Annotated in this window: 49 protein-coding genes, 1 pseudogene and 1 riboswitch; of the genes and pseudogenes, 38 read left to right on the top strand and 12 right to left on the bottom strand. The window is 47.3% G+C overall.

Translation table 11 applies throughout. The features are described 5' to 3' along the window. Nucleotides 1-83: 83 nt before the first annotated feature. The 3 genes from ASG16_RS20490 (at nucleotide 84) to ASG16_RS20480 (ending at nucleotide 3,917) form a co-directional block, all read left to right on the top strand. Complete coding sequence (locus ASG16_RS20490; RefSeq protein WP_056497764.1) at nucleotides 84-335, top strand: DUF2164 domain-containing protein; 252 nt, start codon at nucleotides 84-86, stop codon at nucleotides 333-335. 38 nt (nucleotides 336-373) lie between these two features. Beyond that, nucleotides 374-2,155: an excinuclease ABC subunit UvrC gene (uvrC, locus tag ASG16_RS20485; RefSeq protein WP_056497762.1), complete on the top strand. Its 1,782-nt coding sequence runs from the start codon at nucleotides 374-376 to the stop codon at nucleotides 2,153-2,155. A gap of 102 nt (nucleotides 2,156-2,257) precedes the next feature. Then, nucleotides 2,258-2,445: riboswitch (Lysine riboswitch) on the top strand. 230 nt (nucleotides 2,446-2,675) lie between these two features. Further along, complete coding sequence (locus ASG16_RS20480; protein ID WP_048031979.1) at nucleotides 2,676-3,917, top strand: aspartate kinase; 1,242 nt, start codon at nucleotides 2,676-2,678, stop codon at nucleotides 3,915-3,917. Between the two features lie 49 nt (nucleotides 3,918-3,966). On the opposite strand, the gene ASG16_RS20475 is transcribed toward ASG16_RS20480, so the two are convergent. Beyond that, nucleotides 3,967-4,419: a YslB family protein gene (locus ASG16_RS20475; protein ID WP_056497760.1), complete on the bottom strand. Its 453-nt coding sequence runs from the start codon at nucleotides 4,417-4,419 to the stop codon at nucleotides 3,967-3,969. A gap of 429 nt (nucleotides 4,420-4,848) precedes the next feature. On the opposite strand from ASG16_RS20475, the gene ASG16_RS20470 reads away from it, so the two are divergent. The 3 genes from ASG16_RS20470 to sdhB are packed head-to-tail and all read left to right on the top strand — an operon-like array spanning nucleotide 4,849 to nucleotide 8,002. Continuing rightward, on the top strand, nucleotides 4,849-5,460 hold the full coding sequence (locus tag ASG16_RS20470; RefSeq protein WP_048031981.1) for a succinate dehydrogenase cytochrome b558 subunit: 612 nt from the start codon (nucleotides 4,849-4,851) through the stop codon (nucleotides 5,458-5,460). 19 nt (nucleotides 5,461-5,479) lie between these two features. After that, nucleotides 5,480-7,234, top strand: coding sequence for a succinate dehydrogenase flavoprotein subunit (gene sdhA / locus ASG16_RS20465; RefSeq protein ID WP_056497759.1), 1,755 nt, complete (start codon nucleotides 5,480-5,482; stop codon nucleotides 7,232-7,234). Between the two features lie 18 nt (nucleotides 7,235-7,252). Further along, entirely contained in the window at nucleotides 7,253-8,002 is a 750-nt protein-coding gene (gene sdhB / locus ASG16_RS20460; protein ID WP_007722466.1) for a succinate dehydrogenase iron-sulfur subunit, read from the top strand. Nucleotides 8,003-8,569: 567 nt separating this feature from the next. On the opposite strand, the gene ASG16_RS20450 is transcribed toward sdhB, so the two are convergent. Beyond that, complete coding sequence (locus tag ASG16_RS20450) at nucleotides 8,570-9,013, bottom strand: MarR family winged helix-turn-helix transcriptional regulator (RefSeq protein WP_056497758.1); 444 nt, start codon at nucleotides 9,011-9,013, stop codon at nucleotides 8,570-8,572. Between the two features lie 190 nt (nucleotides 9,014-9,203). Between ASG16_RS20450 and ASG16_RS31600 the strand changes: the two genes are divergently transcribed. From ASG16_RS31600 to ASG16_RS20400, 10 genes are all read left to right on the top strand, one after another. After that, nucleotides 9,204-12,935 (top strand): S8 family serine peptidase, encoded by a 3,732-nt coding sequence (locus ASG16_RS31600; protein ID WP_056497756.1) that lies wholly within the window; start codon nucleotides 9,204-9,206, stop codon nucleotides 12,933-12,935. Nucleotides 12,936-13,005: 70 nt separating this feature from the next. Further along, nucleotides 13,006-13,404, top strand: coding sequence for a hypothetical protein (locus ASG16_RS20440; protein WP_056497754.1), 399 nt, complete (start codon nucleotides 13,006-13,008; stop codon nucleotides 13,402-13,404). 77 nt (nucleotides 13,405-13,481) lie between these two features. Next, a complete protein-coding gene (locus ASG16_RS20435) occupies nucleotides 13,482-13,940 on the top strand; it encodes a chemotaxis protein CheX (RefSeq protein WP_056497752.1) in 459 nt (152 codons plus the stop codon). A 74-nt stretch (nucleotides 13,941-14,014) separates the two neighbouring features. Further along, a complete protein-coding gene (locus ASG16_RS20430) occupies nucleotides 14,015-14,539 on the top strand; it encodes a hypothetical protein (RefSeq protein ID WP_048031987.1) in 525 nt (174 codons plus the stop codon). A gap of 20 nt (nucleotides 14,540-14,559) precedes the next feature. Beyond that, on the top strand, nucleotides 14,560-16,653 hold the full coding sequence (locus tag ASG16_RS20425) for an ABC transporter transmembrane domain-containing protein (protein WP_056497751.1): 2,094 nt from the start codon (nucleotides 14,560-14,562) through the stop codon (nucleotides 16,651-16,653). 30 nt (nucleotides 16,654-16,683) lie between these two features. Further along, entirely contained in the window at nucleotides 16,684-17,208 is a 525-nt protein-coding gene (locus ASG16_RS20420) for a GNAT family N-acetyltransferase (protein ID WP_056497750.1), read from the top strand. 350 nt (nucleotides 17,209-17,558) lie between these two features. Then, nucleotides 17,559-18,422, top strand: a complete 864-nt coding sequence (locus ASG16_RS20415) for an ABC transporter permease subunit (RefSeq protein ID WP_048031990.1) — start codon at nucleotides 17,559-17,561, stop codon at nucleotides 18,420-18,422. Between the two features lie 34 nt (nucleotides 18,423-18,456). After that, nucleotides 18,457-19,380 (top strand): ABC transporter permease, encoded by a 924-nt coding sequence (locus tag ASG16_RS20410; protein ID WP_056497749.1) that lies wholly within the window; start codon nucleotides 18,457-18,459, stop codon nucleotides 19,378-19,380. A 44-nt stretch (nucleotides 19,381-19,424) separates the two neighbouring features. After that, complete coding sequence (locus ASG16_RS20405; protein ID WP_056497747.1) at nucleotides 19,425-20,348, top strand: ABC transporter permease; 924 nt, start codon at nucleotides 19,425-19,427, stop codon at nucleotides 20,346-20,348. Nucleotides 20,349-20,769: 421 nt separating this feature from the next. Then, a complete protein-coding gene (locus ASG16_RS20400) occupies nucleotides 20,770-20,991 on the top strand; it encodes a helix-turn-helix domain-containing protein (RefSeq protein ID WP_003387736.1) in 222 nt (73 codons plus the stop codon). Between the two features lie 430 nt (nucleotides 20,992-21,421). Here ASG16_RS20400 and ASG16_RS20390 read toward each other — a convergent pair whose 3' ends face one another. The 3 genes from ASG16_RS20390 to ASG16_RS31560 form a co-directional block, all read right to left on the bottom strand. After that, entirely contained in the window at nucleotides 21,422-21,808 is a 387-nt protein-coding gene (locus tag ASG16_RS20390) for a hypothetical protein (RefSeq protein ID WP_056497745.1), read from the bottom strand. Nucleotides 21,809-22,093: 285 nt separating this feature from the next. Further along, on the bottom strand, nucleotides 22,094-22,909 hold the full coding sequence (locus ASG16_RS20385; protein WP_056497744.1) for a PspC-like choline-binding domain-containing protein: 816 nt from the start codon (nucleotides 22,907-22,909) through the stop codon (nucleotides 22,094-22,096). 510 nt (nucleotides 22,910-23,419) lie between these two features. Further along, nucleotides 23,420-23,551: a hypothetical protein gene (locus ASG16_RS31560; protein WP_255413028.1), complete on the bottom strand. Its 132-nt coding sequence runs from the start codon at nucleotides 23,549-23,551 to the stop codon at nucleotides 23,420-23,422. Between the two features lie 590 nt (nucleotides 23,552-24,141). Here ASG16_RS31560 and ASG16_RS20380 point away from each other — a divergent pair. Next, complete coding sequence (locus ASG16_RS20380; protein WP_056497742.1) at nucleotides 24,142-26,322, top strand: glycosyl hydrolase family 18 protein; 2,181 nt, start codon at nucleotides 24,142-24,144, stop codon at nucleotides 26,320-26,322. 252 nt (nucleotides 26,323-26,574) lie between these two features. Here the strand turns inward: ASG16_RS20380 and ASG16_RS20375 are convergent, their stop codons facing one another. After that, nucleotides 26,575-26,817 carry a hypothetical protein gene (locus ASG16_RS20375; protein ID WP_056497739.1) on the bottom strand — a complete coding sequence of 81 codons (243 nt, stop codon included), beginning with the start codon at nucleotides 26,815-26,817 and terminating at the stop codon, nucleotides 26,575-26,577. A 202-nt stretch (nucleotides 26,818-27,019) separates the two neighbouring features. Here ASG16_RS20375 and ASG16_RS20370 point away from each other — a divergent pair, with 202 nt between their 5' ends. From ASG16_RS20370 to ASG16_RS20305, 14 genes and pseudogenes are all read left to right on the top strand, one after another. Next, nucleotides 27,020-28,558: a YcdB/YcdC domain-containing protein gene (locus tag ASG16_RS20370; RefSeq protein WP_133257452.1), complete on the top strand. Its 1,539-nt coding sequence runs from the start codon at nucleotides 27,020-27,022 to the stop codon at nucleotides 28,556-28,558. Between the two features lie 157 nt (nucleotides 28,559-28,715). Next, complete coding sequence (locus ASG16_RS20365) at nucleotides 28,716-29,921, top strand: ROK family transcriptional regulator (protein ID WP_056497735.1); 1,206 nt, start codon at nucleotides 28,716-28,718, stop codon at nucleotides 29,919-29,921. Nucleotides 29,922-30,074: 153 nt separating this feature from the next. Beyond that, complete coding sequence (locus ASG16_RS20360) at nucleotides 30,075-31,355, top strand: ABC transporter substrate-binding protein (RefSeq protein WP_056497734.1); 1,281 nt, start codon at nucleotides 30,075-30,077, stop codon at nucleotides 31,353-31,355. Between the two features lie 71 nt (nucleotides 31,356-31,426). Further along, nucleotides 31,427-32,386 carry a carbohydrate ABC transporter permease gene (locus ASG16_RS20355; RefSeq protein ID WP_082195893.1) on the top strand — a complete coding sequence of 320 codons (960 nt, stop codon included), beginning with the start codon at nucleotides 31,427-31,429 and terminating at the stop codon, nucleotides 32,384-32,386. Nucleotides 32,387-32,416: 30 nt separating this feature from the next. Further along, complete coding sequence (locus ASG16_RS20350; RefSeq protein WP_056497732.1) at nucleotides 32,417-33,259, top strand: carbohydrate ABC transporter permease; 843 nt, start codon at nucleotides 32,417-32,419, stop codon at nucleotides 33,257-33,259. A gap of 28 nt (nucleotides 33,260-33,287) precedes the next feature. Then, nucleotides 33,288-34,277 carry a Gfo/Idh/MocA family protein gene (locus ASG16_RS20345; RefSeq protein ID WP_056497730.1) on the top strand — a complete coding sequence of 330 codons (990 nt, stop codon included), beginning with the start codon at nucleotides 33,288-33,290 and terminating at the stop codon, nucleotides 34,275-34,277. A 13-nt stretch (nucleotides 34,278-34,290) separates the two neighbouring features. Next, nucleotides 34,291-35,265: a Gfo/Idh/MocA family protein gene (locus tag ASG16_RS20340; RefSeq protein ID WP_056497728.1), complete on the top strand. Its 975-nt coding sequence runs from the start codon at nucleotides 34,291-34,293 to the stop codon at nucleotides 35,263-35,265. A gap of 15 nt (nucleotides 35,266-35,280) precedes the next feature. Then, nucleotides 35,281-36,255: a Gfo/Idh/MocA family protein gene (locus tag ASG16_RS20335; protein ID WP_056497726.1), complete on the top strand. Its 975-nt coding sequence runs from the start codon at nucleotides 35,281-35,283 to the stop codon at nucleotides 36,253-36,255. 5 nt (nucleotides 36,256-36,260) lie between these two features. Then, nucleotides 36,261-37,085: a sugar phosphate isomerase/epimerase family protein gene (locus tag ASG16_RS20330; RefSeq protein ID WP_056497725.1), complete on the top strand. Its 825-nt coding sequence runs from the start codon at nucleotides 36,261-36,263 to the stop codon at nucleotides 37,083-37,085. A 27-nt stretch (nucleotides 37,086-37,112) separates the two neighbouring features. Further along, complete coding sequence (locus ASG16_RS20325; RefSeq protein ID WP_056497724.1) at nucleotides 37,113-38,099, top strand: ROK family protein; 987 nt, start codon at nucleotides 37,113-37,115, stop codon at nucleotides 38,097-38,099. 163 nt (nucleotides 38,100-38,262) lie between these two features. Beyond that, complete coding sequence (locus ASG16_RS20320) at nucleotides 38,263-39,081, top strand: hypothetical protein (protein ID WP_056497722.1); 819 nt, start codon at nucleotides 38,263-38,265, stop codon at nucleotides 39,079-39,081. 124 nt (nucleotides 39,082-39,205) lie between these two features. Then, a complete protein-coding gene (locus ASG16_RS20315) occupies nucleotides 39,206-40,258 on the top strand; it encodes a hypothetical protein (protein ID WP_056497720.1) in 1,053 nt (350 codons plus the stop codon). A 133-nt stretch (nucleotides 40,259-40,391) separates the two neighbouring features. Beyond that, complete coding sequence (gene cysK, locus ASG16_RS20310) at nucleotides 40,392-41,306, top strand: cysteine synthase A (protein WP_048032011.1); 915 nt, start codon at nucleotides 40,392-40,394, stop codon at nucleotides 41,304-41,306. 15 nt (nucleotides 41,307-41,321) lie between these two features. Beyond that, nucleotides 41,322-42,485, top strand: a pseudogene (locus tag ASG16_RS20305) (FAD-dependent monooxygenase). A gap of 58 nt (nucleotides 42,486-42,543) precedes the next feature. Here ASG16_RS20305 and ASG16_RS20300 read toward each other — a convergent pair. Next, the gene (locus tag ASG16_RS20300) at nucleotides 42,544-43,728 is read right to left on the bottom strand and encodes an amidohydrolase (RefSeq protein ID WP_056497718.1); all 1,185 of its coding nucleotides are present in this window, start codon (nucleotides 43,726-43,728) and stop codon (nucleotides 42,544-42,546) included. A 241-nt stretch (nucleotides 43,729-43,969) separates the two neighbouring features. Between ASG16_RS20300 and ASG16_RS20295 the strand changes: the two genes are divergently transcribed. Further along, complete coding sequence (locus ASG16_RS20295; protein ID WP_198674249.1) at nucleotides 43,970-45,301, top strand: ATP-binding protein; 1,332 nt, start codon at nucleotides 43,970-43,972, stop codon at nucleotides 45,299-45,301. A 76-nt stretch (nucleotides 45,302-45,377) separates the two neighbouring features. On the opposite strand, the gene ASG16_RS20290 is transcribed toward ASG16_RS20295, so the two are convergent. Continuing rightward, entirely contained in the window at nucleotides 45,378-46,565 is a 1,188-nt protein-coding gene (locus ASG16_RS20290) for an MFS transporter (protein WP_056497716.1), read from the bottom strand. Between the two features lie 124 nt (nucleotides 46,566-46,689). Beyond that, nucleotides 46,690-47,448: a TrmB family transcriptional regulator gene (locus ASG16_RS20285; protein ID WP_056497715.1), complete on the bottom strand. Its 759-nt coding sequence runs from the start codon at nucleotides 47,446-47,448 to the stop codon at nucleotides 46,690-46,692. A 397-nt stretch (nucleotides 47,449-47,845) separates the two neighbouring features. On the opposite strand from ASG16_RS20285, the gene ASG16_RS20280 reads away from it, so the two are divergent. The 6 genes from ASG16_RS20280 (at nucleotide 47,846) to ASG16_RS20255 (ending at nucleotide 53,945) form a co-directional block, all read left to right on the top strand. Next, nucleotides 47,846-50,107 (top strand): immune inhibitor A domain-containing protein, encoded by a 2,262-nt coding sequence (locus ASG16_RS20280; RefSeq protein ID WP_056497713.1) that lies wholly within the window; start codon nucleotides 47,846-47,848, stop codon nucleotides 50,105-50,107. Nucleotides 50,108-50,306: 199 nt separating this feature from the next. Beyond that, a complete protein-coding gene (locus ASG16_RS20275) occupies nucleotides 50,307-51,137 on the top strand; it encodes an electron transfer flavoprotein subunit beta/FixA family protein (protein ID WP_048032017.1) in 831 nt (276 codons plus the stop codon). Next, nucleotides 51,134-52,156, top strand: coding sequence for an electron transfer flavoprotein subunit alpha/FixB family protein (locus ASG16_RS20270; protein WP_056497710.1), 1,023 nt, complete (start codon nucleotides 51,134-51,136; stop codon nucleotides 52,154-52,156). The genes ASG16_RS20275 and ASG16_RS20270 overlap by 4 nt, the downstream gene beginning before the upstream one ends. Then, entirely contained in the window at nucleotides 52,149-53,444 is a 1,296-nt protein-coding gene (locus ASG16_RS20265) for an FAD-dependent oxidoreductase (protein WP_048032019.1), read from the top strand. The genes ASG16_RS20270 and ASG16_RS20265 overlap by 8 nt, the downstream gene beginning before the upstream one ends. Further along, the gene (locus ASG16_RS20260) at nucleotides 53,444-53,740 is read left to right on the top strand and encodes a ferredoxin family protein (RefSeq protein WP_007726971.1); all 297 of its coding nucleotides are present in this window, start codon (nucleotides 53,444-53,446) and stop codon (nucleotides 53,738-53,740) included. Before ASG16_RS20265 ends, ASG16_RS20260 begins: the two co-directional genes overlap by 1 nt. Nucleotides 53,741-53,756: 16 nt before the next feature. Beyond that, nucleotides 53,757-53,945: a hypothetical protein gene (locus ASG16_RS20255; RefSeq protein ID WP_056497709.1), complete on the top strand. Its 189-nt coding sequence runs from the start codon at nucleotides 53,757-53,759 to the stop codon at nucleotides 53,943-53,945. Nucleotides 53,946-53,982: 37 nt separating this feature from the next. On the opposite strand, the gene ASG16_RS20250 is transcribed toward ASG16_RS20255, so the two are convergent. The 3 genes from ASG16_RS20250 to ASG16_RS20245 all read right to left on the bottom strand — a co-directional run. Then, on the bottom strand, nucleotides 53,983-54,372 hold the full coding sequence (locus ASG16_RS20250) for a M67 family metallopeptidase (protein ID WP_056497707.1): 390 nt from the start codon (nucleotides 54,370-54,372) through the stop codon (nucleotides 53,983-53,985). 22 nt (nucleotides 54,373-54,394) lie between these two features. Further along, nucleotides 54,395-54,577, bottom strand: a complete 183-nt coding sequence (locus tag ASG16_RS31325; RefSeq protein ID WP_217366592.1) for a hypothetical protein — start codon at nucleotides 54,575-54,577, stop codon at nucleotides 54,395-54,397. An 83-nt stretch (nucleotides 54,578-54,660) separates the two neighbouring features. Continuing rightward, a partial coding sequence (locus tag ASG16_RS20245; RefSeq protein WP_483296479.1) for a coiled-coil domain-containing protein occupies nucleotides 54,661-57,671 on the bottom strand: 3,011 nt, incomplete at its 5' end.

Genomic DNA, 57,671 nt, shown 5'->3' with positions numbered 1-57,671 from the left:
TTTTTCGTATGGATTCCATGGTACTATGAAGGATAGAACGTATATTCTCTTATGATGCGAAAAAGGGAAGGAAGCCGGATACGATGCCAACCAAATTGACGAGAGAGCAAATGGAATATCTTGTTCATCAAGTACAGCGCTATTTTAAAGAAGAACGGTCGGAGACACTCGGCAATTTGGAGACGGAAGAGTTGATTGCCTTTTTTTCGAAAGAGCTCGGCCCCATCTATTACAATCAAGGGGTGCAAGACAGCCGCAAGCTGCTGGTGGAACGGATGAGTTCCTTAGAAGATGAACTGTATGTATTGGAAAAGCCATTCCACAAGAACAAATAGATGCAAGGCAGATATAGAGCAAAGAGGAGGGAGCAGCCATGAACAGCTCCTTAAAAGATAAGCTGGCCGTCCTGCCAGATAAGCCAGGCTGCTACCTGATGAAAAATGCGAGCGGGGAAATCATTTACGTAGGAAAAGCCAAGGTGCTGAAAAACCGCGTCCGCTCTTATTTTACAGGCAGTCATAACGGGAAGACGCAGATGTTGGTCAGTGAGATCGTGGACTTTGAGTACATTGTGGTATCCTCAGCGATTGAGGCGCTCATCCTCGAGTGCAACCTGATCAAGGAGCACGACCCGCGTTACAATGTCATGCTCCGCGACGACAAGACGTATCCGTACATCAAAATTACGAATGAGGCGCAGCCACGCCTGGAGATTACCCGTAAGGTATTAAAAGATAAAGCCAAGTATTTCGGTCCGTATCCGAATGCCGGAGATGCTTCCGAGGTGAAGAAGCTGCTCGATCGCCTCTATCCGTTGCGCAAATGCCGCAATATGCCCAAGCAGGTTTGTCTTTACTACCATTTGGGACAATGTCTAGCGCCCTGTGTGTACGAGGTATCGGCAGAGGAAAATCAGCGTTTGGTGGATGAAATCAGCCGATTCCTCGATGGTGGCCATGAGGAAATGAAGCAAACCCTCACGGAAAAAATGCTGCAAGCCGCAGAAAACATGGAGTTCGAACGCGCCAAGGAATATCGCGATCAAATCAAGAGCATCGAAGCGGTGATGGAGAAGCAGAAGATCACGTTCACCGATACGGTAGACCGCGACATTATCGGGTTTGCTGTGGAAAAAGGCTGGATGTGCATTCAGGTGTTCTATATGCGAAAAGGGAAGATGATCGAGCGTCAGACGACTTCCTTTCCATACTATGGAAGCGAAACCGAAGACTTCATGTCTTATGTGAGCCAGTTCTACTACGACAAGCAAAATGCGCTACCAAAAGAAATTTTGCTCCCGCAAGAGAGTGAACCGGAGCTTTTGAGTGAGTGGCTGGGCATCAAAGTCCATGCGCCGAAAAGAGGCAAAAAGCATGAGCTTGTGAAGATGGCTTCCGAGAACGCCCGTATTGCTTTGCAGGAGAAGTTCGCCCTGATGTCCAAGGACGATGCTCGTACGGTCCAAGCGGTACACAATCTCGGTCACATTTTAGGCATTCCGGTTCCTCATCGAATTGAAGCGTTTGACAACTCCAACATACAGGGAACAGAGCCTGTGTCTGCGATGATTGTGTTTACAGACGGGCGTCCTGACAAAAAGGAATACCGCAAATTCAAGATCAAAACCGTCGAGGGACCAGATGATTACGGCTCCATGCGCGAAGTCGTTCGCCGTCGATACTCTCGCCTGTTGAAAGAAAACCAGCCTATGCCCGATCTGATTGTGATTGATGGTGGAAAAGGCCAAATCAGCGCGGCTATGGACGTGCTGGAAAACGAGCTGGGTCTCTATATTCCCGTCTGTGGACTCGCGAAGGATGAGAAGCACCGCACTGCTCAGCTCATGTACGGAGATCCGCCAGAGCCTGTGAATCTTAGACGTGATAGCTATGAGTTTTATTTGTTGCAGCGCATCCAAGATGAAGTCCACCGTTTTGTTATTACGTTCCACAGACAATCCCGGACAAAAACGATGCTCTCCTCTCAGTTGGATGAAATTCCGGGTATCGGTGAGAAACGACGCAAGCTGTTGTTCTCTCATTTTGGCTCGTTGAAAAAAATGCGCGAGGCGACCGTCGAAGACTTCCGCCAACTAGGGATCGGCGACAAGCTGGCAAAAGAAATCATCGGGCATCTGCGTAAGCTGGACACATAGCAAATGTAACTTTTGGAATAACCTCTAAAAAGGAATTGATCCATTTTTAGACTCATGATATAATCCGATTCAAACAGAATAGTTAGCCTCACTTCCATTATGGAGTGAGGTAGAGGCGCGAAAACCAAGAGTACCACCCTGAGATCGGGTATCTGTGAAGGGGACGGGAAAGGGGAATTCGCCGAAGTGTGGAGGGAAACCCGCTTTTCTCCATGCTGGGTCTGCGTTGAACAAATGCAGGACTGTCATCTGCACAATGACCAATTGTCAGATGGAGAGCTATCTCACGGTGTGTCAATGTGAGTTTTGATGGTGTTTACTGTCAATCTTCGTTGTCCGCGTGTATTGGGAGGGAGGAACCGGTATGTCGAAACAATAGGCAGCGGCAGGTCTTATTCCTTGTCGGTGCCTTTTTTGTAAAATAAAAATGCAAGACTTTTCCTTATAGAGAGAATAGTGAAAAACCATACAATACGAGATAAATACCAAATTGGATATGAGAAAAAGGGAGAGAAGCCGCATGGGGTTGATCGTGCAGAAATATGGAGGCACCTCTGTAGGTACCATTGAGCGAATTTTACGAGTTGCGGATCGAATTATCAGCTACAAAGAGGAAGGACATGATGTGGTAGTCGTTGTTTCTGCAATGGGGAAATCTACTGACGTGTTGGTAGATATGGCCAAGCAGATTAGCGCATACCCATCCGAGCGTGAAATGGATATGCTGCTGACCACGGGGGAGCAGGTATCGATCGCGCTTTTGTCGATGGCTTTGCATACAAAAGGCTACGACGCCATTTCTCTTACGGGCTGGCAAGCTGGAATCACTACGGAGGCGATTCACGGAAGAGCACGGATCAAGCAGATTGATCCAGAGCGGATTCAATCCGAGCTCGGCCGTGGTCGTGTGGTGATCGTGGCAGGATTCCAAGGGATCAGTGACGAAGGTGAAATTACGACGCTCGGCCGCGGTGGATCGGATACATCAGCGGTTACACTCGCAGCGAGCTTGAACGCTGAGAAATGCGAAATCTTTACGGACGTGTCCGGGGTGTATACAGCTGATCCACGAATGGTTCCAGCAGCAAGCAAGCTGGATACGATCTCGTATGATGAGATGCTGGAGCTGGCGAACCTCGGTGCAGGGGTTCTTCATCCAAGGTCAGTAGAGGCTGCGAAAAAATACAAGGTAAGGCTGGTCGTCCGCTCCAGCTTTACTGCCGAAGATGGTACGTACGTTGAGGAGGTTGCCAACATGGAAACAGGAAGAGTAGTAAGTGGAGTTGCACACGATGAAGATGTAGCCAAAATCACGGTTGTCGGCATGCCTGCCAAGGTCGGGACGCTTTCCCGTCTGTTCAATACGCTGGCGGATAACCAGGTGAACGTCGATATCATTATCCAAAGCTCCTATGATGCGTCTGTTACGAACATTTCTTTTACCGTTGCAGCGGATGACCTGAAAAAAGCACTTGATACGCTGGACAGAAACAAAAACGAGCTTGGCTTTGAAAAAGTCGATTTCGAGGAAGGCTTGACCAAGGTATCGATTGTTGGCTCGGGTATGATCAACAATCCAGGGGTAGCGGCTGAAATGTTCCGCGTCCTGGCAGAAAAAGAAATTTCTATTAAAATGGTATCTACGTCTGATATCAAGGTTTCTTGCGTCATTCCAGCAGCTTTGACGGAGCTGGCTGTTCGCAGTCTTCATTCGGCATATGGTCTGGATGTCGAGGAAACCGCGGTCGTGCACGGAGTATAAAATATGGATGCTCCCTCTCCCTTTGTTATGGGTAGAGGGGGCATTTTCTTCATGACGCCACTTGTACAGATATACGTATGTCTGAAGGGCTTTCCATCTCGATTTTGCTGAACGCTTCTCTTTCTTTCCACCGCTCAATCATACCAGCAATGATTCCAGCCTCAAAAGAAAGACTGCATGTCAGTCTCTCTATAGACTGGTAGCTAAAAATAGAATGAGTGAGCGAATAGACGATAGTTTGCCCGGTCTCCTCCACGACGTCTAGCTGGCCTAATCCGAGCCGTATAAAAGGCATAATCGGGCCTGTTGCAGATTGAATGGGGATTTGGCGGCCCATATTTTTTCCTATCCAATAGAGGATATGGTTTTCACTATCACCTAGCAGGGTGCTGGTCAGCGTTTCACGTAGAAGATGATAGCCAAGATAGGGCATATTCATTCTTTCCGCATAGGGAATGGTCTCCGGTGGCAACAGTGCTGCTAGCTGATCCTTCTCTTTCATATGTGCTTCCCTCCTGTCTGTACTAGATTATGAGGAGGGGCTCACATTCATGACATCGTAATAGAAAAAATAGCTGGACTAAACAAAGTTATTCTATCAATGTATTTAGTACATTGATTGTCTTGACGCTCTGTGTCGACAAGAGTACAATTGGATTTGGTCAAAGTTTTGCCCAACTTTTTCTCGAATTTTGACACATTCCGACAAATTCATATGATCTAGCGAACGCAGTCTTTTTGTGAACAGCGTCAAGATGCTCTTCATAAAATGATCGTGGCGGTTTTGTTATGTCTAATGGGTGCGGCAATGGGTTAGGATATTGGGGAAAGGTCTATCAAAGCGGCCGAAAACCGTTTTGGACCGCTTGCGGTGATGCTTGACGTTTTTCACAGAATTGAGAGTTACATACATTGAAAGGGGGACCATTGTATGGCGAAAGGCCATAGCTTTCTCAGTCACAAGCTACACTCACTTCTTGGTTTGTTTCCGATCGGGCTCTTCCTCGTGTTCCACTTGACCGCCAACTATCAAGCGACTCGTGGGCCTGAAGCTTTCAACCAGGCAGTAGGCTTCATTGAAAGCCTTCCATTTCTGTTAGTACTTGAATTTGCCTTGATCTACCTCCCGATCCTGTTTCACGCAGTTTACGGTCTCTACATTGCGTTCCAAGCGAAGCATAACGTAGGGAACTTCGGTTACTTCCGAAACCAAATGTTCTTGTGGCAACGCGTTACAGGAGTCATTACCCTCATTTTTATTGTTTGGCATGTTTGGGAAACCCGTATCCAAAAAGCACTGGGTGCACACGTGGATTATGACATGATGGCAAACATTTTGAGCAGTCCTGCAATGATCGTATTCTACACAATCGGGATTATTAGCACGACTTTCCACTTCTCCAACGGACTGTGGTCGTTCCTGGTTCACTGGGGAATTACAGTTGGGCCGCGTTCCCAACGTATTGCAACATTCGTGACTTTGGGCGTATTCGTAGTTGTAACCTTCATCGGCTTGCGTGCGATGTCGGCTTTCATTTTGTAGGGATAGGGGGACAAAACTCATGGCAAAAGGTAAACTGATCATTGTCGGTGGGGGTTTGGCCGGCTTGATGGCTACCATCAAAGCAGCAGAAAAAGGCGTTCCTGTTCAGCTGTTCTCCCTGGTTCCGGTAAAACGTTCCCACTCTGTCTGTGCGCAGGGCGGTATTAACGGAGCGGTAAATACCAAAGGGGAAGGCGACTCCACATGGGAGCACTTCGACGATACAGTATATGGCGGAGATTTCTTGGCAAACCAACCGCCAGTTAAAGCAATGTGCGATGCAGCACCTGGCATCATCTATATGTTGGACCGTATGGGCGTTATGTTTAACCGTACGCCAGAAGGTTTGTTGGACTTCCGTCGTTTCGGGGGAACCAAACATCACCGTACCGCTTTTGCGGGTGCGACAACTGGACAACAGCTCTTGTACGCATTGGACGAACAAGTACGCCGTTATGAAGCTGAAGGTCTGGTAACCAAGTACGAATATTGGGATTTCCTCGGAGCCGTTTTGGACGATACAGGAACCTGTCGCGGGATTACTGCACAAAACATGCGTTCCGGTGAAATTCAATCCTTCCGTGCGGATGCCGTTATTTTGGCAACAGGCGGACCTGGTATCATCTTCGGTAAATCGACGAACTCGATTATCAATACAGGTACAGCAGCGTCTGCGGCGTATCAACAAGGGGTTATCTACTCCAATGGTGAGATGATCCAAATTCACCCAACTGCAATCCCTGGCGACGACAAGCTGCGTCTGATGTCCGAGTCTGCTCGTGGTGAGGGTGGCCGTGTATGGACGTACAGAGACGGTAAACCTTGGTACTTCCTGGAAGATAAATACCCTGCATACGGAAACCTGGTTCCGCGTGACATCGCGACTCGCGAAATCTTCTCCGTTTGCGTAGATATGAAGCTGGGTATCAACGGCGAAAACATGGTATACCTCGACCTGTCCCATAAAGATCCAAAAGAACTGGATGTAAAATTGGGCGGCATTATCGAGATTTACGAAAAATTCGTTGGGGATGACCCACGTAAAGTTCCAATGAAGATTTTCCCTGCGGTTCACTACTCCATGGGCGGTATGTGGGTAGACTACAACCAAATGACCAATATCCCTGGTCTGTTTGCAGCAGGTGAGTGCGATTACTCTCAGCACGGTGCAAACCGTTTGGGTGCGAACTCCCTCCTGTCCGCGATCTATGGCGGTATGGTTGCAGGTCCAAAAGCGATCGAGTACATCAAAGGCTTGAAAAATTCCTCTGATGATCTGTCTTCCACGCTCTTCGATGGCTTTACTAACCAAGAGCAAGCGAAATACGACAGCATCCTGAAAATGGACGGAACAGAAAATGCTTACCTGATCCACAAGGAACTGGGTGAGTGGATGACTGACAACGTAACGGTAGTACGTTACAACGACCGTCTGCAAAAAACGGATGATAAGATCGTTGAACTGATGGAACGCTACAAGAAAATCAACATCAACGATACAAATAAATGGAGCAATTCTGGTGCGGCGTTTACCCGTCATCTCTGGAACATGCTCGTACTGTCCCGCGCGATCACGATCGGTGCGCTCAAGCGCGACGAGAGCCGCGGTGCTCACTACAAGCCTGACTTCCCTGAGCGTGATGACGAGAACTTCATGAAGACGACAATGGCGAAGTACAATGCTGAAACGACTGCGCCTGAGATCTACTATGAAGACATCGACGTATCCCTGATCGCACCACGTAAACGTGACTATACGTCTGACAAGAAATAAGAGAGGAGGAAACTGATCATGGCAGAAAAATTGATTCATTTGATTATCACTCGTCAAGATAGCCCTGACAGCACTCCGTACAAGGAAGAGTTCAAAATCCCTTACCGTCCTGGTATGAACGTGATCAGTGCTTTGATGGAGATTCAACGTAATCCACTCAACGCACAAGGTCAAAAAACATCTCCAGTAAACTGGGAATCGAACTGCTTGGAAGAAGTATGCGGTGCGTGCTCGATGGTTATTAACGGAAGACCGCGCCAAGCTTGCTCGGCACTGGTTGATAAACTGGAACAGCCGATTCGTCTTGAGCCAATGAGCACCTTCCCTGTACAACGTGACTTGTCGATTGACCGTAGCCGCATGTTCGATGCGCTGAAACGCGTAAAAGCGTGGGTTCCAATCGATGGTACGCATGATCTGGGACCAGGTCCTCGCATGCCGGAAGTTGAACGTCAATGGGCGTACGAGCTTTCGAAGTGCATGACGTGCGGTGTTTGCTTGGAAGCTTGCCCGAACGTGAATGCGAAGGCTGAGTTCATCGGTCCGTTTGCGATTTCGCAGGTTCGTCTGTTCAACCAGCATCCAACGGGTATGATGAACAAGCATGAGCGTCTGGAAGCCCTGATGGAAGATGGCGGTATCGGTGATTGCGGTAACTCGCAAAACTGCGTACAAGCATGTCCAAAAGGCATTCCGCTGACAACGTCAATCGCTCACATGAACAAAGAAACAACCAAACATGCAGTGAAGAAGTTCTTCTTCTCCTAATTGTTTGCAATAGAAAAGGCGTGCACCGGTGATCCGGAATGCACGCCTTTTTTTCATGTCGCTGTAGTGGAGAGAAGAATATTTCCAGGCTAGGCTCCAGGCTCCGTCCTGCTGGGGGATAAGACTGTCCGCTCCGAAGGGATTTGCGGGGAAACGCAAAAGTGGTAGCCGCTTCGTAGCACGGGCACGTTGCGTTTCTGTTGCCCGCGAATCCCTTCTCCGCTCGGTTGGACTCCACAAGTCGCTACGTCTGGAAATTTTCTTCTCTGTCGTAACTGAGGACATTTCTTCAATTCTTTTAAATCTTTAAAAGCCCGTTTAAATAGGGAAAGATCGTAGAGGAAACAGGAGAAAAAAGCGAAGATCTTTGGTACACCGACCGAGACGCAATGCAAAAAGCGAACACGCTCTTAAGCGTCCACCTCTGAGAAGCATCCTGGAAGGACCGCTTTGGACGCGGTTTCGCTTTTTGCATGGAGTCGGGCAGTGAATCCCCCAGCGGGTGGCCCTAGAATCTGAGCGTTTTCTCCTGTTTTCTCCCCACCACAACAGCAACGTACAAGGAGTTTATTCACTCGCCTCGATGACCGCCGCCATCGCCAGCTTTTCAAAAATGAGGACAAAGTGCTGGAGTTCATCTTCGCTGAGGTGAGCAAACATTTTATTTAGCTTTTCTCTCCGATTCTGCTTGGCTACTTGCAGAATCTTTTTGCCAGAATCGCGCAAACTGATGTAAACCACTCGGCGATCTTCCTCATCACGATCACGGGCGACAAAACCGTGTTTATCCAAGCGGTCGACCATCGCTGTGATTGCGCTTGGTTTGACCCCCATTGATTCAGCCAATTCTCCAACGGTGCATTTTTCCTTTTGTTCCAACTGATGAAGAATGTAGAATTGCGGGCCAGTCAAACCAGAGACAGGTTCGGCTAATTGCGTTCCCATCGTGCGCATAATGGTACGAAACGCCTCCTGCAAGCGCTCAAGCGTATCTGTTAAGGGGGAGGGCATGCTTGTATCGTCTCCTTATTTGATCTATTTCTTCGTTATCGGGAATATTTGATATGTAATTATTTAATGCACTTAAATATAGGCTGAAAATACTTCGTTTGTCAACCTTCGCGAAAAGAAGGGAATACCCAAGCGATTCCTAGTGAAAACTGAAAACATAATGGAATGACTTCCAGCAAGGGGGCAAACGATGAAGAAAAAGGTATGCAGCATTGGATTGATATTGGCTTTGCTTCCCGCAACGACTGTCAGCACAACAGCGTTTGAAGGAACGGCGACCATTCGTACGCAGATTTTGCAGGATCTCGCGGAAATGCACGAGCCATTACATACAGGCAGGGCGGACAAGGAATATAAGACAAAGGCAGATGAATGGCAACGTCAAGAACTTCTACTGCGAGGAGAGCAATTAAAATCCGCACCTGTTGATTCGCTGGAAATGATTGAGGCGACTAAGGCTTGGGAGGAAGCAGGCGTAAAGGGAGAAGGTATGCTCGTTTCCGTGATCGATACGGGAGTCAATCCGCGCCACCCCGATTTGCCTGCCCCGCATGATAAGCGTTCAGCCATGCAAAAATCAGGTTCTTCTCATAAGGTGATCCCTGGCTTTAACTGGGCTGACCGTACGCAAACAACGGAAGACGTATCGGAATCTCAGCATGGTATTCATGTGGCGGGAATTATTGGTGCGAACGGAAAAGTAAAAGGGGTTGCTCCTGAAGCCCAGCTTATCAGCCAAAAAGTATTTTCCAATTATCAAAGCGAGGTTCCTGGGCTAGGTGAATCGATTTTATTTGCGATCAATGATTCCATTACGAAAAAAGCAGATGTCATCAACTTGAGTCTAGGTTCCTCAGCAGGCTACGTGGATGAAACAAATGTGGAGCAAATGGCAGTAAAGCGCGCAGTCGATAATGGAATCGTAGTAGTGGCAGCAGCAGGCAATGATGCGTATTTCGGCAGTGATAAGGTACGAGCACAGAATCCGGATATCGCCATGATCGGTTCTCCAGGCTTGAGTCCTGATGCGTTTTCAGTTGCTTCAGTCAACGCTACAGCACTGGCTGGCTATAGCTTCACGGTGCAAGGGGTACCCGGAATGGAGAAAGTCGTGTATTTATCCGGCTATGTGGAAGGCGGGGGTGCAATAAACCCGGTCATGACGCTGATGAAGCCATATCCGCTTGTCTATATGGGGAAAGGGAAGAAGGAAGACTACAATGTTTCTGTAAAAGATAAAGTAGTATTGCTCGAGCGAGGCGACATTTCATTCGACGATAAGCTGCGCCTCGCCAAAGAAGCAGGAGCAGTGGGTGCTGTTATCTACAACAATGAAATGGGACCACTCATTATCAGTGCGGAGCATGCCAAACAAATCCCGGCTGTTTCTATCTTGAAGCACATGGGCGAGCAAATGGCACAAGCAATTAAAAAAGGCAAGAAAGTGACGGTCTCCTTTAACGGTGAATATGGACAAAATCCAATGCCTTATCCGGACGGTGGAACGATCTCGGCTTTTTCGTCATGGGGACCAACACCTGATTTGCAGTTCAAGCCGGAGATTGCAGCTCCAGGCGGGGGCATCTTGTCACTCACGCGAGAGTCTGAATATGCCGTGAAAAGTGGTACGTCAATGGCAACGCCACATGTGGCAGGCGGGATGGCTTTGCTGAAGCAAGGCTATCTCAAGCAAGGGCGGAATCTGCAAGGCAGATCGCTTGTCGATACGTTAAAGGCTGCGGCGATGAATACAGCAGAACCGATTATCGATCCGCAAATCAGTGTACCAGCAGCGGATAAGGAGAAAGTAAAAAAAGTACCTTACAGCCCACGGGTTCAAGGGGCAGGACTGATGCAAATCGCAAAAGCGATCAAGACGCCAGCTATTGTTGTCAATGCAAAAGGAAAAGCAGGTGTATCGTTGGGAGAGATTGGGAATTCAACGACCTTTTCTCTGTTTATTAATAACAAGTTTGGCAAAAAACCCATTACGTATCAGTTGCAAAATGAGTTTGGTGTCATGACTGACTTGCGCAAGAATGGGATTAACATGCTGACAGATACCCTTTTCGAAGGGGCAGAACTGCAATTTTCCGCTCCCAAGATTACCGTTGCGCCGGGGAAGCTAGAGGAAGTGAAGGTAACACTCACGATTCCGAAAGGCTCGGCACGCAATCAATTTGCAGAAGGATTTATTTCCTTTCAACCAGATGATAAGGAGCTGCCTACGTTGCGCACGGCGTTTTATGGCTTCTACGGCGACTGGGATGAACCAAGGATTATGGATCAGCCGGTATGGGAGGCAGAAAGTCAGGAAAAACGAACAGGTGTCAAGACGAGCTGGTATCACGATAAACGCAATGACAAATGGCGCTATCGGGATTATCTAGGTGTGACAGGTGTCAAAGCCGATGGAGGTGCGAAAATCGACCCCAATCATATTGCCTTTTCGCCAAACGGGGATGGGCATTACGATGTCGCTGCTCCTTCGATTACATTTTTACGCAATGCCCGTCATATTATCGTCGAAGTAACAGACCAGTCAGGTAAGCCGATTCGCACTCTTGTGCGTGATGAAAAAGTGAGCAAGTACGACCAATCCAAGCTGGGGACACCATACTATTACACGGAAAAGGAAGCGTGGAGCTGGGACGGAAAGATTTTCTCACCGCAAAAAGGCGCCTATATACAGGCACCTGATGGACAGTATCAATTCTCCATTAAGGCCAAAATAGACGACCGCAATGCAAATTGGCAAACGATGACACTCCCCATCCGCGTGGATACAAAAGCTCCTGTGATTACAGCTTCTGTGTCAGGAAACCGGGTTCAATGGAGCAGCCGCGATAAAGATATCCAAGCCTACTTCCTTTATGTAAACGGTAAAAGGGTAGGAGGCCCGTATTCTCCAAAAGTGTCCAGCACACTCATTAATCAGCCGGATAAAAAAATGAGTGTAGTAGCGTATGATTATGCAGGGAATATCAGTGTGGCGCATATTAACGGGAAAAGTGACAGCACTCCGCCATTTGTGGAGTTCCCGGATGATTTGTTTCCCTATCTGAAAATATCCAAGCAGCCGGATGTTGCCTTCAGGGGCAAAGTAACAGGCGAGGATATGATGGACAGGGTGCGCTTGTCGATTAATAAAACACCAGTAAAGCTGGCGACGGATGGATCATTTGAAACCATCCTGCGATTAACAGAAGGTCTCAATTATGTGATGTACAGTGCAATGGATATGTATGGAAACAAGCGTCAATTCACGCAGCGGGTCATCGTCGATACGAGTCCTCCGACACTGCAATTGCTAAACGATGGCAGCGAAGACGTACAGTTCGATCCAGCAACCAAGAACATGCTTGTTCCAGTCCGCTTTATGTACAGAGATCAAACATATAAAGGTCAGGTTAGTATCAATGGACAAATCGTGTCCTATTTTGAAGAAGATCAACTGGAAATCCCTGCGCAAAAATACGTAACGCAAATTTTGAGTATGAAGCAGGGAGAAAATCGTATTTTGCTTGAAGGCAAAGACGGTGCAGGTAATCAAAGTATGCTGCTGGTGTATGCGTATGTCGATGCCAATGCAGGGTCGGTCGTCATAAGCAATGGGGAGCAGCGTATATCCTACAAGGCACGAACAGTACCAGCTCCGACGATCCAACTGCCTACTAAACAGCTAGAAGGGCAGGAAGGTGAAGCGTTGCCCATCGAAGGAAAAGTGACAGGTGCTGGTGCTGTTAACCTCCAGATCAACTATGGATCAAAAAGCTTTCAGACCAACGCGAATGATCGTGGGCTATTTCGCTTGGTGCTTCACGAGGTAGAGGAAGGCAAGCAAAAACTGACGGTTGTTGCTACTGATGCGCTAGGTAGAGAAGCCCGAGCGGAGTTGAACGTCGTCGGTAAGAAAAAATAGAGTAGCGGGCCCGTCAGTAGCAGCGAAAAGGCTATTGCCGGGCTAAATTTTTGTAGGAGGAGTCTATTCGATGTTTTACCACGGGATCATGTGGGAATATGTTACGAGAGAGTACCCTGTGCTATCCCCGAGAAGGACAGCCAGAAGGAAGCGTGGGGCAGAGCAATTGCGGGATCGCCTTCATTTGATCGAACAATTCGGTTTGGAGCCCGTTCATTTGCTTGAGGCTGATGAACATTACGATGCTGTCCGCTGTATACAGGAGTGCTTGGCATTTGGAGATACTGTTTTTGCCTTTGATCGAGTCCAGCTTCCTATGTGGCAATTGAGTAAGCATGAGATCGGTGTAGAAATATTAGACTTGCGAACGTGCACTGCCATCTATACCATTCGTCATGAGACTAAAGTAGAGGATTATTTTCCCAGCACACCCTGTTTTCGTGACCTTATGCCTATGAAGTTTTCGTAATCCTATTGCATCTGCCAAAAATCGACATTATGATAGTCCTATACAAGAGGATTGCCCGGGAAAGGAAGAGAATGCAGATGATAGTCCAGTACCTTGATCCATTTCTTGAATCAGCTTCGTCCGTGATTCAACAAGTATGCAATGTCGACATTTCGCGTGGAGAGTTAGCTGAGAGAGAATGGAGCCATGTAGAAGGCCATACATGGATTCGAATCGGAATGACAGGTCAATTACAAGGTGAGGTCTTTTTCGGTCTGCAAGAGGAATTGGCTTTGCGCATTGTCTCGGCCATGATGGGCGGCTATCCCGTGCAAGAGATGGATGAGCTCGGAAAAAGTGCCATTTCCGAGTTGGGGAACATGATTTCCGGGAATGCGAGTACGCTTTTGTCCAATCGAGGTGTTATTGTAGACATTACCCCGCCCTTATTTTTACACCAGCATGACTTGAAAGACATGGCAGGGACAGCATTGACTGCACCGCTCGATCTTCATGACATGGGCAGACTGGATATTCAAATTATTGTGATAAGATAGAGGCGGCTAATGGCCGTCTTTTTTGTGAAGGATACGTAGCCACACATTATCATTCAAAGGAGGGATGGAAAGAGATGGATCATTACTTCTCGATCTGTTCAGCTGAGATGTATTATGAGAAATACATGGCTTTTTTATTGGAAAACTACGACCAGCTTCGCATGCCATATTCCTTTCCTGTGGCGCTCAGTTTTCTGGCGAGTCCCGTTTTAATGGAGGGGAAAGCATTTCTTTGCTTTAATGATGACGATGAAGTGATCGGTGCCTTTTCGTACATTTACGGGACAGGTGAAAATCAGTACGAAGACAAGCATATCGTTCAAATTCAGGTGATCTATTTTTTAGAACAGTATCGCAGCAGTCGCCTTTTTTTGCACGCTCTTCAGTATGTAACCGAATATATCGCCTATATGGAGGAAGACGTGAAGGAGTTTCGATTCTGGACTTCCTCGGACGACTCTTTACGCAAATTGTTTACCAAGATTGCAGAACGAGTAGCTTCTGTGGAAACGGCAAACGGTCCATTGGATGAATATCGCGCATCGTTTTTGGCTTGGCAATCCTATGCAGCCAGGTTTCAACATGAACCATTTTTCTAATCCAAGAAGGAGACGTTACGATGCTGTTCGTCATCAAAAACCTGTTTGGCTACATACGCCCCTATAAGCTCCTGAGTTTCCTTTTTTTCCTCACGCTTGCACTCGATCTGCTGTTTTTATCCTTGGCACCCCTTAGTTTCCAGATGATCATTGACAAAGCGATTGTTCCTAAAGATGCGAACTACTTCACAGTCATCATGATCGTATTGGCGATTAGCGGGTTTATCTGTGTCAGTGCTGGAATTATCAGTGATTATGTGCTGGCAAAACTAAACGCACGTGTGCAAAATGATTTGCGGCAAAAGTTGTTTGCGCATATGCAGTATTTGCCGGTCAGCTATTTCCACAAAACGCGTTCGGGTGAACTGGTCTCTTACTTTTCAGTGGATTTGCCTGTCATTGACAGATCGTTGGCTATTCTCTTCACGACGGGTATTCAGTCATTGGCGTTCGTGACGATTAGTACGATGGTGTTGTTTTATTTGGAATGGGTGATGGCGCTGTGTATCTTGGTGGGAGCAATCTTGATTTTTACAGGTCCTTATTTGCTTGGCCGACGTGCCCACGCAATCAATGCCGCATACAAAGAACAGCTCGCTGCTATGACGAATGATGTCCAGGAAAATACGAAAGCGCAAATGGTCATCAAGGGCTTCAACCTGCAAGATGTCATGATCGATAAATTCAATGAAAGACTCAAATTGCTATTGGTCAGCAACTTTCGCAAAAATTTGATGGCAGCGAAATTGGAACGAATTCCTGCGCTATGCTTACTACTCATCAACTTTACGATCATTGGCTTCGGTTCCTATCTGGCACTCACCGGGCGAATCTCTGTCGGTTCGCTTGTTGCCTTTTTCACCATGTATACGTCGATGGGGAATGCAGTGTTTAATCTGACCTTTACGCTACCGCTCATTACAGATGCACAAGTCAGTATGGAGCGAATCCAGAAGGTACTGAATGAACCGATTGAAAAAGTCGACCATACTACAGCGGAACAGCCCGATTTGCGTTTGACTGAAGTGTCCATAAAAAATGTTGTGTTCGGCTATCAGGAAAATCAGTTGTCTATCAATCAGGTCAGCATGCAGATTCCGGCTCGGACAAAAGTTGCGATTGTTGGCTCCAGCGGTTCTGGAAAAAGCACGATCGTTCAACTGTTACTAGGCTTTTATCAACCTAGTTCTGGTCATATCGAGATAAACGGCACAAAACTCGATGAATGTAATCGGGGAGCCTTCCGCAACCACGTAGGGGTCGTCTTTCAGGATAACTTTCTTTTTCACGGAACAATAGCGGAAAACATCCGGCTCGGCAAACTCGATGCGACCTACGAGGAGCTGAGGATGGCTGCACAGCAAGCGGAGATCCATGACTTTATCATGAGTCTACCAGATAAATACGAAACACTTGTTATGGATGGGGGAAGCAACCTCTCTGGGGGACAAAGGCAGCGACTTGCCATTGCTCGAGCGATTCTGCGCAATCCTTCATTACTCATTCTGGATGAAGCAACTTCTGCTCTCGATCCCATTTCAGAGGCTTCTATTAACAAGACTTTTGCAAAGCTTTCCAATGATCGGACTGTCATAACTGTGACACATCGCTTGTCGACCATAACGGACATGGATCAAATATTTGTGTTGGAGCAAGGGGAACTAGTGGAGCACGGAACCCATTTTCAACTGCTGCAAAAGCGGGGCTATTACAGAAGGTTATGGGACAAGCAAAGTGCTTTGAGTAGACCAGAAGGTGTTATGGATGTTCCAGGCGTCGACGTGCCTGATATGCTGCAACTCTTCCAATCCGAGACGTTTACTGCTGGACAAACGATCATTCGGGAAGGGGAAGCAGCAGAGAAGTTTCTCCTCCTCGCACGCGGAAAGGTAGAAGTATCCCAAACATCTGCTGAATCTGACGAGCAGATTCGACTGGCGATCTTGGAGGACGGCGATCACTTTGGAGAAACAGACCAAGCGGGTGCTTTACAGACGACAACCGTGACGGCTCTCACCTCTTGTGTTGTTTTGACCTTACCTTTGAAGGTATTCCAGTACATCAGGTCCCAACACTCGGCGATTGGCAAGAACGTCCAACAGCCAATACGTTAACGATAGAAAAAGAAAGGCAGTGTGCAAAGGATGCATGTCCAATTTAGAAAATGTACCAGTGACAATGATTTTGCCCAATTCACGTTATTCTTTATGCGCAATCGATTGGAATTTAGCCGTATGTTTTCCCTTAGTGACACGCTTGCTCATATTTTGACGTTTCTCCCGGATTCTCATTTGATCCTGATAGAAGACGAGGGAGGTAAATTGGTCGGTTGGGGCCATTATCAATACGTGACAGCAGAAAGGCAACCAGACCCAGAGGGCGAAATTTGCTATATCCATTCAGTCATCGTTGAAGAAAAATATCGAAGGAGCAGGGTATTTCTAAAAGGCTTTCGTCATCTTATCAGACAGGTCCAAGAAGAGAATGAACATGTGAAACAAGTAACCTTTCGTGCAGATGCTAATCATGTTTATCTGAACCGGCTCTATTCGAAATTTGCACAGGTTGCAGGGGAGCAGGAGGGCTATTACGGACAAGAAAACATCTACATGGCTGAAATCAATCAACTCGCTTCCTACCTGGGAATGGCCGGAATTGACGATAAATAAGAAAAAATGCTATTCTTAAGAAGATATTGCCAGAAAGGAGGTCTATCAGATGATTCCAATGGTTCCACGTTTGAAAGATGGAGTAAGAAAACCTTTTACTGCTTCGATTCAAAATCTTCTCATGAAAAATGAGCAGCTGCGTGTCGCTACTTCTTCTACGAAGTAATCGATTAGCTATCCTCTTTTTCGAATCAACTGTTCCCATGAATGGAGAAGTGGTTGACAGGCTATCCTGCTCAGCCACTTTTTTATTTCTGCTTGAATAGAATAAAAAAATAAAATATTTTCTATTGTCTGGATGATTTTTAATAGATAGTGTATTGTTGGAAATAGTAAGGGGGTATGAGAGTTTGACCTATGTAAAACAATTAATTGGGATGTTTTTCCTAGTTATCGTCGTTTGCGGTGGGCCGTTCATGCTATATACGCAAAAGGAAGAAATCGTGTTCGAGCCGGGAAATATCGTAGTCCATACGGTACATCTGATTCAGCAGATTGCAGAAGGCTCACTCGGAACCTATTATTCGGGGCAAACGGAAAGAAGCATCGCAGAGGATATCCTTCCATTTGCAAGTAGCTCCTTTGAATTGCTGTTCGCAAGTGTTAGTGTCGCAGTCCTTGCTAGTATTATTTTTGGATTGCTATTGCAGCGCTTTCGGTTTGTACGTCAATTTCAAAAGGTTTTGAATTTGCTTGCCACGATTCCTGATTTTATCCTGATTGTTGTGTCGATTGTGGGTGCCGTCGGATTTTACAAGATGACGAACATTCGTATTATCACCCTGTCACCTGTAAGTGACTCTGAGAGTACCTGGTTTCCGATCACGCTACTGTCAATTGGACCCACAATTTTTCTCATGAAGGTAGTCAGCCTGAAGTATGCACAAATCGGCGGCGAAGACTACATTAAAACAGCACTTGCCAAGGGGATGGGGATTTGGCATGTTCTCATCCACCACGTCTATAAAAACATCAAGCCGTTTCTTATTGCTGATTTAAAGAAGACAATTGCGATTTCGGTAGCTAACTTGTTTATTGTTGAGTACTTATTAAACGTCGTAGGATTGACCCGGTTTATTTTCAGCAAAGATGGCGGATACGAATTCAATGCTGCTGTCATGGGACTTTTAGGTATTATTTTGCTATCCATTTTGGTCTATGTATTGATTCGTCTCATTCTGTATGTGATTGAACGCGCGGTTGTGTATAAATAACCCAGACTTCTTTTGGAATGAGTGAGGGTATGGTATGAGGAAACGGTTCAATTGGGCTTTAGGGCTAGGCAGTATCTTGGTAGTAATTCTAATGATTATCGGTGTAGCCGGACCTTATTTGGCCCCCTATGACATCGATTACCAGGTGAAAGTGCGCAGTGAGATGGTGAACGGGAAGCAAGTGATCATTTCCCCTCCTTTGGCACCTTCAAGCGAGCATCTGTTGGGTACGGATAAATGGGGCTATGATTTGCTTACAAAACTGCTCTATGGGGCACCGTACACCATTTTCATTACGATCATGATTGCGTTATTGCGATTATTGATCGGAGTATGGATCGGTCTGTATATTGGAATATTGGACAAGCAGCAGCGCTGGTGGATCGCGATTGAAAATGCCTGGGGTTACATGCCGATTTTTATTCCTGTCTATTTTATTTTGCAAGGTATCAGTATCAATTCAGAATTGTCAACGTTTACGCTTGTCTTGTTTTTCATAGTGGTTGTGGCAGTGCTTGGGACGCCTTCAGTGGCTGCGTCCATCCGTCAAAAAACGGAGCAAATCAAGGAATCTCAGTACGTTTTAGCTGCGACTTCGCTGGGGGCTGGGCGGGATCAGATCGTCTTTCGTCACATTCTGCCGCATTTGAAGGAGCATATGGTCATTGTCCTGGTGACAGAGATGATTGCCACGATGACGTTGATGGGGCTTCTTGGGATGTTTGGTCTGTTTGTAGGCGGAACGACTATGTACTATGACCCTGTTGAGTATCACTCGACCACACATGAATGGGCAGGACTGCTCGGGACTTACCGAAGCTTTGTCTACACGAATTACACGTGGATTTTCCTGATCCCACTTGCTGCTTATATGCTTGCAATCGGTTCCTTTAGTCTACTGGCCAAAGGATTGCGTGATAAATTCGGACAGACGTATAGTCGTACCCCATTTATTTAAGCAGCTGGTCACTTTTCAGCATGAGGGATAAGTGAGGTTTTTTGATGAAAAAACGATTCCATTTTTCTTTATGGCTAGGCAGTATTTTCGTGTTCCTTCTGATTGTGATCGCTGTGGCGGGGCCTTACATGGCTCCCTATGAGCTGGAATATCAAGCGAAGATGCGTCATGAGGTTGTGAACGGTAAACAAGTCATGGTCTCTCCGCCCTTACCGCCTTCAGGGGAACATTTACTCGGCACGGACAAATGGGGGTATGACTTACTGACCCTCTTGCTCCATGGAGCGCCATACACTGTTTTTATTACCCTTGCGATCGCATTTATTCGCGTGTTACTTGGTACATGGATTGGACTCTATATCGGTATTCAAGATAAAGAGCAGCGTTGGTGGATGGCGATCGAAAATGCATGGAGCTATATGCCTGTGTTTATCCCTGTGTATTTTCTTTTGCGAGGAATCAATGTGAATTCGGAGCTGCCAACATTCACGCTCGTACTGCTTTTCATTGGGCTTGTCTCTGTGCTTGGAACACCTTCTGTAGCCTCTTCTGTGCGTCAAAAGGCCGAGCAAATTAAGGAATCACAATACGTTTTGGCTGCCGTTGCACTAGGAGCTGGCCGAAATCAAATTGTCTTTCGCCACATCTTGCCGCATTTGAAGGAACAGCTTATTATCATCTTGGTGACAGAAATGATCGCTGTCATGACCTTGATGGGGCTTCTCGGCATATTTGACATGTTTGTAGGTGGTACGAACATGACCTTTGACCCGGTTTTGTATCATTCCGTTACACACGAATGGGCAGGGTTGCTCGGGTCTTATCGAGGCTTTATTTACAGTAACTATACGTGGATTTTCCTCGTTCCACTGGGGGCATTCATGATCGCCATTGGATCATTTAGCTTGTTGGCCAAAGGATTGCGTGATAAGTTCGAGCAAACGTATAGTCGTACCCCGTTTATTTAAGTTGTGGTGCCCTTGATTTTTACGAATCAAGGGCATTTTTGGTTGATCCAGTTAAAAATAATGGAATGGAAGTCGAATTGTAGGGAGCAGTATATGTGTCGGATGAATAGACTGGAGTGTCGGGGGCGGTGTTGGCCTTGGGTTCCGATGGCTATCTCATCAGGCGAGGCGTACTCGTCGCGATCTGAACGGGGGACAACTGGAGGCCATCGTCGTCTCGAACGAAAAAATTCACGGCGGATGTCGAAGAGGTTTCTCAGCGGTGTTCGGAACCCATTGCCCATTTTCTGAATAGGATGTAAGGCAAAAGCCTAAAATCCTTGAAATTCCGGCACCATCACCCACCCCCCATCATAGGATAAGGTGACTCTGTAATCCCTCAACCTTGTTCCTGTAGAGCCCACAAGGAGGGGTGGCACGATTGAAGGGTAGCGACCAAACCAAGCCGTTGTTAACGAATCGCGAAAGAGAAGTGTTTGAACTCTTGGTCCAAGATAAGACAACCAAAGAGATTGCCGGACAACTCTTCATCAGCGAAAAGACTGTGCGCAATCACATTAGTAATGTCATGCAAAAATTAGGTGTCAAAGGTCGATCTCAGGCAGTAGTCGAACTCGTTCGACTTGGTGAACTAGAGATTTGAACCCAGTCCACCCAGCCTCCCTTTTCTTCCCTTGGTCGGAAGGGAGGGTTTTTTTATGTTGATTTGTGTCTACATGCTCTTTTCTTACTATTTGGGTAATGTACACGCAAGCGCCACGGAGTAGGGACCATTTACAGCCCATCTTTGACCAATCTCTCGTGATGCAAGCAATGTTTCTAGCACTTCTCGGGAGAAATCGCTCTGATCTAAAGGGGATGTAAAAACTCCCCCGAACTTGGAGCAGGGTACTGCTTAAAATCGTATTTCTCATACAGATTCTGACCTTCGTAAGTAGAAAAGAGAGCTATAAAAGCTTTATCAGGAGCATTCCGTTTTAGATAGGACATGAGATTGTGTAAAAGGAAAAACCCTGCAGCAGTTTCTCCACAGGGTTTCCATCGCTGTAGCTGAAAGATTCCAGCCGAGACATTTAAAAAGTTCTTCTAATCACTGGAATTCTCCGCGCTCCATTACGAATCAGCCTTTGCGCTCTTTCACGGCTGATTCTAACAAGTACTGAAGTATCGGTTGAGTTTTCAACGTCGAAAACTGAGAAAAATCGACCATTAGCGAACAGTACACCTTTAAACTCCACATCAAATCCAGGTCTAGGCCGCGGACGTGTATTCTGAATAACCGTTCTCATGACACCTGCATTTCGGAGCCTTCGTGCTTGTTCGCGGGTTATACGGACCGCAAAAACTGGGTCAATTTCGACACCAGGTACTTTTGCCTCAACCTCAACAATTAGGAAAAAACGGTTGCCGATAGTTGCAATACTATTTGCTCCAATAAAAATTGGCGGTTTCATTGCCATTTTCTTACCACCTCCTTGTACCAAACTATGCTGGAGGTACTGAAGTGGACAAGGGCATCACCACAATTTTCGATTTTTGGTATTTTGACTAGAAGTATAGACAGTTAAACAAAAATCCCCTATACCTCCCGTAGGTGGTTTAGGGAATTTGAGAAAATCACAATCAAATGGCACAGCCAATGTAAGCCGTAACGCAGATGAACTTCGATTTAAGCGCGCTCCCATCACCAATGCTCGCTTGGCGCCCCGTCCACCTCCCATAGCGGTCCCCGTTGGCATTACGACCTACCTGCCCACGATATGTGTCCAGTCGGTCGCGAATCCGGGGATGGTTTTGACGAACTGGTAGTTTCCGTTGGCGTCAAGCCGGCCAGTCGCACCAAGGCCGTTCACGTGGTTGTAGAAGAATACTCCACCGCTGGGGGTTCCGGCGAGGCGGCTCCAGCCTGTTGCGAATCCAGGGATGGTTTTGACGAACTGGTAGTTTCCGTTGGCGTCAAGTCGGCCGGTTGCAACTAAACCAGTGGCGTAGTCGTAGAAGAGTAGGCCACCGCTGGCGGTTCCTGTGACGAGGAACCAGTTTTTTGAGAATCCGGAGAGATCACTAACGATCCCATAGTTTCCAGATGCGTCAATCCGTGCAGTTCTTCCAAGACCGGTCCCGGCGTTGTAAAAAAGAAGACTATCCTGGTTGGCAGACACAATATGGGTCCAGCCTACTCCAACTTGGATATTCCATAAGTAATACTCAAATCTTCCGTTAGCGTCAAGTCGGCCCATTGCTCCAAGGCCAGTCGGGGCGTGGTAGAATAATACGCCACCGTTGGGGGTTACGACGACGCGGGTCCAGCCCCTTGCTAATCCGGAGATGGAATCGACGAACTGATAGTTTCCGTCCGCGTCGAGTAGGCCGGTCGCACCAAGGCCGGTATAGCTGTTGTAAAAGAGGAGAGCGCCAGACTGCATACTAACTTCACGTACAAGCAAAGTATCCAATGGGATAGGGGTAGATGCACACTCATGTCCCAAAGGATTGGAATATAGCCAGGGATTGTATGATAATTCAGATGGTGTTCCATGTTGATTTAGTGTTCCTTTCAATCATTTCCCCTCCTGCAATCAATTGTTATCGATACCAATTTATGGGCAAATGGGTAATCGGCAACAATTTCAAAGAAAAATCCATGATTGCCTATGTACGGGGAGCAATGTAAGGTCAAATCCCCCCATCCTGAGGGGCTTTCGTTGCTAGGTAAGTAAAGAACGACAGGTGATCGGCAACGCTTGAGACCAAAAACAGCAGTTTGTCCAGCGAATGGGTAGCTCGGAGAGATGAGACAGCTTCTCAAATAGAAATGTCAAATACAAGAACGGAGGAAGGTTTAAAGCTTTACTAACCTTGGCGCAGCGCGAGGTGTTACTAGACATCTCATTTTTTAGAGCGGTGACAGATGGCTTAATGGACTGTTTGCTGCGGTTGTGGTCGAACTCGAGCCGACGTCTTTCAAAAAGGGTCACTCATTTCTTCCACTGGTTAAGTCAAGGGAAACCATTACAAGCGCTTAAGCTGCTACCAGTCATTTAACAAATGAGAAATTGTGATGAACTATGTTAATCCTTCTTATCGATTAACTTGGTAAGCAGGTCTTCGATTCTCTGTAAATGTCGATTAGTTTGCTTCAGCAGATAATACAAATTCACAATTGAGATCATTACCACAATCCCAAAAACGAGTACATCCATTTTAATACCACCTTAGTTGGTAATCATTGTCTAATTTGTATCTTTGTGAATAATAGCATGAAAGTAAAGAAATCGCGATATTTAACAAAATATTTCGGGAGTGAAGGAGCGGGGACAAAGAAAGCTCCGGAGTGAACTTGGTGAGATGGAATACGGATGTATGGACAACGCTCTAAGGCACATTTTTCCATACATGGCAGGCGACACACAAGAAGATCATTTGGCGGCAGCAGCTTGGAATCTGAATTGCGCCGTGCATCTTGAAGAAACAATGCTCAGAAGACCGTAGAGGATGCACTACGCAAATACAACCTTTGTAAGTATCTGACCTTCAATGAGCGGGAGGCATCTATTACTAAGAAATGTCTTTGATGTTAAAATGCCAGTTTACTGAAGGGCGAAAGTTGTGAGCGGTGAAAAAAGAGCCCCTTTGAACCCAGCCCTCCCAGCCTCCGTATTCTTCCCTTGGTCGGAAGGAAAAGGGATTTTTTACGTTCTTTTGTGTCGAATCACCCTTTTATTACCATTTATGTAAATGCATTAGCATATCGTGATATAAGTCGTAATAAGATGGATTTGTAACAAAATCCATGAAGATCGAGAGGGATACTATGAAATTCAAGAAATGTGTTAGGAATGTACTAATGGTAGGTGCTTTGCTTGTCACCTCCGTATTGCCCATGGCGGCACAGGCGGCGCAAGCAGAGGAAAATCAAGCGGAGGCTTCAGCGGTATCCAATTACAAAATTATTGGCTACTATCCCTCATGGGGAGCTTATGGAAGAAACTACAATGTAACGGATATCGATCCCAATAAAGTAACGCATATTAACTACGCATTTGCGGATATTTGCTGGAATGGCAGACACGGCAACCCAGATCCAACGGGACCCAATCCACAAACATGGGCTTGCCAGGATGAGGTAGGCAATATTAATGCCCCTAATGGAACGGTTGTTCTCGGCGATCCATGGATTGATGTGCAAAAATCTTTTCCAGGAGATACGTGGGATCAGCCGATCCGCGGAAATTTGAATCAATTGGCAAAATTAAAGCAAAAAAACCCTCAATTAAAGACTTTAATATCGATTGGGGGCTGGACGTGGTCCAATCGCTTCTCTGATGTAGCGGCAGATCCGGCTGCACGGGAAGTATTTGCACAGTCCTCGGTAGATTTTATTCGGAAATATCAGATGGATGGGGTCGATCTCGATTGGGAGTACCCAGTTGAAGGAGGCTTGCCTGGAAACAGCAAACGTCCAGCAGATAAGCAAAATTATACGTTGTTGCTACAGGCTGTCAGAGACAAACTCGATGCGGCTGAGGTAACGGATGGCAAACAGTACTATTTGACGATTGCCTCTGGTGCCAGCCCTAGTTATGCAGCCAATACAGAGCTTGGAAATATTGCCCGGGTTGTGGATTGGATCAATATTATGACCTACGACTTCTATGGAGCCTTCCAAAAGCAGACTGGACATAACGCGCCGTTGGCCTATGATCCGGCAGCAGGAGCAGCAGGTTTGCCAAATGCTCAAACCTATAATGTCCAAACAGCTGTAGAGGGTCATCTTCGTGACGGTGTTCCTGCCAGCAAGCTGGTTCTCGGACTTCCATTTTACGGAAGGGGCTGGTCGGGTTGCGGAACGGCTAACAATGGAGAATATCAAAATTGCACAGGGCCTTCAACAGGAACGTGGGAACCTGGTATGCTTGACTTCACGGATATCCAAAATAATTATTTGAACAAAAATGGCTTCACACGCCACTGGAATGACGCGGCAAAAGTGCCTTTCCTCTTCAACCCGGCTTCGAAAACATATATTAGCTATGATGATGTGACGTCGATCGGACACAAAACTTCTTATATTACATCCAAAGGATTGGCAGGCGCAATGTTCTGGGAATTTAGTGGAGACCGTAACAAGGTTCTGTTAGACAAAGTAAATGGAGATCTTCTGGGCGGGACAGCACCAGTCGACAACGTACCGCCGACAGCACCAGCTAATCTCCAAGCGACTGCAAAAACAGCTACAAGTGTTAGTCTGAGCTGGGGAGCTGCAACCGACAATGTAGGAGTTACTGGCTATGAGGTATACAATGGCACCCAGCTTGCGAAAACGGTAACCGGTACCAATACGACAATTAGCGGGCTTACAGCAGGAACTGCGTACCAATTCACTGTGAAGGCGAAGGATGCAGCAGGTAATTCCTCAGTAGCAAGCAATGAAGTAACGGTTACGACGGATACGATTCAGCCAGACAATCAACCACCAAGCACACCTACTAATCTAGTCGTAACAGGGAAAACAGGCACGAGTATCAGTCTGAGCTGGGCTGCTTCTACAGACAATATCGCGGTGACGAATTACGAGGTTTACAACGGGACTGCATTAGCAGCGGATGTAACGACTACAAATGCAACTGTTACAGGACTCACGCCTAACACGTCTTATACCTTCTCTGTGGTAGCAAAGGATGCAGCAGGTAATTCTTCTCAGAAGAGCATCGAGGTCGTAGGCGTGACAGATGCTGTAAATCCGGGAGCTCCAGCATGGGCGCCAAATGTTAGCTACGTGCCTGGTGACCTGGTCAGCTATCAAGGCAAGGTATACAAATGTCTGCAACCACACACTTCTCTCGTAGGGTGGGAGCCAACAAATGTAGCGGCTCTCTGGCAAGTTCAACAGCAAGCGGCAGTTGACGGAGTCGAGGGTTATGTAGATGAGCAGATTTCGGAAGAAACAGAAGGAAATGTAGATACTCAATAAGTAGAGAAGGGGCTGTCCCTCCAGTCATGAAAATGATCGGAGGAACAGCCCCTATTTGTTCATTTGGAAATTAAGCAAAGGCTTTTAAAAGCTGGACGATTAATGGGATGAGATCTCCAATAAAAGTAAGGATCGCAATTGCGGTATTCATAGAAGCCCCTCCTTAAAATTCCAAATTCACTATTATTATATTAATGTTCATAATAATAATCAAGAAATATTTCCCACTTTTGTCGAATGGACAAAAGTGACTTATGTGAAAAAGTCGTGCAATGCCTTGATCATAATAACGATTTGGAGCGTAACCAGTGCAAAAATAATAACAGCCCAGTCTCTGTTCTTTTTCCATTCTAATACCCCTTTTAAGGCACTGATCACGACTAAACCTACTATTGTTAATAGCTGAAAGAAAGCGACACTTGTCAGTAGTGCTAGAATTCCAATGACAACAACAATAGTTGCTATCGCTTTGAACCAAAAGGGCTGCTCGCTCATACTAACGCCCCATCCCCCTTTTTTGTAAATTTTAACATACACAAGAAAAAAGCCAAGCCATAAGACTCAGCTAGCAATTTAAATGAAAAGCAAAGGGGGAATGTTTTTTTATGTAAATTTTTCGGGGAAATTGAAACAAAACAGGTAGATGTTCGAATAATGATTGCGAGAAAGTAAATATGAACAGACGAGAGGAAGAGAAATGATGAAAAAAGTTACGCACGCTGTGTTCCTCCTGATGGTTGCAAGTATTGCGATGTCATCTTCGAGTGGTGCACTGGCAAGCGAGAACACGCTGGAAAAAATTAAAGTAGAGCAAATGACACCCGAAATAAACAAGCTGGTAGAAAAAGGGGTGAAGAAAGCAGCTAGTCTCATCCCTTATTTGAAAGATTACCCTGTTACGGAAGTGGTATTGAAAGACACTCCTTATCTGCTCGTGAACAACTATAAGTCTAGAGAAAACAATGCTGAATTCGTTGCCTTAGTGCTCGACAAAAATACGGGTGAACTGCTTGAGTTTGGCAAACACGAACTAAATAACCAACAGAGCCAAACGCTTTATCCGATCGACAAATCGAAAGAAGTAGCCATTTCCTTTATGAAAAAGTGGTACGGAGAAGACATGGCAGGATACCAACTCGATGGGGACGGGGTCGCGAAGGTTTTCGATGGCCAGACAAATACAATTCAATTTGTACGTGTGATCAACGGGGTTCCTTTTCCAGACGACATGATTCAGGTACAAGTTGATCATGAAGGACAAATCACAGGAAAATCCCTTGGCATGAATAGTGAAAAAATCTCCTTTGCGAAATTGGATCAGGTTTTATCCAAAGAAAAAGCCGTGAAACAGTTGGCTACCTATATGCAATTACGGTATTCCCTCGATCAAGACGGAAAAACATACAAGCTCCTCTACGTCCCAGCTTTTTCCGGTATGTTGGATGCCTTGTCCGGCAAAGACAGCGTAAATAAGCCTTATCATAGCAAAGTGAATGTAATACCAAAGGGTACGAGCAAGCCCGTAGCAAAATCCCGTGAAGAAGCACAAGCGTATCTGACTCAGCGTACGGGTTATGATTTTGCAAAAGGGAATGTCTTTTTTGAAGATTTGACTGGTGAAAAACCCGTGATTATCAAATATTTCTGGAAAACAAACAAATGGGAGGGGCGTACTAATTATTCGTGGAGAACAGACGACGGATGGATTGGGAGCATGCTAATCGAACCGAAGACAGGTTCAATTGTGAACTATCATGTCATCGATACTAGTGTGTCAAAGACCGCTACTAAAAAATTGACACAAGAGCAGGCTTTGCAATTGGCCATAAATGAATTAGCAGAGATCGCTCCTGCTGGTACGGGCGAGCTGCTGCTACTTCAGCCCGGAGAATATGATGAAAGTACAGATCAATACGCCTTCTATTTTGTGAGGCAAGAGCAAGGGATTCCTGTTGAAGATTGGCTGACGCATATCTCGATCAACGGCAGCAACGGGAAAGTCATGGGGATCGATCTCAATGAAAAAGTCGAAGGAGTAATGTCTGATCCGAAGAAGGCAATCTCCCAAGACGAAGCTGCAGCCGCTTTGCTCAAGAAATATCCATTGCAGTTACAGTATGTCTTGCAAGAGGAAGGCAAAGCTTCTCTCGTTTATACCTTGCCTATGTTATTCGATGCAAAAATAGATGCGTTGACGGGTGAGTTTTATACCTACGGGTCCAAAGAAAAAGAATAAAGCAGAAAGAACCTCCTTTTCCAACAGGTAAAGAGAGGTTCTTTTCAATCAGAAAAAATTGATTGAAATCTTTAAAAAAACAAAATTGACACAAAATACAAATTTCAGTATGATCACTTTATAAAGTCATTGGAAAAATAAAGGATGAACGAATACGATGCGCAGAACTGGAGATCTAAAACTAATCCAAGAGCTCAATCGCTTTATTATACTCGACACTATTCGCCAGTTTGGGCCCATCTCGCGAAGCGATATCGCTAAAAAGCAGGGCATCAGTCCAACTACAGTCACCTCGGCAGTCAATGAACTGATCCGTGACGGTATGGTTGCAGAAGATGGAACAGGTGAGTCGAAGGGTGGCCGTAAGCCGATTATGGTTCGCTTCTGTCCAGACGGAAAGTTTTTGATTGGCGTCTCTATTACGAATACAGCGATTACGATTGCCGAAATGAATTTGGAAGCAGCTACAAAGCAAAAGAAAATCTATCCGGTAAAAGCTGGTCTGGTGAGTGACCTGATCATTCAGTATGTGCTGGATTCGATTGAGGACTTTCTCCAGTCGATGGATGATGTCAGCCGTTGTCTGGGTATTTCCATCATCGCACCAGGGATTGTCGATGCAGCGAGTGGTGTCATTCGCTTCAACTCCAAGCTGCGCTTGCATGATGTTCCGTTAAAGGACATGGCAGAAGAGCGTTTTGGGTTAAAAACATGGCTCGACAATGATGCCAATGCAATCGCCCTGGCAGAAAAAAACTTCGGTGGTGGATTAAATGCTGACAATCTCCTGTTTGTCACTGTAGGAGAAGGGGTCGGTTCGGGTCTTGTTGTAAACGGTTCCATCTTCCGCGGAAGTCGTGGTGGAGCAGGTGAATTCGGGCATACGACAGTCGATCGGAGTGGGATGCGCTGTGACTGCGGCAACGTCGGCTGTTTAGAAAACTACGTGGCGTGGCCGGCCATTTACTCAGGCATACTGTCCGCTGTTACACGAGGAAAAGAGACGCTCGTCATGGATTTGGCTGGCGGAGATATGACAAGAATCACATTTGATGTCTTTCGCCAAGCACTGCATCAAGGAGATCAAGTATGCCAAGACATCGTCGACGAAATCGCTTCGTACATGTCGATCGGCATTGTGAATCTGGTGAATTTGTTCAACCCGAGCCTAATCATTCTGGGTGGAGAAATGATCCGGGACAACCAAGTGTTGTTTGAGCGCATCCAAAAACAAGTGATGGCGCAAGCGATGGGGACGATGGTAGAAGGGCTGGAATTCCGTCCAACTGTATTGGGGGCTGATTTCGAGGTCAAGGCTGCTGCTGCTGTTTTGTTACAAGAGGTTTTTCACTTCAGCTTGTAACATTCTTTTTGCATACTTTATTTGGTCATTGGAAAAAGAAAGTTAAATCCATCAAAAATCGTTGAAAGGGGGCGAGTCGAAAAGGGAAGCGTGTCGTGTCTGGCAATGTTTTGGGGGTAAAAGAGGAGAACGTAAATCGAGGAGGGATTTCTGATGAAGAAGTTGGTTTCGATTGCAATGGCTGCTCTCTTGGTAGCAGTGGCAGGATGTTCGGGCGGCGGGCAGAGCTCCGCACCAGCTGGAACCACTGACAGTGCTGCTTCAGGCGAAAAGGTAACGCTCACATATGCGCTGTGGGACAAAAACCAGATGCCTGCGATAGAGGAAATGGCGAAAAAGTTTAACGAAAAGAACCCGAACGTGGACATCAAGATCGAGCTAACGCCTAACAAGCAATACTGGACAAAGATGGAGGCAGCCGCAACGGGTGGCACCTTGCCGGACATTTTTTGGATTAATGGTCCACGTATCATTAAATACGCAGATAATGACATGCTCTTGCCGATTACCGATCAAATCAAGGCAGATGGCATCGATCTGAACAATTATCCGAAAGCTCTCGTTGATCTCTACACCTACGATGGACAAAACTACGCGCTACCGAAAGATTTCGACACCATTGGCCTTTGGTACAACAAGAAACTGTTTGACGACGCAAAAGTACCATATCCAGACGAAACCTGGGATTGGAACAAGCTGAAGGAAGTAGCAAAGCAACTGACTGATGAGAAAAAAGGCGTTTGGGGAATTGCAGCACCTCCTTATGGACAGGATGGCTTCTATAACACGATCTATCAAAACGGTGGCTATATCATTTCCGAAGACAAGAAAACGTCCGGCTATGACAAACCGGAAACGATCGAAGGCCTCAAGTTTTGGACAGACCTGATCAACGAAAAAGCATCGCCAACAGCAGCGCAATTGTCCGAAACAGAGGCAACACAGCTATTTGAATCAGGCAAGATCGCGATGATGTACAACGGATCATGGATGGCATCCGCTTTTCATAAAAATGAGTATACAAAGGACAAAGTAGACGTGACGTATCTTCCAAAAGGGAAAGAGAACACGAGCGTCATCCACGGCCTGGGCAACGTGATTTCGGCTAATACCAAACATCCGAAGGAAGCATGGGAATTCGTGAAATTCTTGGGCTCGAAAGAAGGGGCAGAAATCCTGGCGAAATCGGGTGCTGCGATTCCGGCATTTAACGGAACACAGGATACTTGGGTACAATCCATGCCGAACTTTCAACTGAAAATTTTTATTGATCAGGCAACTGCAGCAAAACCGTATCCGATCTCGAAGGACACGGCAAAATGGGCCAAGCTGGAAACAGAGCTCATGACCAAGGCTTGGGCTGGTCAAATGAGCGTAGAGGATGCTTCCAAAGAGCTCGCGCAAAAAATGAATGAAATGCTTAGCCAAGAATAAAAGGTCTATGATGGATGGCTTCGCATCACGGACGAGGCCATCCTTTTTTGAAAAGCTTATGTAAGGAGGGAATGAATGCGATGAGCAGCCAGTTGCAGCCTGAAATGCACGCCGCCGTCCAGCCAAAAACGAAAAAATCGTTGAATCGCATGAAGAGAAGTGATTGGTTCTGGGCGTATCTCATGATTGCTCCCACACTGATCGGGTTGGGTGTCTTCTACTTATGGCCGATCGTACAGACCATTTATTTGAGCTTTACCAAATGGGGAGGATTCGGCAAGTATAAGTGGGCTGGCTTACATAATTACGAGTTGTTGTTCAAGGACCCATACTTGTGGATCGCGCTGAAAAACACGTTGATTTATACAGTGATCGCAGTTCCTGTCGGTATCGCTATCTCCATTTTTATCGCTGTGTTGCTTAATCAGAAAATTAAGGGGATTACGATTTATCGCACCCTGTATTTCCTGCCCGTTGTGACGATGGCAGCAGCGGTGGCGATGGTGTGGAGATGGTTGTACAACGCTGATTACGGTCTGATCAATTATTTGTTGGGCTTGGTAGGCATTGAGGGCCCACGCTGGATATCTGATCCCGCCATTGCTTTGTATGCAGTGATTATCGTTGCTGTTTGGAGCTCCATCGGATACAACATGGTGATTTTTCTGGCTGGACTGCAAGGTATCCCGAGAAGCTATTACGAAGCGGCAGAAATTGACGGAGCGGGACCAGTTCGCATGTTTTTCAAGATTACGTTGCCGCTGTTGACTCCTTCGATCTTTTTCGTCAGTATCACCTCCTTGATTGGGGCTTTTCAAGTATTTGACCTGATTTATCTGATGCTCGGAAGCAAAATGGGCAATCCGGCAACAGAGCAAACGCAGACGATGGCGTACTTGTTCTTTACGAATGGATTTGAATCAGGGAACGGTGGCTATGCGGCTGCAGTTGCCGTCGTGCTTCTGGTGATGATCCTGATCGTCACTGCCATTCAAATGAAGTTGCAGAAAAAATGGGTTCACTATGATTAATCAAAGCTGAACAGACGGGAGGGATATGGAATGAGTGTTTATACGAGTCGGAACAAAATGGGGAAGAAGTTGTTGATTCATCTGCTGCTGATTGCAGGTGCTCTCGTGATGGTTGCGCCATTCGTCTGGATGGTTCTCACTTCGCTCAAGTCACTGGGCGAATCGACACAGGTGCCTCCAGTCATTTTGCCGACCAAGTATCAATGGGAGAATTACACCCATATTTTTGAGATGCTGCCCTTCTTGGATTTTTATTGGAATACCGTGATCACAACAGTAGCCAAGGTAATTGGACAAGTATTCCTCTGCTCACTTGCGGCGTACGCATTCGCGCGAATTGAATTTCCAGGGCGAAACGCCTTGTTCATCCTGTTCTTGACCGTTTTGATGGTGCCAGGTCAGGTGTTTCTGCTCCCGCAATTTATGATCATGAAAGAGCTTGGCTGGCTGAATACGTTGACAGCGTTAATTGTGCCGGGATTGTTCAGTGCATTCGGTACGTTTCTTCTTCGTCAATTTTTCATGTCGCTGCCAAAAGAACTGGAAGAAGCGGCGAAGCTCGATGGCTGCAACCATTTTCAGATTTACTGGAGAATTATGCTGCCGTTGGCGAAGCCCGGCTTGATTGCACTCGCCATTTTCGTAGCGTTGTGGTCTTGGAACGACCTGATGTGGCCGTTGATCGTCAACAGCACGCCTGATAAAATGCCGCTCTCCGCTGGTTTGGCGTACTTGACGGGGGAGCATACCAATTTGACGAACTATCCGATTTTGATGGCGGGCTCCGTTCTTGCCATTTGGCCGATGATCATCGTCTTTATTTTCTTGCAGAAGCATTTTGTCGAGGGAATTACCCTAACTGGGTCCAAATAGACTTTTTCCCAAAAGGAGTGAAACCATTATGAATCATGTTCTGGTAATCGGAGCAGGAACCATGGGGACTGTTCACGCGAGATCGTATGCTGCCATGGAAAACGTCAAGCTGGTCGGGATTGTCGATATCCGCAGCGAGAGAGGAAAAGAGCTGGCAGCCGAGACAAAAACAGAATGGTTTGAGAGCTATGAAGAGGCTTTGGAAAAACTGGCGCAGGTAGACATTGTAGACGTGTGTTTGCCTACGTACCTTCATAAAACTTATGTAAAGAAGGCTGCGGATGCAGGCAAGCATGTCATTTGCGAAAAGCCGTTGGCTCGTGATAAGGAAGAAGCTCGTTTTATCGTTGATTATTGCCGGGAGAAAAACGTCAAGCTGTTTGTCGGACACGTCCTGCGCTTCTTCCCGGAATATGAAAAGTCCCGTCAGTTGGTTAATGACGGTGCGATTGGCAACGTTGGTGTGGCACGTACGTTCCGTGGTGGTATTTTCCCGACAGCGTGGAACGACTGGTACGCGGATTACAAAAACAGTGGCAGCCTTGTTTTAGATATGATCATTCACGATTTTGACTTTTTGCGTTGGTGCTTCGGGGATGTGGAGCGTGTGTACGCGAAAGGCTTGCTGGGTCGAGGTTTTGCCCGGATGGATTACGCACTGGTTACGCTTCGCTTCAAGAACGGCATGATTGCACATGTGGAAGGCTCATGGGCACATGAAGGCTTCGCGATGAAAATGGAGCTGGCAGGCAAGGAAGGCATTATTCAATACGACAGCTCGAAGGAAAAACCGCTAGTGGCGGTTAATCGCTCGAAGCAAGCAGGCATGAGCGGAGTCGCAGTTCCGGAGAGTCCATTGCGTGAAAATCCGTATTTCAGAGAACTGAAGCATTTTATCGAGTGCATCGACCGTGACCTGGAGCCACTCGTGACGGCAGAAGACGCCGTGAAAGCGGTAGAAATCGCTCGTGCTGCGCTTGTGTCAATCGAAACGGGCAAACCCGTAACTTTGGTGTAGGAGGGGACTGGACATGAAACTCGGAATCATCAGTGTTGCACATATGCATGCATACAGCTACGCAAATGCGGTTGCGAAGTTGGATGGGGTTCAATTGGTCGGGGTAGCAGATGAGGATGAAGTACGCGGTAAGACGGCGGCTGAAAAGTTTGGCGTTCCGTTTTTCGCCGATTATCATGAGCTGCTCGCAACAGATATCGATGCGGTCATCGTCACCTCGGAAAACGTCAAGCACCAAGAGCATACGTTAGCGGCAGCGAAGGCTGGCAAGCACATATTGTGCGAAAAACCGCTGGCGACTACAGCAGAGGCTGCTCAAGAGATGATCGATTTTTGCCGCGAACAGGGCGTTATTTTGCAGACAGCATTCCCAGTGAGATTCCATCCGGCTGTTGTTCGAGCAAAGCAATTGGTGGAGCAAGGAAAGGTCGGACGCATCATGGCAATCCGGGGTACGAACCGTGGACAAAATCCTGGTGGTTGGTTCGTCGATCCGGCGAAATCCGGCGGAGGTGCAGTGATCGATCACACGGTTCACGTTGTTGATCTGATGCGCTGGTTCATGGACTCTGAAGTCCGTGAGGTTTACGCGGAGGTAGACAGCAAGTTTTCCGATACACCGATTGATGATTGCGGCATTTTGACCATGGAATTTGAGAATGGGGTATTTGCCACACTCGATTGCAGTTGGTCTCGCAACAAGGCCTTCCCGACATGGGGAGACGTGACGATGGAAATTATCGGGACAGAAGGCACGGTCTCGCTCGACGCTTTTTCTCAAAAGCTGGATGTCTATTCCAATGAAAAAGGCTTGAAGTGGGTCAACTGGGGCGATGACATGGACAGTCAATTGGTCAAGGATTTCGTCACCAGCGTGCGTGAAAAGAAAGCGCCGTCGATTACAGGTGAAGACGGCTTGCGAGCTGTGGAAGTAGCACTCGCAGCGTATCAATCCGCTGAACAGAAGCAACCAGTCGTTTTACGCTAGGACGGTGAAGGACGCATGAGTGTACGTGTTGGCATGATCGGCGTAGGTGGAATCGGGCAGCATCATTTGAAAGGCTTGTTGACCGACGAAAGGGTAAAGGTCGTTGCCGTATGCGACGTGAACCAAGAGGCGGTTGCAGAGACTGCTGAGCGCATTGGTGCGCATGGCTACACCTCTTGGCGTGAGCTAGTAGAGGCAGAAATGCTGGATGCTTTGTTTGTGTGCGTCCCCCCTTTTGCGCATGAAGAGATTGAGGAAACGGCATCGGCGAAAGGCATTCATCTGTTTGTGGAAAAGCCAATTGGGCTGGACATACAAAAAGTGAACGAAAAGCAAGCAGCGATTGAAAAGGCGGGGATTATTACCGCGACTGGCTATTGCCTGCGCTATCTCGATATCGTGCAGGAAGCAAAAGCGTACTTGGAAGACAAGTCGATTGCACTCGTCCGCGGCCACTATTTGACCAAGTTCGTCACGACACCTTGGTGGAGGGAAATGGGCAAGTCAGGTGGACAGCTTGTCGAGCAGGCGACACATACACTGGACATGATGCGGTTTTTGGCAGGAGATATCGAGAAGGTCTATGCGCAGATGGCCTTGCTCGTCTCGCGTGACATTCCAAACATCGATATTCCAGACGTGACTTCCATTAGTATGGTGTTTGAGTCAGGGGCACTAGGACATCTGGATACGTGCTTCATCCAGCCGGACCATCGTACGAATGTAGAAATCTTGGGCAAAGATTTCCGCGTCATGATTGACGGAAAGCAATTATCGATCATGGATGAGCAGGGAGCACGAACGAAAGAGAGCACGGTGGATATGTACGTGGAGCAAGATCGGGCGTTTATCACAGCGATTTTGTCAGGGGATCGCAGCTTGATTCTGTCGCCGTATGAATCAGCGAGAAAGACGCTAGAAGTAACGTTGGCAGCGAATCAATCGGCACAAGAAGGGAAGCCTGTCACTATTTTGAGAAAAGGGGAGTGAGCAACATGGCTTTTCAAAAGGGAATCAATGCGTGGTGCTTCCCAAAGGAAACGAGCGTGCAAGAAATGTTTCGCCAAGCGAAAGCGCATGGCTATCAAGGGGTAGAACTGAATTTGGACGAGGGAGATGCTCCCTTTCATCTAGAGATGACAGAGGGGGAATGGAAGGGCTTGGCGGACGAGGCTCGCGAACTAGGATTGGAGCTGCCAAGCGTCTCTACTGCCCTTTTATGGAAATATCCGTTGACACACAATGAGGAAACGGTCCGCGAACAAGGCATCCGTGTTGTCGAGAAAATGATAGAGGCGGCAAGCATTTTTGGCTCACGGACTGTTCTCGTCGTCCCAGGTCTCGTGACGGCAGAGGTGTCGTATGAAACGGCCTACGAGCGTGCGCGTGAAGCATTGCAGCGCTTGGCGAAAAAGGCCGAGCAGCATCAGGTATACATCGGGGTAGAAAACGTGTGGAACAAGTTTTTGCTCAGTCCATTGGAGATGGCCCGCTTGATCGATGAAGTAGACAGTCCTTGGGTAGGCGCTTATTTTGATGTAGGCAACGTGCTGCAATTCGGTTTTCCTGAGCAATGGATTCGCATTTTGGGCAAGAGAATTCAAGCGATTCACGTCAAAGATTTCAAGACGACGACAGGCAACATCACAGGGTTCGTGCCGCTGCTCGCTGGCGATATTCCATGGAACCGCGTGGTGGAAGCGTTGCGTGAGATCGGGTATGAAGGCTACATCATCCCGGAAATCTCGCCTTACAGCCAGTTGCCTGAGCAATTGATCGCGCATACGTCCCAGGCATTGGACGCCATTTTTCAATCGTGAATGGACAGCAAGGATGTGAAGCGGAAGATGAATCAAGACAAACCATATGCCATCGGGATTGATCTGGGCGGCACGAAGATCATGGCCGCGATCGTCGACCAGCATGGCAACATCCTCAGACAGGCGAACGCAGCGACCCAAACAGAAGAGGCAGCTCAGGCAGTCATCGGACGCATCGGTGATTTGGTGCAGACTGTCTTGGACGATAGCGGCATCAATCTCTCTCGCATTCGCGGGATCGGGATTGCAACTGCGGGAATAATTGATACACAGCGCCAAATGGTCATTTTTGCGAGCAATTTAAACTGGAGCGATGTGCCGATCGGCGCAATGCTTCAGGAGCGGTTTGACGTAGCCGTGCAATTGATCAATGATGCCAATGCAGCAGCGGTAGCAGAATGGGCGTTTGGAAGTGCACGAGGCACGAATGACTTGATCTATGTAACAGTCAGTACGGGTGTTGGTGCTGGCATTATCAGTGGAGGACGGCTGATTACAGGTGTTGGCGATAGTGCCGGGGAGTTCGGGCATATTTCGCTTGATCCCGAAGGACCGCTGTGCATGTGCGGGAATAGAGGATGCCTGGAAAATTACACGTCTGGGCTGGCTTTGGCAAGTAGAGCCAGGGAACAGCTTCTACAGGGTGCTACCAGCTCGTTGCTCGTTGAAAATGGGAATGACCTGAGCAGGATAACGGCTAGAGAGGTCGGAGAGGCAGCGGTTCGCGGAGATTTACTCAGCATGACTTTGATGAAGGAAGCAGGTTATTATCTCGGGGTTGGACTGACCAATCTGATTCATCTGTTCAATCCGCAGGTGATTGTCATTGGTGGCGGTGTGATGAAGAACGGACAGCTACTGCTTGCAGAAGCGAAGAACGTCATTCGCGAGCGCTCTATCTCTCGGATGGCAAACCAAGTGAGCCTCCAGCTGACGACAATCGGAGCGGAAGCAGGTGTGCTCGGTGCTGCAGGCATGTATTATCCGTCCGAGCGTGAAATGGTTGAGGTTTAACGGAATAAAAATGCGAGAAGCCGATGTTTGGGAGACATCGGCTTTTTCCTGTTCCCTGTACAGTACAAGTCATAGGAGCCTAGACCTAGATTCTATCTATTGGTAAAATATTGATTGGAAAAATCTTCACATAGCATGATAGTGAGACAGACGGAGGGGTACCATGGCAGAGGCCAAAACAGCAAAAGCAGCGAAGAAGCCCGGATTTTTCAAAGAACTCCTTACATTTTTATTGGTAATTGCCATCATCCTTGGAATTGCTAGCGGTGCTATTTTCTATTTATCTGGGAAAAACCTTGATGATCTGCTAGGATCGCGACCGGTAGCAAAAAAGGAAACGAATCAGCCTGCACCCGTTAGCCCGGTGTCTACAGGTCAGGAAGTGGGCACAAATCAGCAGTCAAATGCTGTACCTGTTTCCTCAGAGGGAAATGGTGCAACAGATTCGGCGATGCCAGCGGCTTATCCGGTTGAAACGGCAGGTCAACCAAGCAATGTAGAAGAACAGGTAGCCCGAACAGCACTTCCTACCCAAAAGGGGGCACTCAAGGGGACGATTACGTGGCAGTATAACGATTTTGTTGGGACGAAGCCGGATGTGAATGCGAAGATATTTCTAATAAGGAAGGATTTTGATATAAATACAATTACCGATATGGAAGAGAAATTGTTTATTTCGATAGAAGCAGCTCCTAAAGGGTCGGGATTGTATACTGCAAAAGCAAATGGATATGGGAATTACGAGATTGGGAATGTACCTGTTGGAGAATATTACATCATCGTTGTCTCGGGAAAAACTCATCGTGACATTCGACAGCCAGTAGATGAATATTTTACAAGTATATTCACGCCTTACGTGAGGAATTGGGAGGACTTTACATTGTTAAGTCTGGGTACGAATAAATATGAGTTCTCACTCATTACAATCGAAGAAAATCAAACACTCGATTTCAGTCACGATTTTGGTTATACGTTCTATTAATCTTGTTTTGGCCTTTAGACTCATAGGGTTTTCCACTGCGATTCAGGTATCATAAAACTATGGTACGTTTTGGCAGGAAAAACAGGTCAAACGTAATAGAAATTGTGGGTAAAGGGGTCGCAGCATGAAGGGAAAAAACAAAAGCATCATGATCGTCTTGGCTCTAGTCATTGTCGCATTGCTGGGATACGCAGGCTATCGTTTCTTTGGTCCTGTGACACTTGCGGAAGGGTATTTGTACGAAGATGATACACGCATGCTATACACGAGTGTCACGGTGAATAACGAGAAAGTTAACGTTGAAATGACGGATTCCATCGTCGAAACAGAAGATAGCATCCCTGTTCTGAAAACCGAGTCGATCTTGCTGGAGGGAACGCTGGATGGGGAGCAGCTAACCCTCAAAAATCCGGCAACTGGTCAGGATATCATCGGCACTGTGAACGGTGACGAGCTCCAATTTGACGGACTGCTTATGGAAGAAAATAAGGGGCAGACAAGTCTTGTTGCCACAAACAAAAGCGTGTACGAGAGCAAGTTGGAGACCCTAACCAAGCGGACCAACGAGGAAGCAGAAGTAAAAAAGAAAGAAGTAGCAGAACAAAGAGCCAAAGATGCAGCGCGTGTTGACTTCGCCAAAAAAGTAGAAAAGACAGGGAAGCTAGAGGCTGATCTGATCGAAACGGCAAAGTATTTGGACGAGCTGCAATTTACGGATGAAGCGCAGTTTTCCAATGATCAAATAGCAGAGCTGCAAAGACTGTTGGAAGAGATTCGTACCTATTCGACGCAGCCAGGCTTGAGCAAGATGGAATTCGAGGTCATGCAAGGAACATTGGGCAGCATGAAGGTGTTGGTCGATGGGATGAACACGATGGATGGCTCGATCCAGGACAAAAACAAAAACATGCAGGAAATGATCGCCATCATGGAGACCGACATGAAGGACATCCAAGCGATTTGGGCGGAAATCAAAGCGAGCGTGCCGGATGCCGAGAAACGGGAAAAAGCAATCAATGCGGCCATCAAGACGGCGACTGATTCCATCGCGCAGGCGAAGCAGCGCCACGGCTCGGTAGACAAAAGCGGACAAGCAAAAGTGAAGGAAACCGCGAACAGTCTGTATCAACAAGCGGTGAATGTACTGAATCAGACAAAAGCAAAGAATGGTTTTTAGACAGGAACAAGGCTCTCATTCGGGAGCTTTTTCCCATTTCAGCACCCTTATCGTTTTCAGGTCGGAAAAATTGTATTATTCTTATAGTATTACTAAGAGATAATCATAAGGCAAATTTTCCAGGAGGAGTACGATGAGCGTCTACCAGAACATTACCGAATTGATTGGAAATACGCCGATTGTTCGACTGAGGCGCATGGTTCCTGAAGGAGCAGCAGAAGTTTTTGTGAAGCTGGAGAAATTCAATCCGTCCGGAAGTGTGAAGGACCGCGCTGCCTACAATCTGATTTTGACGGCTGAGCAAGCGGGACTAATCCAACCGGGGGATACGATCATAGAGCCGACGAGCGGCAATACGGGCATCGGCTTGGCGATGAATGCCGCTGCAAAAGGCTATCGCGCGATTTTGGTTATGCCTGACAATATGTCGAAGGAACGGATCAATATATTGAAAGCGTATGGGGCAGAGGTTGTATTGACCCCGAGCGAGCTGAGAATGCCAGGGGCGATTGCTAAAGCGCAGGAACTGCAAAAAGAGATTCCGCGCAGCTTTATTCCTCAGCAATTCGAGAATCAGGCGAACCCAGACATCCATCGAACGACGACAGCAAAGGAAATTTTTGCGCAAACGAATGGTCGACTGGATGCGTTTGTCGCCACAGCCGGAACGGGTGGAACGATTACAGGGACAGGCGAAGCATTGCGGGAGAAGCTCCCGGAGCTGTATATCGCTGTCGTCGAACCAAAAGGGTCCCCGGTTTTGTCTGGTGGAAAGCCTGGACCACATAAACTGGTCGGCACGAGCCCTGGTTTTGTTCCACAAATCCTCAATACAAGCATTTATAATGAAATTATACAAATTGCAGACGAAGACGCCCTGCAAAGCATGCGGCAGCTTGCAGCGTTGGAAGGGATTCTCGTCGGCCCTTCATCGGGTGCCTCGGTCTTTGCTGCCATCACGATTGCCAAAAGACTGGGAGTGGGTAAGCGGGTCGTGTGCATTGCGCCTGACACGGGGGAGCGGTATTTGAGTATGAATCTTTTCTAATTAGGAGAAAAGGCGATGAGCAACGAAAAACATGCGCTGATTATCGGGGCAGGCTTGAGCGGGCTAGCATCAGCGCTTGCCTTGAAGCAAAAGGGTTGGCAAGTGACGCTTTACGAGCAGGCAAAGGAGCATAAAGGCATCGGTGCTGGAATCGTTTTGGCTGCCAATGCGATGAAGGCATTGGATAAGCTGGGAGTTGGACAGGAAGTACGCGAGCTAGGGGCAGCCGTCCGTTCAGCAAGGATTCGCGACTGGAAGGGAAATTTGTTAGTCGAGCTGCCTGTCGCGGAGCAAGCAAAACGGTACGGGGCTGACAGCTACTTGATTCATCGGGCTGATCTACAGCAGACTCTTTTAGCGAAAATCTCGACATATGAATTGGTTCCAGGCAAGCAGCTCATATCTTTTTCGCAAGAAGAGCAAAGGGTTCATGCCGCTTTTGCAGATGGTTCACGTACTCGTGGGGCGATTCTGATCGGAGCGGACGGGATTCACTCTCGTGTACGGAAGAGCCTGTTCGGTGAAGAGTCAATGAGATACTCCGGGTACACGGCGATTCGCGGAATTGCTACCTATCAAGACCCTCGTTATCCACTGGAATCAGGAGGCGGCTTTGAAGCATGGGGCAGGGGGATTCGGTTCGGATTTTCTCATATCGGCAACAATCGAATTCATTGGTTTGCCGCCATTAATGCACCTGAGGGAGAAAAAGATGGGCCGATGGGGCGGAAGCAAGAGACGTTGCGTAGACTCGACGGCTGGTATGAGCCAGTACGTGCAGTGATTGAGGCGACAGAGGATGCAGCTATCTTGCGGCATGATATTTATGACCGTGCACCACTCAGGAGATGGAGTGAGGGTCGGGTTACATTAGTAGGCGATGCGGCACATCCGATGCTGCCGAATCTGGGGCAAGGGGCGGGGCAGGGAATGGAAGACGCACTCGTGCTGGCCAGATGCTTGGCAGATGCCGACACGGACTCGGCCCACGCTTTGCGCATGTATGAAGAGCTACGGAAGAAGCGGGCGAATGCTATTGTGAAAGGTTCCCGCCTGATGGGAGCAGTCACCTAATGGGAAAATCCGCTGGCCATCGCGGCTCGTCATTTTATGCTAAAAACAATTCCTGCCCGTACCCAGAGCAGAAGATTGGACTGGATTGTTGGACACGAGGTGTGAATATGGCGGTAGAAAAAAGGCAAGGAGCTTGAGGCCCTTGCCTTTCAACTTTGTTCGCTTATTGATGACGTGCCTGATAGGCAAGCAACGCTGCAATGAATAACTGACCGGTTTGAATCATGGAGCGCTCATCGACATCGAATTTGGGATGATGATGCGGATACGTCGCCTGAATCTCCGGGTTGCGTCCACCGACCATGAAGAAGGTAGCGGGGCGTTCTTGGGCAAAGTAAGCAAAATCCTCTCCGCCCATGCCAGGTGGGATTTTCAATACGCGTTCCTCACCAAAAATACGTTTGGCTTCTGCTACAAATAGCGGAGTCTCTGTCTCATCGTTCCAAGTAGCTGGGTAACCGCGTTGATACATGATTTCGCACGTAGCGCCTACGGCCTGGCAGCTGGCTTCCACGATGCGTTTCAGAGATTGCTCGACCGCGACTCTCACTTCCTCGTCATACGTGCGGACGGTTCCCTTGAGCCTCACTTGATCAGGAATGACGTTGAACGCTTCTCCCCCGCCAACGAAGGAGCAAACAGACAGAACGACTTGTTTCAGCGGATCTACCTGACGGCTGGCAATCTGCTGCAAATTCATGACAACCTGACTGCCCAAGACGATTGGATCAACGGAGGTATGCGGATAAGCACCGTGCCCGCCTTTTCCGTACAAGACGATCTCGAAGCTGTCTGCTGCTGCCGTAATGTAGCCATGACCGATCCCGACAGTGCCTACTGGAAGCTCGGAGGCCACGTGAGCGCCATACACGACATCGACACCTTCGAGGCAACCCGCCTCTATCATGGCTTTGGCGCCACCAGGTGGCAGCTCTTCCGCGAACTGATGCAGGAATACCACATTTCCTGGGAGCTCGTCACGGAACTCGCTCAACACTTGTGCAACTCCCAAAAGTCCGGAGGTATGTATGTCATGACCGCAAGCGTGCATGACGCCAGGAATGCGGGACTTATAAGGTACTTCTTTTTCATCTTGGATGGGCAAGGCATCGAAGTCAGCGCGCAACGCAACTGTTTTTCCTGGCTTTCCACCCCTCAGGAGACCGACAACACCCATGCCGCCGACACCGGTTTGTACTTCTATACCAAAAGAAGCCAGCTTGTCCGCTACTTTCTTCGCTGTGTTTTCCTCCTGAAAGGAAAGCTCGGGATACATATGCAAATCACGTCTGAATGTAACAAGCTCTGGATAAATCTCTTGCAGTCGGGCAAACCATTTTTCTTCCATCGAACCCACTCCTTTTTCCTAGGGAAAGAGATTGGTATTTCGTATTCGCCTTATTATAAAAATATTCCGAATCATAATTCAATGTATGATTTCGAGAACTATAATGAAGCTACATTCATATTATGTAGACATTTCCAGTAGAAATCTCTAGAATATTAGAGAGACATGTTTAAAAAGTCGTGTTTTTAGTACAACTGCGTAATCAAAAGACGACTTTTTGAACAGATGGATTGAGGAGATTATGACGAGTCCAACACAACCAAAAAATCCTAGAGTACTAATCATTATGCTCGTTTCTGGTATCCTTGTTTTGATCTTGACTTGTGTAAGCATCGCGATTTCCTATTTCAATACGATTCAATCCGTCCGACTCTCTATTGCGAATCAAAGCATGAAAGCTGCTTCTACAGTAGCAGACAGTCTAGATGTTGACGCGTATCAGGAGTTTTTACGAAATCCGGTAAAAGAGACCCCCGCCTATGAACGAATCGAACAGCAATTGAATCAAGCGCGTGAGCAATTCGGTCTTCTGTATTTATACACGATTCAAGTCAATGAAGACAGGCAGAGTGGTCGCGCGATGATCGTCGCAAGGCCTCCAAATGCGCAGCAAAATTTTGATATCGGTATGCCTATTGTTCTATCTCCTGAGCACATTCAAATGATTTACAAAGGATCATCAGCGTACTACTCAGATATTATCAGAGATCCAGATTACGGGGTCTACATGTCTGCGGGCGCGCCGCTTAGAGATAGAGAAGGAAGAATCATCGGAATCATCGGAGTAGATACGGACGTAGCCATCGTCGAGGATATTGGAAATGATGTCGTTCGTAGCAGCATTCCTGTTTTTGCGGTCCAAGGTTTGTTTGTCGTCGTACTGATCTTCCTGGTTCTGTGCATGGAACGCTGGTACCAACGCGCCATCAAGGCAGCAGTTGGCGAGACGGAAGAAACCTACCAGGATGAATTGCGCTCAGTCATTTGTTCGATGCGCTCCATCCGTCATGATTTCGTCAATCACATGCAGGTGCTCTACGGTTTGATCGAATGCGGATATTATCCAAAAGCACGAGATTACGTGCAGTCGTTGCTGAAAGAAACCAAGCTTTTGGACCTCACCGTGAGGTTTGCGAATCCTGCTTTAATGGTATTGCTTCACACCAAATGGGAGCAGGCTAAATCCAAACAAATCGTGATGCAATTTGAAGAATGTTCTGATCCAATCGATAACATTCCGTCCACTGATCTGATCAAAATTTTATCGAATCTTATTGATAATGCGATTGAAGCGGCGGAGTTAGCGGATGGGGAAAAACGAGTCAGCATTTATTTTTGCTGTGATGAAGAACACATTATTTTCCGAGTTGAAAATACAGGACCGGAAATATCCACAGAACAACGTACACGTATTTTTGAGAATGGCTATACAACGAAAACAGAGAAAAAATGTGGCTCGCGTGGAACGGGTCTGACGATTGTAGATGCAGTTGTGCACAAGTACAAGGGGAAAATTGAGGTTTGGTCCGAGCGGGGAATCACGAGATTTACCGTCCGGTTGCCAGTGAAATAGGCTCATAACGAAAACGATTCTAGGATGATAAGAAAAAGCCGTCAACGATTTGACGGCTTTTTGCTTTTGCGAGTCTCTATGCATGGTGTTCTGGCGCAGGTTGCACTACTTGGCTTTCCTGTGCTTGAAATGGACGTGAGATCGAGTAGAAGGCAAATCCGAATGAAATCAGGACAAACACAGCTCCAACCCAAGGCGTGTAGATGACGGAAGACCGCTCGACGACGAGACCGCCAGCTAGAGAACCAAGGGCGATACCTAAATGCTGGGCAGAAGTATTCAAGCTTAATTGAATGTCTGCGGTAGCAGGTGAGCAGGAGATCAAATAGTTTTGCTGTGCTGGCGAAATGGCCCAGCTAAGCGCACTCCAGATTACCATGATCGGCAAGAACAAATAAAGCGAGCCTGTAAAAAACGGCAAGACACACATGATCAAGCCAAACACGGGAATGATGAACAGAATGCTTTTGGTTGCTCCCCATTTGTCTGCGATCCAACCGCCAATACCACCGCCTGCAACGGCAGCAATTCCGAACACGAGATACATCCAGCTCAGTGTCGTTGCGTCTACATTCATCGTCGTTTGCAGATAAGGGGTAAAGTATGCATACAGCGTCAAGTGACCTGTCAGCATTAACAAGACGATGAACAATGCGCTGAATAGCTTGCCGCTACGGAGGGTAGACATTTGATCACGTAACGGAATTGGCGGTGCAGTTTGAACTTTTGGCAAAAACAAGAGGATAAAAATCATCGCAACGATACTAAGAGCCGCAATTAACCAAAACGGGGCACGCCAGCCGAAGGCATTCCCCAGCGCCAATCCGACAGGGACGCCGAGTACGAGCGAACCGCTAATCCCCATGAAAATAACGCCAATGGCACGGCCGCGATATGCAGGTTCTACAAGACTCGTCGCAATAGTAATCGACAGCACAATCAGGATGGAACTACTTGCTGCGCTCAAGATGCGTGCCGCCATTAATACAGCGTAGCTCGGACTAAGTGCCGCGAGCACATTACTCAGGAAAAAGGCCGCTAATGCATACAAGTATAGCTTTTTGCGCTCGACACGCCTCGTAACATGCAGGAGCAGAGGAGCGGCAATGGCAAATGCAAGCGAGAATATGGTGATCAATTGTCCGGCGGCGCTAATCGATACCTGAAGATCACGAGCAATCAGATCAAGCGTACCACCGATAATCAATTCCACCGTACCTACAACAAAGGTAGCAATCGCTAAGATGAAGACACGTGGATTCAAAACAATAGCTCCTCTCAAGTAAAAAGGTTACTACCATAATAGTAACCTTTTTTATCGTGTGCAACTAGAAAATTCTCCATACAAATAAAAAAGACTCTGGCCAATAGCCAAAGTCCACGTATTGTCAGTATCGGAGGCGGATGATCATCTTGCGGATTTCTTCATCGTCAAACAGTTGATCCACATATTTTTGGGTGATTTTTGTCAGCGCGACATCATGGTAAAAAGAATCGGCAAAAAATTTGACGAACGGTTGACCGCGTGTCTTGATCGCATGCCAGCCCGTGTCCTCCTCACCTGCAAAAATCATTTCATCCTGGTCCACTACGATGAGCTGATAGCGTTCCAAGCCTTGATGCTCTTGCACAGGGATAAAGGAATGAACACAGGAAAGCTTGGTGTTAATCTGCCCGATGACCAAGGCTTCGATCTCCACTCCTTCTTTTTCTTTCATCTCCAATAGGGGTACATACTCCAAAAAATCATCCGACCAGGCAGAGATGCGAATAGACCGTGTTGCTCGTTGGATCAATTGTTTGCATTCCGCGCGGATCGATTCGTCAACCTTCAAGCTCCAGACCCGGTCATCGCGTACGGTTTTATGAGAAAGGGAGCTGGTCAATTTTTTGACGTCCGTCTGGAATTGACGGGTCAGCTTTTCTACCAGGCTGTCCAAAGGAAGGGCTGTATACCGCTTTTTCTTTTCAGATATGGTGTCAAGGACTATCCCCTTTTCGACCAGACGATTCAACACCTCATAAATCTTTGCCTTTGGCACCCCCGAATGCTTTACGGCCATTGCTGCATCGAGAGGCTCGCCGCTAGACGCCAACGCTTCATAAACTTTACTCTCATACAGAGAAAAACCAAATGTTTGCAGCATCAAAATCCTCCATGGAAAACACGAGCATTTTTATTCGATCGTACCGATAATTGAGTTGTTTTGCAAGAAAGAGAGGGGGGCAAAAGGAATATATGATAGAAAAATATCGAGTATTTTCGACAAAATTCGCTAAAATTCTATGGGTCTTTAGAAGGTAGACACAATGGTAATATATCGAACTGATACCCTGTGAATAAATGATTAGCCGAAAATTCGGCACGTATTGTAACTAGTTCAATAGCCTTAGTGAGAAATTTCTTTTGAACGGGAAGTATTTTTTGTCGAAGGAAAGAATTTGGCAAAAATTACGTATCACGCAATAATTATGAATAGTCGGAATTGGGGGTTTGATTTTTCCGATGCATCACAAATAGATAGAAAAAGAGGGTGAACCGTAGTGAAGAAAGGCAAGAAGCTCTTATCCGTTTTATTTTCCTCCTCACTCGTGCTCAGTACTTTCGTGGCTGCACCTGCGACGGGTTTGGCCAAATCAAAAGAGGACAAGCATGATCTGCATGTAGACTTGTCCACTGTTAACCTGGAGCGATTGATTAAAGGGTTAATGGAGCAAGGAATCATTGATGAAGATGCCGATCAGGAAGAGATTGATGAGGCGTTGCTCGAGTACTTGGAAGACAAAAAAGTACCGCACGGCGTTGACGAATCGAGCTCTTATGGTAGGGAAGCGAGCAGAGGGCAGCAGGCAGCATTGGCGAAGGCAGCCCAGAAAGTGGCAGAGATGGAGGAAGGCGATGAATTGCGCTCTTCCAAACGACTACATACCGATAACATCGTTGTCGCTCTTGTGGAGTTCCCTGACCGTGAGCATAACGAGCTACCAAAAGTGAGTGACTCGCTTTGGACGAAAGACTTTAACGAAAAGCATTATAAAGAGATGCTGTTTGATCAGAAGGGGTACGAAACTCCTGAAGGAACCAGCATGACAACGATGGCGAAATACTTCTATCTGCAATCGGGAAAAACATGGACGGTTGATGGTGTGGTAACGCCATGGCAAATGGCAGAGAATAGCTACAAATATTATGGAGAAAACTCGAAAGCCGGTGACGATTCCAATCCGCGCGATTTGGTAATCGAGACGCTTGAGGCAGTTGGGGAATCCATTGCTGGGAAAGAGGAATTGTACGATCAGCGCGATCCGTATGATATCGATGGTGATGGAGACCTGATGGAGCCGGATGGCAATCTGGACAACCTCATGCTCGTTCATGCAGGGATTGGAGAAGAGACAGGGGAAGACCCAGATGCGATCTGGTCTCACCGTTGGACCTTGAAAAAACCAGTGGATATTCCAGGCACAAGCCTCAAAGCGTTTGATTACATGATCCAGCCAGAAGATGGCGCACCAGGTGTATTCACTCACGAATACGGACACAATCTCGGTTTGCCAGACTTGTATGACACGACAAGAGGCGGAAAAGATTCGCCAGTAGGGGCTTGGTCTCTCATGTCGTCTGGTAGCCACACAGGTAAGGTTTTCCAAACAGAACCTACTGGCCTTGATCCTTGGTCCAAAATGGTTCTGCAGCAAATGTTCGGCGGAAACTGGATTAAACCGTACGTGCTGGACTACAAGGATGTAGAGAAGCGCAAGAGAAGCCTTCGACTCATTGATGCGAGTAGCCTTGAGAAGGACGGCAAGGTCATCAAGCTGAACATGCCTAAGGTCGAAAAGAAACCTCCAGTTGAGCCAAAAGATGGCGGATACGCGTACTTCTCGGATGAAGGCAACAAGCTGAATACAAAAATGACGTCTGATGTGATCGATTTAACAGGGGCCAGCTCCGCAACGATGAAATTCGATTCGTGGAGAAGCATTGAGGAAGGCTATGACTACGTGTACGTCAATGTAATCGATACGGATACAGGCGAGAAAAAAGAAGTTCAAAAATACGATGACGTAACCAAAGGCTGGGACAAAGAAGAAATCAGCCTGAACGAGTTCGTCGGTAAAAAGGTACAAGTTGAGTTTAACTATGTGACGGATGTCGCATTCGTGATGGATGGCTTCTATTTGGATAACTTCGAAGTAGAGGCAGATGGACAAGTCATCTTCGCAGATGACGCAGAGGGTGAGAAGAAGTTCAAATTGGATGGCTTCTCTCACTTCGATGGAAAAGGAAAAATGTACGATGCGTACTACCTGGTTGAGCTGCGCTCTCACGAAGGAATTGACGCTGGATTGAAGCATTTCCGTCGCAACGACTCCTTCTTCACGTATGATCCAGGTATGGTCATCTGGTACTTTGATGGTCGTTACGAAAGATCCCGTGACAACAATACAAGCCTGCATCCAGGCTACGGCATGCTCGGTGTAGTAGATGCCCATCAGGAAGTACGTTACTGGAACAATGATGAAGGTAACAAAAAGGCAATCGCAGATTCCCGTTACCAAGTGAACGATGCTGCGTTTAGCCCGAACGATACATCTGGAATGGATCTGGATTACATTTTTGGAACTATGGAATACGAGCCGTTGGATGGCGTCACTGAGTTTGAAGACAGTGATGATTACTCGATGCCGGAAGTGCCGGAAGTCGGTAAAATCCTGCCGCAAATCGGTTTGGAAATCAAACTGAAAAGAGTTTCCAAGAAGTTTACGGATGCTACGATTGAGTTCTCCATTGATAAAGATTAATGAATAAGCCAAAAGACGCCACACAGCGCGAAGCTGATGTTTGGCGTCTTTTTCGTTTCTATGATTACTGGTCTAAGCTCGGTTGCATCGAAATAGGCTATAACAATGAACGACAAGCTGCCTGATCTGATTGCGCGTAAGAAAGGCAACCTTTTGTACAGGCATAGGTATCGCGCCCGGCAGCAAGGGGGGATCAATCATGCTGCATATTGTTGCTTGCATTAAGCAGGTGCCGGACACCAAAATCATCAAGATGAATCCGAAGACGAATACGATGGACCGCGCCAGTGCGCCAGCCATTCTCAACCCGTATGATGCACATGCGGTGGAGGAAGCCGTTCGTTTGAAAAATCGATATGGGGGTGTGGTCTCCGTCGTTACCATGGGACCACCGCCAGCGGTGAAGGCCATTCGGAAATGTATCGAGATCGGAGCAGACGCCGGCTATCTGGTAACGGATCGTGCATTTGCCGGAGCAGACACATTGGCAACCAGCTATGCCATTACCAAAGCCATTGAGAAGATTGCAGAAAGCCAGCCAGTCGACCTCGTCATTTGCGGGAAGATGACCATCGACGGTGATACGGGACAAGTCGGACCAGGTGTCGCCAGAAGGTTGGATATTCCACCGCTTACGTGTGTGAAAAAAGTAGTGGAGATAAACAAAGAACAAGGTTACGCCATCGTGCATCGAAAGCTGGAGGATGGGTATGAAGTCATTCAGTCGACCTTGCCTTGTTTGTTTTCCGTGGAGAAGGAGATTAACGAGGTACCTTATTCTCCACTGCCCAACATGCTTCGAGCTGCTAGATATCAGCCTGTTATCTGGTCCGTCGATGACTTGGGGGATATCGATCGGACGCAGTTAGGTCTGAAGGGATCTCCTACCATTGTTGCAAAAGTTTGGCCCCCAGAGAAGCCAAAGGGTGGCGAAATGCTCGAAGGAAGCGCCAGCGAGCAAATCGCGCGCTTGATGGAAATTTTGCACGATAAACAGCGACTGTTTCGGGTGAAGGAGGAGCAGATATGAATCTGGATGATTTTCGTGGCATCTGGGTGTTTTTAGAGGTGAGTGACGGCCGTATCGCCCCTGTATCACTCGAGCTGCTGGGGGCGGGTAGACAAATGGCTGACAAGCGAGACGTGCCGCTTGCTGGCTTGTTAATCGGAGATGGAATCAAGGAGTTGGCCCACACGGCGTTTCCATACGGTGCGGACCAAGTGTATGTATACGATCACAAGATTTTTCATGATTACCGAACAGAGTCCTACATGCGAGCAGTCATCGAATGTGTTCAAAAGCACAAGCCGGAAATCATCTTGTACGGGGCGACTTCAACCGGAAAAGATTTGGCGAGCGCTGTCGCGACGGACTTGGAGACAGGGCTGACCGCTGACACAACCATGCTCGATGTAAACGCGGAGACAGGCTTATTGGAGGCCAGCCGTCCAGCGTTTGGCGGTAACATCATGGCGACGATTTTGTGCAAAAAACATCGACCGCAAATGGCGACTGTTCGCCCGAAAGTCATGAAAGCGCTAGAGCCAGACGAGTCACGTACAGGAGAAATCATTGATGAAAGCATGGAGCTGCGTGAAGAAGACATTCGCACAAAAGTGCTGAAAATCGTCCGGGAGACGAAGGAAAAGGTGCGGCTGGATGAGGCTGATGTGATCGTCGCTGGTGGCAAGGGACTCGGAAGCAAGGAAGGCTTTGCGCTTATTCATCGTTTCGCAGAACGAATCGGGGCAACTGTCGGGGCCAGCAGAGATGCGGTGGAAGCAGGCTGGATCGGTCATGATCATCAGGTCGGACAGACGGGAGTAACTGTCACACCAAAAATTTACTTTGCCATCGGCATATCGGGAGCTATCCAGCATTTGGTCGGCATGCGCAACTCGGGAATGATCATTGCCATCAATAAAGATCCGAATGCCCTCATCTTCCAGTCTTGTCACTACGGTATTGTCGGTGATGCTTTTGAAATTGTGCCATTGCTCATTGAAGCTTTCCAAAAGGAGCCGGACAAGGAGGTAACGTATGGCTGAGAAATTTGATGTAATCATTGTCGGAGCAGGTCCGGCTGGAACAGCTTGTGCTTATACACTTGCCAAAGCGGGCGTAAATGTTTTGTTGATGGAACGCGGGGAATATCCGGGTTCCAAAAACGTCATGGGAGGTGTTTTGTATCGCAAAACGATGGAAGACATCATTCCCGAATTTTACAAGGAGGCGCCTGTTGAACGGCCGATCGTCGAGCAGCGGTTCATGATGCTCGATAAGGAATCAGCCATCAATTTCAGTTATAAAGGCATGGAGTGGGCCCAGGAACCCTATAACAATTTCACGGTGCTGCGGGCGAAATTTGACCAATGGTTTGCAGATAAAGCCGTGCAGCAGGGAGCACTTTTACTCAATGAGACCGTCGCTTTGCAGTGCATCGTTGAAAATGGCAAGGTAGTCGGTGTCAAAACAGATCGACCGGATGGGGATCTATACGCAGATGTTGTCGTTCTGGCAGACGGCGTCAACTCCTTGCTGGCGAAATCGTTAGGTTTCCACAAAGAGTTTCGCCCAGATGAGGTAGCGCTCGCTGTCATGGAAGTACTGAAGCTGGATCGCAAAATAATCGAGGATCGCTTTAACTTAGAGGGCGATCACGGTTGTACGATTGAAATTTTCGGGGATTCGACCAAAGGGATTTTGGGGACGGCGTGGTTGTATACGAATAAGGACAGCTTGAACATTGGGGTAGGGACGATGCTCTCAGGTCTGATCAAAAACAAGATCAAGCCTTATGAGTTGTTGGACTATGTAAAGAATCACCCGATGATTCGACCGTATATTCAAGGCTGTGAGCAGCAGGAGTACTTGGCGCACCTAATTCCCGAGGGCGGATATCGTTCCATTCCCAAAATTGTCGGCAATGGTGTTCTTGTCGTCGGAGATGCTGCCCAGCTCGTCAATGCGATCCATCGAGAGGGATCGAATATGGCAATGGCATCTGGTGTCATGGCAGCGGAAACGATTCTGGCGGCAAAAGAGGCAGGGGACTATTCCGAAAAAATGCTCGACGGATACCGAATCAATCTATTGAACAGCTTTGTCGGTCAAGACTTGAAAAAGTACAAGGACGCAACGCATCACTTTGAAAAATTCCCGCAGTATTTCGAACAGTATATTCCGATGATGAACAAAGCAGCGAGTCAAATGTTCACGGTTGATGGCAGCTCAAAATGGAGTAAGCAGAAGAAAATTTGGAGCGAGCTCGGCTCTGCGAAGGACAAATGGAAAATGGCGCGTGATTTGATGAATGCGTGGAGGGTGATGAAGTGATGCAGGATCTACCGAAGGGCCAGTCAATCGAGGAGAAGCAGTACCTTGTGCGCTTCAAAGCGGATACGGAGTCACATCTGCATGTGCTCTCCGCAGATGTTTGTGCGACGCAATGCCCTGATAAGCTCTGTACCATCTTCTGTCCTGCGGAAGTATACAAATGGGAAGAAGTGCGGATGCACGTCGGTTACGAAGGATGTCACGAGTGTGGGAGCTGCCGCATTGGTTGCCCGTACGAAAATATCAAATGGGTGTATCCGAAGGGTGGACACGGAATCATCTTCAGACTCGGGTAATGGGCGGCGATGAGCGGTGATACAAGTAGGCGATCTGGTCGTTTATGTAAAGGATGGCGCAAAGGGAGTGGTCATTCATATTGAGGAGGACCGCTTCCAGGTAAAGTGGGAAGATGATTTTGTCAGTTGGGAGAAAAGGGAATGGTTGCTGCCCAGTTCAATGGAACATGGCGATCTTTTAAAACAGAAAGAACAGCGGGAGTAAATTCCCACTGTTCTTTTGTTTTGCGTGAATTTGACCACTAGTTACAGACTGTATAAGGATACACCCGAGCAAAAGACCCCTCAATTCGAAAACAGCCGAGAACTGGTTGTGGAGAAGCGAGCGAAACGATGAGGTACGCGGCCTCCGGGTAATGACAGTAAGCAATATCTTCAGGTGACGGAATGGGAGGTGCAGTAGGGTGGGAGTGGTAGATCCCGACCAAATGCTCCCCGCGCAACGCCATTTTGTGGAAAACGTGTTGAATCTGCTTGGGATCCATGGCGAAAGCGACCGGGCTTTTCAATGTATTTTCCATTCGCCAAACCGTTTGTGCACTCCCATTTCTGCCGGAAAGCAATCCACACGTTTCGTTTGGCTTCTTCTCCAGGGAATCTCGGATGATTTCATTCCAGACTGCACGGGTCATGGAAAAGGGGGTCTCTAAAAGATTAGCCCTGCCAACGCCTGCCGCAGCATCCTCCACTCGTTCTAGTCTGGACGGATGGTTGGACTTTATGAACGGGACCGGATTTTGGCAATGGCGATGGCGGCATTCTCGATGGGCGCTGGGCTGGATTGACTTGATGTTGTTGACGTTGGTGATACAGTGCACGCATTTGTTCAGGTGTCATGGTTTTTCCTCCCTTTCTGGACTGTATTATGTTGTATTCAGGATAGATTGACATGGTAACGGCGCTCGCACATTTTCACTTTTTCAACGAAACGGGTTGAATTCGTTGGCATTTTTGGGATAGGGCATCTGCATTTTTACTGGTGTGGAAGATAATTGTTGAGTGGAGGGGTCGGAGCTTGGCATGAATTGCGTGCTTTGTTGGAATTGGGTGTTTGGCTGGAATTGGGCATTTTGCTGGAGGTGACTGAAGGCTTTATTGGTTCGAGATTCCTTTTGCGTGAATTCTTTGATGATTTGCTTGTATTTTTCTTCGTTGTTCTGGAGTTCTTTCACCATGTTTTTGAGTCCGGTTATCGTCTTTTTCAACACTTGCTCCTGGGATGTAAACTGCTCAATGGTTTTTTCTTTTTCCGTTAACAGAGAGTCGTATTTTTGGGTTGTTTTCTCCAGCACTTCGTTCCATTTATTTTTTTGAAGAGAGACGTTCGCGAGCTTTTCGTCGGTTTCCTTGGCTTGTTGCTGAAAAGATTTGATACGGTCCTGGGCCTCTGTTAATTGCTGTTGTGTTTCTTTTAACTCCGACTGGAGACTCTTTATGGTGTTTTGTGTTTGTTGGATTTCTTCATCGCGGTTTTGGATACTTTGCTGCAATTCCTGCTCATGCAGGGAATGCGATTCGGACAGCTTTTTATAGTCAGCGACGAGTTGATTTTTCGTTAACCGGGCTGCTTCGAGCTCAAGCAGAGCTTCCGTTAATTGTTGAGAAGTTTCTTCGTGTTTTATTGTCCAACTTTGTTCAAGATCTATTGCTTTTTGTAGCATCTCGTGGCGGGTGGCTTCCAGCTCTTGCTCTTTCGTGCGTAAATCCTGTTTTTGCGCTTCGAGCTCTTGCTCTCGGGTGTATCTATCTTCATTCTGCACTTGTAGCTCCTGCTCCCGGGTTTGCAACTCTTGCCTTTGGACTTGGATTTCTTCTTCCTTAGAGAGGAGGGCCTGTTCCAGTGTGTTTAGCTCTTGCTCCCGAGTGAACAACTCCTGTTCACGATTGTGTAGGGTATGCCCTTGAGCCTGTAGCTCCTGCTCTTGGTTCTGTAGCTCTTGATCTCGCGCGTTCAGCTCTTGCTTAAGCGTGAGTAACTCTTGCTCGTGGGAGTGGATCTTCTGCTCCTGAGAGAGAAGCTCCTGCCCGCGAAGTTGCAGCGCTTGCTCTCGGGATAGAAGGCCTTGTTCCTGGACCTGTAGTTCCTGGGTCTGAGCCAGAAGTGCTTGCTCCTGAGAGAGGTTGGCTTGCTCCCAATCGCGAAGCCCCTGTTCATGGGTCTTGAGCTCTTGTTCTTGAACCTGCAACGCCTGCGCATGAGCTTGTAGCTCTTTTCTTTGCGCCTGCAAATCTTTTTCAAAACCATTTAGTTCTTCTTCCCGAGCTTGGAGGTCTCGCGAATGTGCGAGAAGTTCTTGATCTCGTGCCTGAAGCTCTTGTTCGAAAGTAAGCAGCTTTTGTTCTTTTGTCTGGAGGTTATGATTTTGAGTATGAAGTTCTTGCCCGCGCGCTTGCAGCTCTTGCTCAAGGGTGAAAAGATCCTGCTCTCGCGCTTGAAGGTATTGCGTCTGGGTGAGAAGGTCTTGCCCCCGGGCTTTAAGCCCTTGTTCGAGGATTGTTAGTTCTTGTTCTTTTGTTTGCTGGTTATCTGCTTGCGTTTGCAGTTCTTGCCCTTGTACTTGGAGCTCTTGCTCAAAATGGAGAAGTTCCTGCTCACGTGCGTTGAGGTCTTGCGTCTGGGAATGCAGCTCTAACGCTTTGGACGTGAGTTGGTCCTCTTGCGTCTGGAGCTCTTGTTGGAGAACGTGAAGGTCCTGTTCCCGTGCATGGAGGTCTTGCGCGAGAGAATGCAGCTCTAACCCCTTAGCCTCGAGTTTTTGCTCATGATCGAGAAGGTCCTGCTCCCGTGCTTGAAGGTTTTTCGCCTGGGAATGTAGCTCTAGCTCTTTGGACTGGAGCTGTTCTTCTTGCGTCTGGAGGTTTTGAGCTAGGGATTGAAGTTCTTGGCCTTGTGTTTGAAGCTCTTGTTCGAGACTGAGAAGTTCCTGTTCCCGTACGTTTAGGTCTTGCGTTTGAGAATGTAGTTCTAGTTCTTTGGACTGGAGCTGTTGTTCTTTTGTCTCAAGGTTATGAGCAAGGGATTGAAGGTTTTGGCCTTGTGTTTGAAGCTCTTGTTCGAGAACGTGAAGTTCCTGCTCCCGTACATGGAGGTCTTGCGTCAGAGAATGCAGTTCTAGCTCTTTGGACTGGAGCTGTTGCTCTTTCGCTTGTAGGTTTTGACCAAGGAATTGAAGGTTTTGGCCTTGTGTTTGAAGTTCTTGTTCGAGACTGAGAAGTTCCTGTTCCCGAACGTTGAGGTCTTGCGTTTGAGAATGCAGTTCTAGCTCTTGGGACTGGAGCTGTTGTTCTTTTGTCTCAAGGTTATGAGCAAGGGATTGAAGGTCTTGGCCTTGTGTTTGAAGCTCTTGTTCGAGACCGAGAAGTTCTTGTTCCCGTGCGTTGAGGTCTTGCGTTTGAGAATGCAGTTCTAGCTCTTGGGACTGGAGCTGTTGTTCTTTTGTCTCAAGGTTATGAGCAAGGGATTGAAGGTCTTGCTCTTGTGTCTGAAGCTCTTGTTCGAGACTGAGAAGTTCTTGTTCCCGTACGTTGAGGTCTTGCGTTTGAGAATGCAGTTCTAGCTCTTTGGACTGGAGCTGTTGTTCTTTTGTTTGCAGGTTTTGAGCATGGGATTGAAGTTCTTGGCCTTGTGTTTGAAGCTCTTGTTCGAGACCGATAAGTTCCTGCTCCCGTGCATGGAGGTTTTGCGTCAGAGAATGCAGCTCTAGTCCTTGTGCTTGTAACGCTTGTTCAAGACCGAGAAGTTCCTGCTTCTGTGCTTGAAGTTCTTGTGTCTGAGAATGTAGTTCCAACTCCTTAGCCTCGAGCTTTTGCTCGGTAACAAGCAGCTCTTGTTCTTTGGTCCGGAGGTTATGCTTTAAGGATTGCAGTTCTTGGCTTTGCCCCTGAAGCTCTTGTTCAAGATCGAGAAGTTCCTGCTGCTGTGCTTGAAGTT

This window comes from Brevibacillus sp. Leaf182 (genome assembly GCF_001423865.2).
Taxonomy (GTDB): Bacteria; Bacillota; Bacilli; order Brevibacillales; family Brevibacillaceae; genus Brevibacillus; species Brevibacillus brevis_C.
Note: the sequence above shows the minus strand (reverse complement) of the source record. Positions and strands in the feature narration are given on the sequence as shown.

What these genes read in the sequence shown, in the direction of transcription:
- ASG16_RS20490 (WP_056497764.1), top strand. Translation starts at nt 84, where the DNA reads ATGCCAACCAAATTGACGAGAGAGCAAATGGAATATCTTGTTCATCAA.
- uvrC (WP_056497762.1), top strand. Translation starts at nt 374, where the DNA reads ATGAACAGCTCCTTAAAAGATAAGCTGGCCGTCCTGCCAGATAAGCCA.
- ASG16_RS20480 (WP_048031979.1), top strand. Translation starts at nt 2,676, where the DNA reads ATGGGGTTGATCGTGCAGAAATATGGAGGCACCTCTGTAGGTACCATT.
- ASG16_RS20475 (WP_056497760.1), bottom strand. Translation starts at nt 4,419, where the DNA reads ATGAAAGAGAAGGATCAGCTAGCAGCACTGTTGCCACCGGAGACCATT.
- ASG16_RS20470 (WP_048031981.1), top strand. Translation starts at nt 4,849, where the DNA reads ATGGCGAAAGGCCATAGCTTTCTCAGTCACAAGCTACACTCACTTCTT.
- sdhA (WP_056497759.1), top strand. Translation starts at nt 5,480, where the DNA reads ATGGCAAAAGGTAAACTGATCATTGTCGGTGGGGGTTTGGCCGGCTTG.
- sdhB (WP_007722466.1), top strand. Translation starts at nt 7,253, where the DNA reads ATGGCAGAAAAATTGATTCATTTGATTATCACTCGTCAAGATAGCCCT.
- ASG16_RS20450 (WP_056497758.1), bottom strand. Translation starts at nt 9,013, where the DNA reads ATGCCCTCCCCCTTAACAGATACGCTTGAGCGCTTGCAGGAGGCGTTT.
- ASG16_RS31600 (WP_056497756.1), top strand. Translation starts at nt 9,204, where the DNA reads ATGAAGAAAAAGGTATGCAGCATTGGATTGATATTGGCTTTGCTTCCC.
- ASG16_RS20440 (WP_056497754.1), top strand. Translation starts at nt 13,006, where the DNA reads ATGTTTTACCACGGGATCATGTGGGAATATGTTACGAGAGAGTACCCT.
- ASG16_RS20435 (WP_056497752.1), top strand. Translation starts at nt 13,482, where the DNA reads ATGATAGTCCAGTACCTTGATCCATTTCTTGAATCAGCTTCGTCCGTG.
- ASG16_RS20430 (WP_048031987.1), top strand. Translation starts at nt 14,015, where the DNA reads ATGGATCATTACTTCTCGATCTGTTCAGCTGAGATGTATTATGAGAAA.
- ASG16_RS20425 (WP_056497751.1), top strand. Translation starts at nt 14,560, where the DNA reads ATGCTGTTCGTCATCAAAAACCTGTTTGGCTACATACGCCCCTATAAG.
- ASG16_RS20420 (WP_056497750.1), top strand. Translation starts at nt 16,684, where the DNA reads ATGCATGTCCAATTTAGAAAATGTACCAGTGACAATGATTTTGCCCAA.
- ASG16_RS20410 (WP_056497749.1), top strand. Translation starts at nt 18,457, where the DNA reads ATGAGGAAACGGTTCAATTGGGCTTTAGGGCTAGGCAGTATCTTGGTA.
- ASG16_RS20405 (WP_056497747.1), top strand. Translation starts at nt 19,425, where the DNA reads ATGAAAAAACGATTCCATTTTTCTTTATGGCTAGGCAGTATTTTCGTG.
- ASG16_RS20390 (WP_056497745.1), bottom strand. Translation starts at nt 21,808, where the DNA reads ATGGCAATGAAACCGCCAATTTTTATTGGAGCAAATAGTATTGCAACT.
- ASG16_RS31560 (WP_255413028.1), bottom strand. Translation starts at nt 23,551, where the DNA reads ATGGATGTACTCGTTTTTGGGATTGTGGTAATGATCTCAATTGTGAAT.
- ASG16_RS20380 (WP_056497742.1), top strand. Translation starts at nt 24,142, where the DNA reads ATGAAGATCGAGAGGGATACTATGAAATTCAAGAAATGTGTTAGGAAT.
- ASG16_RS20375 (WP_056497739.1), bottom strand. Translation starts at nt 26,817, where the DNA reads ATGAGCGAGCAGCCCTTTTGGTTCAAAGCGATAGCAACTATTGTTGTT.
- ASG16_RS20370 (WP_133257452.1), top strand. Translation starts at nt 27,020, where the DNA reads ATGATGAAAAAAGTTACGCACGCTGTGTTCCTCCTGATGGTTGCAAGT.
- ASG16_RS20365 (WP_056497735.1), top strand. Translation starts at nt 28,716, where the DNA reads ATGCGCAGAACTGGAGATCTAAAACTAATCCAAGAGCTCAATCGCTTT.
- ASG16_RS20360 (WP_056497734.1), top strand. Translation starts at nt 30,075, where the DNA reads ATGAAGAAGTTGGTTTCGATTGCAATGGCTGCTCTCTTGGTAGCAGTG.
- ASG16_RS20355 (WP_082195893.1), top strand. Translation starts at nt 31,427, where the DNA reads ATGAATGCGATGAGCAGCCAGTTGCAGCCTGAAATGCACGCCGCCGTC.
- ASG16_RS20350 (WP_056497732.1), top strand. Translation starts at nt 32,417, where the DNA reads ATGAGTGTTTATACGAGTCGGAACAAAATGGGGAAGAAGTTGTTGATT.
- ASG16_RS20345 (WP_056497730.1), top strand. Translation starts at nt 33,288, where the DNA reads ATGAATCATGTTCTGGTAATCGGAGCAGGAACCATGGGGACTGTTCAC.
- ASG16_RS20340 (WP_056497728.1), top strand. Translation starts at nt 34,291, where the DNA reads ATGAAACTCGGAATCATCAGTGTTGCACATATGCATGCATACAGCTAC.
- ASG16_RS20335 (WP_056497726.1), top strand. Translation starts at nt 35,281, where the DNA reads ATGAGTGTACGTGTTGGCATGATCGGCGTAGGTGGAATCGGGCAGCAT.
- ASG16_RS20330 (WP_056497725.1), top strand. Translation starts at nt 36,261, where the DNA reads ATGGCTTTTCAAAAGGGAATCAATGCGTGGTGCTTCCCAAAGGAAACG.
- ASG16_RS20325 (WP_056497724.1), top strand. Translation starts at nt 37,113, where the DNA reads ATGAATCAAGACAAACCATATGCCATCGGGATTGATCTGGGCGGCACG.
- ASG16_RS20320 (WP_056497722.1), top strand. Translation starts at nt 38,263, where the DNA reads ATGGCAGAGGCCAAAACAGCAAAAGCAGCGAAGAAGCCCGGATTTTTC.
- ASG16_RS20315 (WP_056497720.1), top strand. Translation starts at nt 39,206, where the DNA reads ATGAAGGGAAAAAACAAAAGCATCATGATCGTCTTGGCTCTAGTCATT.
- cysK (WP_048032011.1), top strand. Translation starts at nt 40,392, where the DNA reads ATGAGCGTCTACCAGAACATTACCGAATTGATTGGAAATACGCCGATT.
- ASG16_RS20300 (WP_056497718.1), bottom strand. Translation starts at nt 43,728, where the DNA reads ATGGAAGAAAAATGGTTTGCCCGACTGCAAGAGATTTATCCAGAGCTT.
- ASG16_RS20295 (WP_198674249.1), top strand. Translation starts at nt 43,970, where the DNA reads ATGACGAGTCCAACACAACCAAAAAATCCTAGAGTACTAATCATTATG.
- ASG16_RS20285 (WP_056497715.1), bottom strand. Translation starts at nt 47,448, where the DNA reads ATGCTGCAAACATTTGGTTTTTCTCTGTATGAGAGTAAAGTTTATGAA.
- ASG16_RS20275 (WP_048032017.1), top strand. Translation starts at nt 50,307, where the DNA reads ATGCTGCATATTGTTGCTTGCATTAAGCAGGTGCCGGACACCAAAATC.
- ASG16_RS20270 (WP_056497710.1), top strand. Translation starts at nt 51,134, where the DNA reads ATGAATCTGGATGATTTTCGTGGCATCTGGGTGTTTTTAGAGGTGAGT.
- ASG16_RS20265 (WP_048032019.1), top strand. Translation starts at nt 52,149, where the DNA reads ATGGCTGAGAAATTTGATGTAATCATTGTCGGAGCAGGTCCGGCTGGA.
- ASG16_RS20260 (WP_007726971.1), top strand. Translation starts at nt 53,444, where the DNA reads ATGCAGGATCTACCGAAGGGCCAGTCAATCGAGGAGAAGCAGTACCTT.
- ASG16_RS20250 (WP_056497707.1), bottom strand. Translation starts at nt 54,372, where the DNA reads ATGACCCGTGCAGTCTGGAATGAAATCATCCGAGATTCCCTGGAGAAG.
- ASG16_RS31325 (WP_217366592.1), bottom strand. Translation starts at nt 54,577, where the DNA reads ATGACACCTGAACAAATGCGTGCACTGTATCACCAACGTCAACAACAT.